The sequence below is a fragment of the Longimicrobium sp. genome, assembly GCA_036389795.1.
Lineage (GTDB): Bacteria > Gemmatimonadota > Gemmatimonadetes > Longimicrobiales > Longimicrobiaceae > Longimicrobium.
This window is the reverse complement of the sequence record DASVWD010000021.1, coordinates 1-57,671: the sequence shown is the minus strand read 5'-3', so window position 1 is coordinate 57,671 and position 57,671 is coordinate 1. Positions and strand designations below refer to the sequence as shown.

Here is a 57,671-nt window from a genome sequence, read left to right as displayed (position 1 = left end):
CCGTCACCATCAGGACCACGGCCGCGACGATGAGGCAGGCGAAGAGGTAGCCGCCGAGGCCCAGGCGCTCGCCCCAGGCCAGCCAGGCGGCCACGGCGGCGACCACCGGCTCGATGGTGGCCACCGTGGCGGCGCGGGTGGCCTCCACCCGGCGCAGCCCCGCGCTGTAGAAGAGGTACGAGAGGTAGGTGGGCACCACCGCCAGGAAGACGATGGCCGCCCACGCGGCGGCCGTCTTCGGCGCGAAGCGCACCAGCGGCAGGAGCGCCAGCGCGCCCACCGGGAGCGCGTACAGGAAGAGCGTCGCCGCGTGGTAGCGCTCGAAGTAGCGCTTGCCGAACAGGTAGTAGAGCGCGTACGACCACCCGGAGAGGAGCCCCCAGAAGAGCGCCGCCGCCCCCAACCGCACCCCGCCCCCGCCGCTCGTCGCCGCGATCCCCACCACCCCGGCCACCGCCAGCCCGATCGCCGCCAGCTTGCGCCCCGTCATCCGCTCGCGCAGGAAGAGCGCGGAGAAGACGGCCACCCACACGGGCGCCGTGTACAGCAGCACCGACGCGAGCGCCGCCCCGCCCGTCTGCACCGCGTAGAAGTACGAGGCGAAGAGGAGCGCCACCCCCACGATCCCGAACGCCGCCACCGCCGGCAGGTCGCGCCGCTCCAGGCGCGTCTTCCCGAGCGCCAGCGCGTGCGCGCCGAAGCAGGCGGCCGCGATCAGCGCCCGCCAGAAGGCGATCTCCAGCGGCCCGACCCCGCCCTGCAGCGCCAGCCGCGACACCGGACCGATCAGCCCCCAGAGGACGGCGGCGGCGAGGACGAAGAGGTAGCCCATCCGGATAGTGCGTGAGTGCGTGAGTGCGAAAGTGCGAAAGTGACTCGAGTCTGGAGAGGAGCGCACGGTGCGGCAGTGCGTACTTTCGCACTCTCGCACTCTCGCACTTTCGCACTTGGTAGTATCTTCGCACGGAAGCACGAACCGCGCACCAGCCCGAAGGCACCCGATGTCGGACGTAGTGCTCCAGGTCCTCCTCGTCCTCTTCCTGCTGCTCCTCAACGGCGTCTTCGCCATGAGCGAGATCGCCGTGGTCTCGGCGCGCAAGTCGCGGCTCCGGCACCGGGCCGACGAGGGGAGCGCCGGCGCCCGCCGCGCCCTGGCGCTGGCCGAGGACCCGTCGCGCTTCCTGGCCACCGTGCAGGTGGGGATCACCCTGGTGGGGATCCTGGCGGGCGCGTACGGCGGGGCCAAGCTCTCCGAGCCCCTGGCCGGAGCGATCGCCCGCACCCCGGCGCTGGCGGAGTACGCCGAAGCGATCGCGCTGGCCGCCGTGGTGCTCGCCATCACCTACTTCTCGCTGGTGCTGGGCGAGCTGGTGCCCAAGCGGATCGGGCTCAACAACCCCGAGAAGATCGCCGAGCTGGTGGCGCCGCCCATGAGCCTGCTCTCCCGGCTCGGCCGGCCGCTGGTGGCGCTGCTCACCGTCTCCACCGACGTGGTGCTCTCGGTGCTGCGCATCCGCCGCCCCGAGGAGCCGCCCGTCACCGAGGCCGAGGTGTCGGGGCTCATCGAGCAGGGCACCGAGGCGGGCGTCTTCAGCGCCGAGGAGCGGGAGCTGGTGGAGCGCGTCTTCTGGCTGGCCGACCAGCGCGTCTCCACCGTGATGACGCCGCGCGTGGACGTCGTCTGGCTCGACGTGGCCGACCCGCCCGAGGTGCACCGGCGGATCATGCTGGAGGCGGCGCACCAGCACTTCCCCCTCTGCGACGGCTCGCTGGACGACGTGCTGGGGATCGTCTCCGTGCGCGACCTGTGGGCCGCGGGGCTCCAGGAGCGCGACACCAGCCTCCGCGCCGTGGCCCGCGAGCCGCTCTTCGTCCCCGGCACGGTGCGCGCGCTCCGGGTGCTGGAGCGGATGCGCCAGGGCGGCCACGAGGTGGCGCTGGTGGTCGACGAGTACGGCGGCACCGACGGGCTGGTGACGCTCAAGGACCTGGTGGAGGAGATCGTCGGCGACATCCACCTGGAGGGCGCGCACGCCGATCCCGAGGTGGTGCGCCGCGACGACGGGTCGCTCCTGGTGGACGGCGGCGTGCTGATGGACGAGCTGCGCGACCTGCTGGAGCTGGAGGAGCGCCGCGGGGAAGACCGGCACGAGTACCACACCGTGGGCGGCTTCGTCGCCACGCAGCTGGGGCGGGTGCCGAGCGCCGGCGACCACTTCGAGACCGACGAGATGCGGGTGGAAGTGATGGACATGGACGGCAACCGCGTCGACAAGGTGCTGGTGACCCCGCGCGCCGGCCGCTCGTCCCCGGGGGAACCCTGAACGCCGTAACAACCACAATGGTTTACATCCGCCGCAGCGCGACTAATGTTGTGGGGGTGGATGTTCCGACCCTTCCGATGTGAGCTTCTCCATGCGTGCCGAGGAACGCGCGGTCTCCCTCCCCGACGAAGCCCCCCCGCCCCCCCGGACGCGGGCGCGGCCGCCGCGCGGCTTCCCCACGGCCGGCGGGGTGGCGCTGCCCCGGGTGCCGCGCTCGGTGTCGCCGCTGCCGCTGCCGCGCGGCGCCGACCTCGACCACCCCTCGCTGTACTTCAACCGCGAGCTGGGGCTGCTGGACTTCAACTGGCGCGTCTTCCACCAGGCGCTGGACGCGCGCACCCCGCTCCTGGAGCGGGTGCGCTTCCTGGCCATCGCCGCCGCCAACCTCGACGAGTTCTTCCAGAAGCGCGTGGGCGGCCTCAAGCGCCAGCAGGCCGCGCGCGTGCAGCTGCTGTCGATGGACGGGCGCACCCCCGCCGACCAGCTGCAGCTGATCGGCGAGGAGGCGCTGGAGATGTACCTGGCGCTCGCCGACGCCTGGGAGCGCACGCTCAAGCCGCTCCTGCGCTCCGAGGCCGGGGTGGTGGTCTCGCACTACGCCGAGCTCGACGAGCGGCAGCGCGCCGCGCTCGACCACTACTTCCGCGAGCAGATCTACCCGGTGCTCACCCCGCTGGCGGTGGACCCCGGGCACCCCTTCCCCTTCATCTCCAACCTGAGCATCTCGCTGGCCGTGCTCATGCGCCACGCCGCGCGCAGCACCTACCACTTCGCGCGCGTCAAGGTGCCCTCGGCGCAGGGGCGCTGGCTCCCGGTGCCGCACTCGGAGTCGCGCTTCCACTTCGTCCCCGTGGAGCAGGTGATCCAGGCCAACGTGGGCCAGCTCTTCCGGGGGATGGAGATCGTGAGCGCCCACGCCTTCCGCGTCACCCGCAACGCCGACGTGCGCCGCGGCGACGCCGCCGAAGACCTGCTGGCGATGATCTCCGAGGAGCTGCGCGAGCGCCGCTTCGCCCCCGTGGTGCGCCTCGAGGTGGACCGCGAGATGTCGAAGGAGGTGCGCCAGCTCCTGCTGCGCGAGCTGGAGCTGGAGGACGACGACGTCTACGAGGCTTCGGGCCCGATGGCGCTCTCCGACTGCGCGCGGCTGGCCGACCTGGACATCCCCGCGCACCGCTACGAGCCGTGGGAGCCGGTGGTCCCCGACCCGCTGCAGCACGAGGGCGAGACCGAGGAGGAGCGCAACATCTTCGCCATCCTGCGCCGCGGCGACATCCTGGTGCACCACCCGTACGACTCCTTCACCGGCAGCGTGCAGCGGCTGCTGGAGGAGGCGGCCGACGACCCGCGGGTGATCGGGATCAAGCAGACGCTCTACCGCACCGGCGCCGAGAGTCCGATCGTGAGGGCGCTGCTCCGCGCGGCCGAGCGGGGGAAGCAGGTGGCGGTGCTGATCGAGGTGACCGCGCGCTTCGACGAGGAGAACAACATCCGCGGCGCCGAGATGCTCGAGGACGCCGGGGTGCACGTCACCTACGGCCTGGTGGGGCTCAAGACGCACAGCAAGGTCACGCTGATCGTGCGCGACGAGGGGGGGCGGCCGCGCACCTACTGCCACATCGGCACGGGGAACTACCACGCGGGCACGGCGCGCGTCTACACCGACGTGGGGCTGCTCACCGCCAACGCGGAGGTGGGCGACGACCTGGTGAACCTCTTCCACTTCCTCACCGGCTACGCGCCCGACCAGCAGTACTCGCAGCTCGTGGTCGCGCCGCGTGACATGCGGCGGGTGTTCGAGGAGCGCATCGCCCGAGAGGTGGCGCAGCACGAGCGCACCGGCGACGGGCGGATCATCGCCAAGATGAACGCGCTGGACGACCCCGGCGTCATCAAGGAGCTCTACCGCGCCTCGCGCGCCGGGGTGCGCGTGGACCTGATCGTGCGCGGGCACAGCCGGCTGCGCCCGGGGCTGCGCGGCTTCAGCGAGAACATCCGCGTGGTCAGCATCGTGGGCCGCTTCCTGGAGCACGACCGCGTCTACTACTTCCACAACCGGGGCGACCCCGAGATCTTCATCGGCAGCGCAGACTGGCGGGAGCGCAACCTGAACGAGCGGGTGGAGACGGTGGTGCCGGTGCTGGACGCCGCGCTCCGGGACCGCCTGGTGCAGATCCTCCACTACGCGCTGGCCGACAACCGCCTCGCCTGGGACCTGCACCCCGACGGCCGCTACGTGCAGCGCAGCCCCGCCCCCGACGAGCCCGAGGTCAACTACCACGAGCTGCTCATGCGCGACGCGCTGGAGCGCAGCCGCAGGAGCGCGCGCCCGTGGGAGGTGAACGTCTGAACGGCGGTGCGAAGTCCTGAGTGCGAAGTGCGAAGTGCTCGGGAGCGTGGGTCGAGTCCTGAGCGCTGATTACGAACCGGTCGGCGGGTGGGTATCCGCCGGACCGGTTTTTTTCAAAAAGTTGATCGAGAGCCGCCTCGCGCTCCGTCTCCCGTCGCTTCCAATCTGCTCCCCGCAGGCGTTTCAGTTACACCAGATGCAAGTTGTTTGTTTTTAATCTGTTACGGATTTCCGCCCCAGAGTTGGTAGCTTGTAATAGGCCACAAAATCACAAGCGCAAGCTGAATATTCGCTTACCATTTTTCCGCTCTCCTGCGGCGTAAACTTGTGAATGCGAATTGCAGCCGGGGTTCCGCCCGCGACCGCCGCCCCCCGGCGCTCGCGGAACGCGAAAGGTGCTGCTCAGAGCAAACCCGCCGAAAGGCGGGGACGCAGAGCCGCGGGGCTACCGCGACCCCCGGGTCGCCACGCCAGCCGGGCCGCCAGCATCGATACACCCGGGTGTATCGGCGCCGGCGGCTTTTCGCTGCCGGGGCGCCTCCCGCAGGGCGCACCGGGCTCGCGGCGAAGCGGCACTCCGCGCTTCGCCGCCATGCACCACCCACCGCGGGGCCGCGCCCCGCCGAAGGAGGACCCAATGGCAGTTCGCCGCTTCCTCGCCGTGCTCGGCGTGGCCCTGGTGGCCGTGTCGTGCTCGGACAGCTCCCCGGTCCAGGTCGAGGACCGGGGGCTCACGCCCACCGACGCGTCGTTCGCCCGCGCGCCGTCGACCCTGCTCACCGACATCCCCGTGACCGGCGCGCTCCCCGGCGGCGGCACCTTCACGGGGCTGCTGGACATCACCGAGCTGGGGCTGGACGACGGGCAGCTCGTGGCCTCGGGCGTGCTGACCGGCACCGCCACGCAGGCGGGCGTGGTCACCCAGATCGTGCAGACCTTCACCGACATCCCGCTCGACCTGCTGGGCGACGGCTCGGGCGGCCGCTCGTGCAAGATCCTGACGCTGGACCTGGGTCCGCTGAACCTGGACCTGCTGGGGCTGGTGGTGGACCTGTCCGCCATCTCGCTCGACATCACGGCGGTGCCCGGCCCGGGCAACCTGCTGGGCAACCTGCTGTGCGCGGTGGCGGGGCTGCTGGACGCCGGCGGCGCCATCGGCCGCATCGTGGACCTGCTGGACCGCATCAACGACCTGCTGGGCGCGCTCGGCTGAGCCGGGCGCCCCGAAGAGCCGAAAAGACCGCGACGGGAGGGGCGTGCGGGCGCCCCTCCCGTCGTTTTCGCAGTCCAGCGGGGCCCGCCGGACGGTTTTTCCAAAAAATCCCCGGAGCAGGCGTCTGCGTCTCCACCCGCATCTGCTCCATCCACCCGTTTCAGCTCGTGAGGTGCAAGTGATTTGCTCCGAGTGCATTACGGAATCACCCGGGGGTCTCGAGCTTCCAGATGGGCCAGTTGATCACAGGTTATGTACAGTTCAGCTCTACCGCTCCGCTGTGACATAAACTTGTGTATGCTCCTTGCAGACGGGGTTCGGTCCGCGCGCGCCCTCCCCACCGGCGCCCGCGGACGACGGACAGGTGCTGCGCAGGGCAACCCTCCCAAAGCTGGACCCAGGCCACGGGGCTGCCGCGACCGAGATCGCCAGGCCAGTCGGGCCGCCACTACCGGCGGCATTCCGCCGCCGGGGAGCCTCCCGCAGGGTCCCCCGGCCAGCGGCGAGGCGGCATTCCGCGCTTCGCCGCCATGTACGCCAACGGCGGTGCCGATGTACCGCCAGGGAGGACCTATGGCTGTTCGTCGCATGCTCGCCGTGCTCGGCGTGGCCCTGGTGGCCGCGTCGTGCTCGGACCGTTCCCCCGTGCAGGTCGACGACCGCGCGCTGGCGCCCGCGGACGCCTCCGAAGTCGTCATCCCCTCCGGCCTGCTCGACGACATCCCCGTGACCGGGACCCTGTCGGGCGGCGGCACCTTCGCGGGGCTGCTCGACGTCACGGAGCTCGAGGTGGTCGGCGGGCAGATCCTGGTGTCGGGCGCCCTGGCCGGGGCGGCGCGGATGGGGAGCACGGTCGTCCCGGTCTCGCAGGGCTTCACCGACGTGGTGCTGGACGTGACGAGCTCGCCCGGGAAGTCGTGCCGGGTCCTGACGCTCGACCTGCGCCCGATCGCGCTCCCGGCGCTGGGACAGACGGTGAACCTCTCCGGCTTCGTGCTGAACACCACCAGCGTGATCGAGCCGGGCCGGCTGAACCTGCTGCGCAACACGCTGTGCAAGGTGGTGCGCCAGCTCGGCCACTGAGCCGGCCGCCGCGACGCGCTCACCGCCTGCCGGAGCTGACCGGACGAGCTGACTGGCTCGGAAGAGGAAGGACGAACGGGAGGGGGCGTGCGGGCGCCCCCTCCCGTTCTTCGTGCCCCGGATCCCCGTCGCCCCCGGCCCCGCCGCTCCCGTTCGTCCCCGGATTCCCACCGCTCGCAAACGCGGCCTGCCGCTTCGTACCACGGACGCAACCTTCCGGGGTCTCCCCACGTCCTATGCTGCGGGAAGTGGACGAGGGTCACCGCCCGCCGGGCGGCCGGTCGTCACCGATCCGGTACGGGAGATCGACGCGGCCGCGCCGGCCGGGTGACGCTCCTTCCCCACCTTTCCCGCGTCGCCGCCACCCGAGGCGACACCGAACCCCGAAATCGGCGAGGGACCCGATGAAGACGATGAAGATGGGCGGACAGGCGTTCCTGGTGCTCGGCACGCTGCTGCTCTCGGGCGGCGCCGCGGCCGCGCAGGCCCCGCGCGACGTGGCGCCGGACGCCGCGGCGACGGCGCTGATCGACCCGGCCGAGGTGCAGCAGCGGCTGGAGCAGGCCGACGCGCTGCTGCGCGACGGCCGCTCCGACGAGGCGCGCGTGGTGCTCGCCGCGCTGGCCGACGAGCAGAAGGTGGCGGGGATGTCGGCGGCGGAGACGCTGCTGCGGCTGGCGTCGGTGTACCACGGGAAGAACAACCTCACGCGCGCCGCCGTCACGCTCGACGACGCGGCGACCGAGGCCGAGGCGCACGGCGAGCCCGCGCTGCAGGCCCGCGCGCTGCTGGAGGCGGCCACGATCTACGCCGGCGCCCGCGAGTTCGAGAAGGCGCAGTTCCGCATCGAGCGCCTGAAGAAGCTGCTGGACTCGCCCCACCTCCCCGCCGAGCTGCGCGCCGAGATCGAGTCGCGCCTGCGCGGCTGAGCCGGACCGAAGCACCAGGAACGAGAGCCCCGGGTGAGAGATCTCCTCCGGGGCTCGATTTTCCATGTCTCACACGGAGTTAACGGAGGTAACGGAGAACAACGAGGCCCTCTGTTTACTCCGTTGACTCCGTTTCCTCCGTGTGAGATATCTGTTACGGTCTCGTCTGAACGATGCCCTGAAGCAGGATCAGATGATCGGGCCGCGCGGCTCTTCCGGCGCGGGGCCGGGCCGCGGGCGCGGCCGCCCGCGCAGCCCCAGCTCGGCGCGGAGGCGGATGTGGCGCAGCACGTCCTCGCGGGTGAGCATCCCGATCACCCGCCCCTCGGCGACCACGGGGACCTGGCCCACGCCCGCCGTCTCCATCATCTCCAGCGCCTCCCACAGGCCGGTGTTGGGCACCACGGCCAGCACGCGCTCCCAGGGGACCATCACCTGCTCCACCGTCACGCTCGGCCATTCCGCCTGCGGCACGCGCGTGACGTCCCTGAGCGTCAGCAGGCCGTAGACGCGCCCGGCGCCGTCCACCAGGAAGCGCCGCTCGCCCTGGCGCAGGATGCGCTCCTCCACCAGCGCGCGCAGCGTGGTCCCCGGCGCCACGATGGGCACGCGCGGCGACATGAGCTGCCCCACCGTCACCCCGCGCAGCTCCTGGTGCAGCGCCGACTGCGCCACGCTCGAGGCCGCCGCGTTCTGGAGGAACCAGCCGAGGAAGACCAGCCACGCCCCGTTCAGGTCGCCGCGCACCACCCTCCACAGCCCCATGCCCATCATCGCGAAGGCCACGAGCTGCCCCAGGAACGCCGACGCGCGGGTGGCGCGGTGCGGGTCGCCCGTCACCTTCCAGATGATCGAGCGCAGGATGCGCCCGCCGTCCAGCGGGTATCCGGGGACCAGGTTGAAGACCGCCAGCGACAGGTTGATCCACGCCAGCAGGAAGCCGAGCGCGGCCAGCGGCGCCCAGGGCCGCGCGAGCAGGTGGAGCCCGGCGAAGAGCGCCGCGAGCGCGAAGCTCACCGCCGGCCCGGCGGCGGCGATGCGGAACTCCGCCCCCGCGCTCGGCGGCTCGCGCCCGATGGCCGCCACCCCGCCGAAGACGAAGAGCGTGATGGAGCGCACCGGCACGCCGTTGCGCTGCGCCACCACCGCGTGTCCCAGCTCGTGCAGCACCACCGAGGTGAAGAAGAGCGCCGCGGTGACGAGCGCCAGCAGCCAGCGCGCCCCGGGCCCGAGCTGGGGGAAGCCGGCGGCCCCGTAGTCGGCCGCGAGCGACCAGGTCACCAGCCCGAAGACGATCAGCCAGCTCCAGTGCACGCCGATCGGGATCCCGCGCACGGTGAGGAGGCGCACGTTCGCCTGCATCCGGATCTCCGTCCTTTCGTCGAGGAGAGAGGGCGAGCCTTCCTGTACCGCCCCTCCCCGGCGCCGTTCCCGCACGGGGCCGGAGAGAAGAAAATGGTTCGACCACGTCTCCAATTCGTCAGCCAGCAGGAACGAAACCAGGGGCGGTTCTCGCGAGAGCCGCCCCCGATCCGGTGATCCAGTCCGTCGAACGATGTTGGAGCTACGGCGACCCGAGGTGGCGCCGCCGCATGCGCGTGACGGACTTTTCCTTGACCAGGTACAGGAAAGGCCTGGGCTCCTGCACGGCCAGCCGCTTCAGCTCCGGCCAGTGGCGGACGACCGTGCGGACGATGGTGCAGAAGCCCTGGACCGTGTCGTTCAGGAAGAACGCGCCGACCCCCAGGTCGCCGATGACGGCGCGCTCGTGCGGCGTCCGCAGCACCTTGCGGTCCGAGCCCAGCACGCACCACCCGCGCTCGCCGGCGTAGCGGAACACGGCTTCGTCCGGCGCGCCGGGAGGGAGGACGTCGCGCACGTGGTACGCGCTCTCGCCCAGCTCCTCGCGTAAGGCGCGGGCCAGGCGGCGCGGGACGTTCTCGTCGAAGAGGAGGACTACGCCGCGCGCAGCCACTGCTGGAAGTCGAGCGCGGTCTGGACGTGCCCGGGCTCGATCTCGTAGATCCAGGCGACGCGCTTGAGCGCCCCGTCGCCGTGCGTCCGCCGTTCCGCGCCGTACGCGTCGGCGAGCGTCCGGGTCTGGATCCCGACCTCTTCCACGACCGGGGCGCCGAACGCGTGGCGGGGATCGACGACCACGCCGCCCCGCCTGCCGAGCGGCCACCAGCGCGAGGCGAGGTCGTCGACGCCGAACTCGAGCTGCTCCAGGTACGGCTTCACCAGCTGCGGGAAGGCCTGCTGCCCGTGCCCGCGCAGCTGGACGAACGCCTCGGAGCCGTCCGCCTCTTCGATGGCGCCGTAGAGGAAGCTGTCCGGGTCCACGTAGAGCTGGCGCAACGCGAACGGATGCTCGGAGGTGTAGAGCCGGGCGGCGACTCCGGCGGCTTCCCTGATCGTCTTCCACGACGCGCCCGCCTTCTGGAAGGCGCGGATGTACAGGAGCTCGACCAGCTCGACGAAGGTCAGGGCGCGCTCGCCTTCGACCTCGGGCAGCTCGGTGCGGATCAGCGGGGGATGCTGGACTCGGCCGTCCGGGCGGTTGCGCCGGTAGCCGAAGGCCCAGCGCCGCACCGTCCCCGCGTCCTGGTGCAGGAGCGCCGCCGCCTCTGGGGCAGTGTAGATCCCGGTGCCTGCCTTCATATGCTCCCGGAGAGATGGGATCGCCGAAGCCGAACGGATCGGCGCATGATACACGGAAGGGGGCCTCCGCCGCAAGCCCCTTCTTCGGGTTCTGGCGATGGTGGCAAATGGACGGCGCTTCAAGGTCGGCGAGCGCTCAGACCCGTACGTTTCCGGAGCACGGCGACGGGCTTTCGGTTTTGGGGACGATCGGGGACGAAGCTCCTCCCACCATGGGATTCGACGCCCGCGCACGCCGTCCAACGCCCGCCGGGGTCCGCGTGTCTTGCCTTTCGCTGCCGCACTTTCGCCGAGGGTCGGCAGAGAGGACTCCGAGGAGACGCAAGTCGTGGCGGCGCCGCAGCTTCCGCGAAGTCGGCAGGCTTGATTCCGCGGGGGTGGAGGCGCTAGATTTCAGGTTTCCTCCGCGACACGCGCGGCGCCCGCCGTCCCGCCCGGGGACAGGCGGGCCGGGCGCACACCATTTTTGGAATAGACGCAGGATGCACAAGCGGTTGTTCTCGCTTCTCCTTCTCGCCCTCGCGCTCCCCGCCGGGGCGGCGCCGCTCTTCGCGCAGGCGCCCGACACCCTGGCCCTCTCCGCCGGCGACGCCGTGCGCCGCGCCCTGGAGGCCGGCGACGAGGTGGCCCTGGCCGAGGGGCGCCGCGACGCCGCCGGCGCCCAGATCGGGGTGGCGCGCGCCTCGGGGCTGCCGCAGCTGCGCATGGCGGGCAACTTCAGCCACGTCTACGAGAACGCGCGCGCGCAGGCCGTGGGGCAGATCTTCAACCAGCCCAACACCTACAACGTCAACCTGAACCTCAACGTCCCCCTCTTCCAGGGCGGGCGGATCAGCGCGGGGCTGCGCGGCGCGCGGGGCTTGCGCGGCGCCGCCGAGGCCGACGTGGAGGACACGCGCGCCGAGGTCACCGTGAGCGTGCTGCGCGCCTACCTGGCCGCGCTCCTCGCCGACCGGCTGGTGGCGATCCAGGAGAGCAACCTGCAGCAGGCCGAGGCGCGCCTGGTGCAGGTCCAGCAGCTGGAGGCCGCCGGCCGCGCCGCGCGCTACGACGTGCTGCGCGCCCGGGTGGAGCGCACCAACCTGGAGCCCGCCGCCATCCAGGCCCGGAGCGACCGCGACCTGGCGCTCCTGGAGCTGCGCCGGCTGCTGAACCTCCCCGCCGAGCAGCCGCTCCGGCTCGTTTCCGCGGTGAACTCGGAGGAGGTGCGCGCACTGGCCGCGGGCGTGGAGTCGATGGCCGCCGCGGCCGACTCCGCCGCGCTGGAGGAGCTGCCCTTCGTGCGCGCCGCCCGGCTGCGCGCCGACGCCAGCCGCGCGTCGGTGAGCGTGGCGCGGGCGGACTACCTCCCCACCGTCTCGGTCTTCTTCCAGGGCGGCTACCAGGCGTTCCCGGTGGAGACGCGCCTCCCGCTGGAGCGCGGGCAGCTGGTGACGGTCGACTGCCCGCCCGACACCCCCGCCGGGCGCACCTGCACCCAGCAGAACGGCGGCTGGTTCAGCGACCGGCTGATGGGCGTGCAGGTGAGCTGGCCGGTGTTCGACGGCCTGCGGGCGCGCTCGAACGTGGCGCTGGCGCGGGCCAACTGGAACGTGGCCCAGCTGCAGGCCCGGCAGGCGCGCGAGACCGCCGCCGCCGAGGCCCGCCGCGCCCGCGCCGGGCTGGAGCGCGCCCGCGCGCTCTTCGAGGCCAGCCGGCAGAACGCCACCGAGGCCGAGGAGGCGTTCCGCCTGGCATCCCTGCGCTACCAGCGGGGGCTGGGGACGCAGCTCGAGGTCTCCGACGCGCAGCTGGCGCTGCTCACCGCGCGCACCAACGAGGCGCAGGCCACCCACCAGCTGTACCTGGCGGTGGCCGAGCTCTCCCGCGCGCTGGGACGCCCCGTCCCGCTCCCCGCCGGCACGGCGCCGGCGGGCCCCACTTCCCGATAGAGACTCTGACCGTGCAGCGCAGCACTTCTTCGCATATCCTCCGGGCGGCCTCGCTCGCGGCGATGGTCGCCGCGGCGGCCGCCTGCTCGCGCGACGCCGACGCCGCCGGGGGCGCGCCCAAGGGCGGACCCGGCGGGCCCGGGGGCCCCGGCGGCGGCCGCAGCGTGACGCTGGCGCCCGGCGACGTGGCCTCCCCGCGGCGCGCGCCGATGGAAGACGCCATCCCCGTCACCGGGACGCTGGCCCCCCTGGAGCGCGCCGAGCTGCGCGCCCGCCTGGAGGGCGACCTGGTGGGCGTCTACGTCCGCGAGGGCGAGCCGGTGCGCGCCGGGCAGCTCCTGGCGCGCTTCGAGTCGGCCGAGGAGGCCGGGCAGCGGGTGAGCGCGCAGGCCGACGTGGCCGCCGCGCGCAGCGAGGTCTCCACCGCCGAGTGGAACCTGGAACAGACGCGCGAGCTGCACCGCGAGGGCGCCGTCCCCGAGCGCGACGTGCGCCAGGCCGAGCAGGCCGCGGCCGCCGCCCGCGCCCGGCTGGCCGCCGCGCAGAGCCGGCTGCGCTCCAGCTCCATGACCGTGGCCGACACCCGCGTGCTGGCGCCCGCCTCGGGCGTGATCGAGCGGCGGCTGGTGAACCCCGGCGAGCACGTGAACCGCGGCGCCGCCATGTTCACCCTGGTGCAGGGCAACGTGCTGGAGCTGGCGGCCTCGGTCCCCGAGCGGCAGGCGCTCCTGGTGCAGCCCGGGCAGGCGGTGCGCTTCTCCGCCGCCGGGCGCGAGTTCACCGGCCGGGTGGCGCGCGTGAACCCCTCGGTGGACCCGGCCTCGCGCGCGGTGCGCGTCTACGTGCAGGTGCCCAACCCCGACGGCAGCCTCCGCGCGGGGACCTTCGCCACGGGACGGATCGTGGCGAGGATGGTGGACGACGCGCTGGTGGTGCCCGTGGCCGCCCTGCGCGAGGGGCGCGAGGGGGCCAGGCCGTTCGTCTACCGGATCGAGAACGAGAAGGTCGAGATCGCCGAGGTGACGCCGGGGCTGCGCGACGAGGGCGCCGGGCTGGTGCAGATCGTGGACGGCCTGGCCGAGGGCGACCGCATCGTGGTGGGCAACGTGGGGCTGCTGGGGCGGGGGATGCAGGTGCGCATGGCGGCGCCGGGGCGCGGCCGCGGCGGCAGGGGCGGACCGGGTGGACCGGGCGCCCCCGGCGGCGGGCAGCGCGGGGGCGGCGAGGGCGGAGGGCGCGCGCCGGGCCAGGGCGGCCCGGGCGGGCAGGGCAGATAACGAACGGGATCGAAAGCGATGTTCCTCTCCGACGTATCGATCCGCCGGCCGGTGTTCGCCACCATGATGATGGTGGCGCTCGTCGTCCTCGGCGTCGTCAGCTACCGGCGTCTCGCCATCGACGAGTACCCGGACGTCACCTACCCGATCGTGGTGGCGCAGACCGCCTACCCCGGCGCTTCCCCCGAGGTGGTGGAGCGCGAGGTGAGCCGCCCGATCGAGGAGGCGCTCAACACCGTGCAGGGGATCAAGGAGGTCGCCTCGACGTCGCTCGAGGGGAGCTCCCTGGTGCGCGTGCAGCTGGAGCTGGGCGTGAACGTGGCCGAGGCGCAGCAGGACGTGCAGGCCAAGGTGGCCCGCCTCCGCCGCCAGCTCCCGCCGGGGATCGAGGACCCGGTGATCCTGCGCTTCGACCCCAACGAGCGGCCGATCATGTCGATCGCGCTGCAGAGCTCCGAGCGGCCGCTCCGTGAGCTCACCAACATCGCCGACGAGGTGGTGTCGACCCGCTTCGAGGCCATCCCCGGCGTGGGCGGCGTGAACGTGGTGGGCGGGGCGCGGCGCGAGATCAAGGCGCAGCTCGACCCGGCCGCCATGCGCGCCTACGGGATCAGCCCGCAGCAGGTGATGCAGGCGCTGCAGCGCGAGAACCAGGACGTCCCCGCCGGCCGCGTGCGCCGCGGCGAGCAGGAGCGCCTGGTGCGCGTCTCGGGCCGCATCGACGACCCGCTGGCCTTCAACGACGTGGTGGTGGCCGTGCGCGACGGCGTCCCCGTGCGCCTGCGCGACGTGGGGAGCGTGGTGGACGGCTCGGCCGAGCGGCGCAGCGCCGCCTTCATGAACGACGTCCCCGCGGTGGCCATCGACATCCTCAAGGTGGCGGGGACCAACACGGTGGAGGTGGCCGACCGGGTGCGCCTGGCCTCGGCCGAGCTGGAGCGGACGCTCCCGGAGGACGTGAAGCTGTCGGTGATCCGCGACGACTCGCGGCGCATCCGCGCCTCGCTGGACTCGGTGCAGCACGAGCTGGCGCTGGGCGCGGTGCTCACCATCCTCATCATCTACCTGTTCCTGAACTCCTGGCGCTCCACGGTCATCACCGGCCTGGCGCTGCCCATCAGCATCATCTCGGCGTTCTTCGTGATGTGGCTGTTCGACTTCACGGTGAACACCATGACGCTGCTGGCGCTGGCGCTCTCCATCGGCCTCCTGATCGACGACGCCATCGTGGTGCGCGAGAACATCGTGCGCCACCTGGAGATGGGGAAGGACCACCACACCGCCGCGCGCGAGGGGACCAGCGAGATCGGCCTGGCCGTGGTCTCCACCACGCTGGCGGTGATGGCGGTGTTCATCCCGGTGGCCTTCATGGGCGGGATGATCGGGAAGATCTTCTTCCAGTTCGGCGTGACGGTGGCGTTCGCGGTGCTGGTGTCGCTCTTCGTCTCCTTCACCCTGGACCCGATGCTCTCCAGCATCTGGCCCGACCCCGAGGTGGAGGCGCGGGTGCACGGGCGCGAGGGGGTGACGCCCGCGCGGCGGACGCGGAACCCCGTGGTGCGCTTCGCCCACTGGTTCAACGGCCGCTTCGAGGCGGTGGCCGAGCGCTACCCGCGGTGGCTGAGCTGGGCGCTGGGGCACCGGGTGAAGGTGCTGGTGGGCGCGGTGCTCTCCATCGGGCTGGCGGCGTTCCTCCTGCCGCGGCTGGGCTTCACCTGGATGCCCGACTTCGACGGCGGCGAGTTCAACGTGGGCTACCGGGTGCCGCCGGGGTCGCGGCTGGAGTACACTATCGAGAAGGGGCGCGAGCTCGACCGCTTCCTGCGCTCACAGCCGGAGGTGGCCTACACCTACATGTCGATCGGCGGCGGCTTCCGGGGCACGCCCAGCAACGGGCAGATCTTCGTGAAGCTGAAGGAGAAGAACGAGCGTGAGCGCTCGCAGGCCGACATCCAGGACGCGCTGCGCGGCGAGCTGCGGCGCGTCCCCGGGGTGCGGGCCAACATCACGGGGACCCCGACGATCTTCGGCGGGCGCGGGCAGCCGATCCAGGTGAACGTGCAGGGGCCGGAGTTCAACACCCTCAAGCTGGCGGCCAACCAGGTGCTGGACGCGCTGGAGAACGTGGAGGGGATCGCCGAGCCGAACAGCCAGCAGGAGGAGGAGGTCCCGCAGCTGGACGTGGTGGTGGACCGGCAGCGCGCCTGGGCGGCGGGGCTGGGGATCCAGAGCATCGGCCAGACGCTGCAGCCGCTCTTCACCGGGCAGCGCGCCACGCGCTGGGAGGACCCGCAGGGGTACTCGCACGACGTGATCGTGGTGTACCCCGACAGTTTGCGCACCTCGGCGGGCGACGTGGGGAACATCCCGGTGGCCAGCAGCAACGTGGACCCCGATTCGCGCCAGCCGGCGATGATCCCGCTCAGCGAGGTGGCCGACGTGCGCGCCGGCACCAGCCCGGTGTCGATCGAGCGGCGCAGCCTGGAGCGGCAGGTCTCGGTCTCGGCCGGGGTGCTCCCCGGGCACAGCGTGGGCGACGTGGCCAACGACGCGCGCGAGGCGATCGACCGGGTGGGGCTGCCGCCGGGGTACCGCGCGGTGTTCACCGGCGACGTGCAGAACCTGGAGGAGACCAAGGGCTACGTGGGGGCGGCGCTCCTGCTGGCGGTGGTGTTCATCTACCTGATCCTGGCCTCGCTCTTCGGCTCGTTCTTCCAGCCGCTGGCCATCATGCTGGCGCTGCCGCTCTCGTTCCTGGGCGTGGCGCTGGCGCTGTGGCTCACGAAGGGGAACCTGAACGTGATGACGATGATCGGCATCGTCATGCTGATGGGGCTGGTGACCAAGAACGGCATCCTGCTGGTGGACTTCGTGAACCACGAGCGCGAGCGGGGGGTGCCGCGCACCGAGGCGGTGCTGACCTCGGCGCGGGTGCGCGTGCGGCCGATCATCATGACCACCATGGCGATGATCTTCGGCATGATCCCGCTGGCGCTGGCGCTGGGCGAGGGGAGCGAGCAGCGGGCGCCGATGGCCCACGCGGTGATCGGCGGGCTGATCACCTCCACGCTGCTCACGCTGTTCGTGGTGCCGGTGGTCTACACGCTGCTGGACGACGGGATCGCGTGGGTGCGCGCGAAGCTCGGCGGCCGCCGCCCCGCCGCGGTGCACGTCCCGGCGCGCCCCACCCCCGCCCCGAAGCGCGAGCCGGAGACGATCGCGGCGGACTGAGCGCGGACGCGGGCGACGCCGTCGCCAGGATCGGCAGGAGAGGAACCGCCCCCGGGGCTCATCGCGAGCACCGGGGGCGGTTTCTACGGGCCGTGGTTATGTTATACCGGACGTTCACAGCACACTTCGAGCAAAGCCAGAGTTTCTGGATCGGTTTCTCTCTGGATCAACGCTCGAGCGAAGTCATTGTCTAGACTCCCAAACTCATTGAGGAGACGGACCGCATTGAATCGCCAAGCGTCATCCCAGTGTTCTAAGGCAATTGCGCAAAGGAAGGAACGGGCTTCCTGCCTATAGTTGTGCATCCCGAATGAGATTACCGCCTCCCATTCCTCAAACGGCAGAACCGCGGTTGCCTCCACTAGCTCATCAGGACTCGCCTTCTCATCAATAAGTCGAAGAACGGGTGCCATATCTGGATGGAAAGCCCAATCCCAGGGAAGCAGCCCCCGTGCAATTGAGCGCCAGCATAGCGTGAGGGCTTTGTCCAGAGACAATTGCATAACGGCCACATTGTGCTGCTTGAGCTGATTCTCGGCACCCTTGCTAAACCCTTCTGGCGCGACAAGCAGGCCGGCCCCGACTTCGGTATCCAAGAGCATCGATAAGAAGCTACCAGTGACGGTAAGATCAACTTTCCTTTTATGAAGCTTGGCATCGGCTATGAGGAAGGGATGTGCGTCCCCTGCCTTATAAACGACAACATCCACCTGACGCGATGTTCCACTTTGATTGCCAGGAAGCGAGACATTGTGTTCAACCCGAAAAGCGGGAGGTGGAAAGTCGTAGAGCAGTTTCTCGAAGAGGGCCCATTCGTACTCCTCAGGGCTCAACAAACGCTGTGATGAATCACTCATGGTCTGCCATCGCGAGGAAGGTGTCTCTTCTGCTCCAATCTACTCCCATTGCTCCTCCTACGCCCGGGGTGGCTTCTGTTTCGCATTTCAGAACGGGTGAAAACTGGGCTGCGGAACTTGAAAGAGTCTTGACACGTCGCAAGCAAACTGTACATTCCGTGCATCCGTTGCCCGCAACGGCGGCGGCTTTACCTCCCCCGGGTCTGCAGAATCCCTGCACACCCGGGGTTTTTCTTCTCCACTTTTGCCTAATACCCTCACCGCAGGCCGCAGCCGGTCGGGGGATCGGGGTCGGGGCGGTATTCCGGCGCGCCGGGGGCGTAGGGCCGGCCGGGCTCGACGCGGACGCCTTCGACGAACCAGCGCAGGCCGCGGACGTTCTCGACGTGGCGGCGGCGCCAGCCTTCGGGGCGGCGCACCCAGGTCTCGGTCTGCAGCGCGCTGGTGTCTACGCGGCGCGGGCTGTCGCCGATGCGCTGGATGCGCGAGAGCTCCTGGCACACGTCGGCCACCGCGGTGTCGCCGCGCAGGGTGAACTCGCGGATGCGGTTGCGGATGTGGATCACGGAGTCGATGGCAGAGGTCATCCGCCGCGTGTAGTCCTCCATCGCCGCATAGTCGAACGCCTGCCCGTTCGGGTTGCGCGAGGTGAAGTCCGGCGCCTGCAGGGCCAGGATCGCCTCCAGGTCGTTCCGCCGGATCGCCTCGGCCAGGCGCTCGTACTGCGCCTCGACCTCCGCGCGGGCGTCCGATCTGGGCACGGGCGGCGGGGGATCGCACGCGGCGTGGACGAGCGCGAGCGCGGCGGGCGCGAGGCGGCGGGGGCGGGTCCGGTCTCTCATTTCGCTCCTCCGGTGGCTTCTCCCGATCGTGGACGGGACTTGGATCGCCGGGGGAGGAGGGAGGTTGCATGCGCCGGCGTGAGGCGGCCGGGGCTTGCCACGCAGGCCGCTTCGCCGTAGATGCGAGGGGTGCGGCGCGCGGCCGCGGCCACAGGACAGCGAAGCGGGGGCGACATGGAGGTCAAGGAGCACGACCTGCCGGGGGTGGGGAAGAAGTTCGCCTGCACCACCCGCGGCGGCGACCGGCTGACCGTCATCATCCACAACACGGGGCACCGCGAGGTCTACCTCTTCGAGCGGGGGGAGGACTTCCCCGCCGCCGCGGTGCGCATGGACGACGCCGAAGCGCGCAAGCTGGGGGCGATCCTGGGCGGCGCCTACTTCCAGCCCACGCCGGCGGAGTCGATGGACCTGATCCTCGACCAGCTGGCCGTGGAGTGGATGAAGGTGCGCCCCGGCTCGCCGCTGGAGGGGCAGACCATCGGCGAGGCGGCGGTGCGCAAGCGCACGGGGGCCAGCATCATCGCCGTGCTGCGCGGCGGGCGGGCGGTGCCCAACCCGCAGCCCGACGAGCGGATCGCGGCCGGCGACACGCTGGTGGTGGTGGGCGACCGCGAGCAGGTGGGGCGCCTGGGCGCGCTGCTGCGCGGCGGCTGACGGGCGGCCATGCACGGCGAATTCCTGCTGGGCGCCGGCGCGGTGCTGGCGGCCCTGGCGCTGGCGGGCATCCTGTTCGCGCGGCTGGGCCAGTCGGTGGTCCCCGCCTTCATCCTGCTGGGGCTGGCGCTCCGGCCGGTGGGGCTGGACCAGGAGCTGGTGGACGTGCTGGCCACGCTGGGCGTGGCGCTCCTGCTCTTCTTCATGGGGCTGGAGTTCTCGCTGCGGGCGCTGCTGGAGAACCGGCGGCGCATCGTGCGCGGCGGGCTGGTGGACCTGGCGTTCTGCTTTCCGCTCGGCCTCGCGGCGGGGCTGGCGTTCGGGTGGGGGATCGAGGGGGCGCTGATCCTGGCGGGCGCCTTCTACGTCTCGTCCAGCGCCATCATCGCCAAGGGGGTGATCGACCTGGAGCGCACGGCGAACCCCGAGACGGAGACGGCGCTCGGGGTGCTCGTCTTCGAGGACCTGTTCGTGGCGCTGCTGCTGGCGCTGCTCTCGGGCGCGGTGCTGGCGGGCGAGCCGTCGGCGGGATCGGTGCTGCGGGGGATCGGCATCGCGGCGGCCTTCTTCGCCGTGTTCGTGGTGATCGCGCTCAGGGCGGAGCGGGTGCTGGACTGGGCGCTGGACCTGGAGAGCGACGACCTGCTGCTGCTTGCGGTGGGCGGGCTGGTGCTGCTGCTGTCGGCGGCGGCGCTGGCGGCGGGGCTGTCGGAGGCGATCGGGGCGTTCCTGGCGGGGGTGGTGCTGGCCGAGACGCGCCACCGCGAGCGGGTGGAGCGTCTCTTCGCGCCGCTGCAGGGGGTGTTCGCGGCGGTGTTCTTCCTGGCGTTCGGGCTGTCGCTGGACCCGGCGCGCTTCGCGGGGGTGTGGCCGCAGGCGCTGGGGCTGGCGGTGCTGGGAATCGCGGCGAAGGTGGCGGGCGGCTACCGCGCGGGGCTCGCGGACGGGCTGTCGAAGCGCGGCGCGCTGGCGCTGGGGCTCACGCTGGTGCCGCGCGGCGAGTTCTCCATCCTGCTGGCGGGCGTGGCGGCCACGGCCGGGCTGGCGGAGGTGAACGCGGCGATCGGGCTGATGGTGCTGGCGCTCTCGCTGGCGGGGACGGCGACCATGCAGTACGCCCCGCGCATCGCGCAGCGGGTGTTCCCCCGCAAGGGGCCGCGCCCTCCGCTGCCGGACTACGTGCTGGGGCCGCCGACGTCGGACGAGGAGGCCCCGTCCGGAGCGCCGGGCCCGCCCGGTTCGGGCGGCGAGCCTCCAGCGCGACCGCAGAGTTAGGCGCGGCCGCGGGCAGCCCTCACCCGCCGCCTTGGAGCGGCAACCCTCTCCCAGGTTTGGGGCAGGTTTGGGAGAGGGTGGACATGACAGGGCCGGTGCGTGGGGTGGCGGATGAATCCGCGGCAACAACGGCGAAAAGCCCGCCTCCGCGGGCTCCCCCGGTGCGTCGTCGGGTTCCGCGTGCGCGGCAGGCCTCGCCGGTCTCCAGCAGGCGATATCCTGCGTCCACACGTTACGAGCGAAGCGAGGAGGTCCCTCCCCCAGGGGTTTGGGGGAGGGACAGGCGCGCAGCGCCAGGGAGAGGGCTGCCCGCGGCGGCGCGGAAGCCAGCCGATGCGCTCACGCACTTCCCCTCCTACAGCTCCAGCTCGTCGACGTAGCACCAGCCCCACGTCTCGCCCGGCTCGGCGGAGCGCATCACGGGGTGGCCGGTGGCGTGGAAGTGCGCGGTGGCGTGGCGGTTCGGCGACGAGTCGCAGCAGCCCACGTGGCCGCAGGTCATGCACAGGCGCAGCTGCACCCAGTCGTCGCCGCTGCGCAGGCACTCCTCGCAGCCGGGGGCGCTGGGGTGCACGGGATGCACCTGCTCGAGGTGGGCGCAGGCGGCCCCTCCGGCGGGCTGGAAGGTGACCAGCTGCTCGGGGTCGGGGCGCGTCCTCCCGTCGGCCCGCGGCGGGGGCGGCGCCGGGCTCAGCGTGCCGCCGGCGGGGCGGAACACGGGGGCGCTCCGGGCGAAGGCGTCGGCGGTGCCGGCCAGCGCCAGCTCCATCCCGGGGCGCAGCACCCGGTCGTCCGGCGGCGCCTCCTCCCACGCCCCGTCCTCGCGGACGCCGGTGAGCACCAGCCCCCAGCGCCCGAGCGCCAGCTCGCCCACGCGCCGCCCGGCCGCGGGGGAGCCCGCGCGCACGGCGACGGTGCGCGTGGCCAGGCAGTCGCCGTCCAGCGCGCACGGCGGCAGCCCGGGGGCCTCACCCGTGCGCAGCACCGCATAGCCGCCCCGGCGCGCGGCGGCCTCGTGCGCGTCGATCTCGCCGGGGTCCACCCGGTACTCGCGCAGCACGTCGCCGAAGAGCCGCACCACAGCCTCCAGCTCCTCGGCCACCACGGTGTCGGCGCCGGCCTCGCTGAGCGGCTCCACCTCGGCCAGGTAGCGGGTGCGCACCACGATGCGCATGGTGGGGTTCGTCATCCGCCCCACCGCGGCGATCCGGTACGCCATGGCCGGGTCGTCGTCGGCGATCACCATCACCTTGGCGCGCTCGATCCCCACCAGCTCCAGGGTGCGCTGCCGGGCCGAGTCGCCGCGCAGCACGGGGTAGCCCTCGGCCTCGGCCTCGCGCGCGCCGTCGGGGGAGAGGGTGGTGATGGCGAAGGGGACGCCCGACGCGCGCAGCACCCGCGCCAGCCGCCGCGCGGCCTGCCCGTAGCCCGCCACCACCACGTGGTTCTCCAGCCGGGGGAGGTGGCCGGCGCCGGCGGCCTCGGCCTCCTCCATGCGCCGGCCCTCGGCGGCGGCGGCGTGCGCCTGGAGCCGCCCGGCCAGGCGCGAGCCCAGCGCGGCCAGGTACGGGGTGGCCACCATCAGCAGCACGCTGGTGGCGATGAACGCCTGCAGCCCGGTCTCGCCCAGCCCCGCGGGGGTGAGCCCCGCCTCGCGCCCCGCGTTCGCCAGCACGAACGAGAACTCGCCGATCTGCGCCAGCACCAGCCCCGAGGCGGCGGCCACGGGGAGCGGGTACCGCAGGAGGCGCACGCTGGCGGAGGTGGTGAGCAGCTTGACCGCCAGCACCCCCGCCGCGGCGGCGCCCACCAGGGGGAGGTTGCGCGCCAGGAAGCCCAGGTCCAGCAGCATCCCCACCGAGACGAAGAAGGTGGCGCTGAAGAGGATCTGCAGCGGGAGGATCTCGCCCAGGGCGTGCTCGCTGAAGCGGCTCTCGCTCACCACCAGCCCGGCCAGGAAGGCGCCCAGCGACAGGCTGACCCCCGCCAGGGAGGTGAGCCAGGCGGTGCCGAAGCAGACGGCCATCACGGTGAGCAGGAAGAGCTCGGGGGCGCAGGTGCGCGCCACCACCTCCAGCAGCGGCGGCATCAGCCGGCGCGCCACCAGGAGCACCAGGGCGATGATGGCCGCCGCCTTGAGGAGCGCGAGCCCCACGTCGCCCGGGGAGCCGCCCCGGCCGGCCAAGACGGGCACCAGCAGCACCATGGGGATGATGGCCAGGTCCTGGAAGATGAGGAGCCCCAGCCCCACCTGGCCGTGCGGGGCGGCGGCCTCGCCGCGGTCGCCCAGCAGCTTGAGGACGATTGCCGTGGAGGAGAGCGCCACCAGGAAGCCGGTGAAGAGGGCGGCGCGCCAGTCCACTCCCAGCGCGGCGAGGAGCCCGGCCGTGGCGGCGGTGGCGAGCCCCACCTGCAGGGTGCCGCCGCCCAGGATCAGCCGGCGGATGCGGGCCAGCTTCTCGAAGCTGAACTCGATGCCGATGGTGAAGAGGAGCAGCACCACGCCGATCTCGGCGGCGGCGTCGACCATCTCGCGGTCGCGCACGATGCCCAGCCCGTGCGGCCCGATCACCACCCCCGCCAGGAGGAAGCCGACGATGGGGACCACCCCGGCGCGCGCGGCGGCGTAGGCGATCACCGCGGCGGCCACCATCAGGGCGGCGGCCTCGGCGAAGAAGGGGGGCGGGCCGGAAGGGGCGAGCGCGAGCATCGGCGGGTTGGGGGTCAGCGGCGGCGCAGCGGCCGGCCGACGCTCACGAAGGAGATCCCCTGCGCGCCGGTGGCGCCGATCATCACCGCCTCGATGACGGGCTCGGTGACGCGGCGGTCGGCGGTCCACTCCACCAGGAAGTTGGCGCCGGAGCCGCCGGCGGTGTCGCGCGGCTCCACCACGTACTCGGCCGTCGCCATGGGGCCCAGGCGCACGGGGCCGCGCAGATAGCTGCGCACCAGCCGGCCGGCGGTGTTGAAGTAGAGGACGGCGGTGACGGTGAGCGGGTACTCGGGGTCGGTGTTGCGCACGGAGAGCGTGGCCGCCAGGTCGATGGCGCGGCGCTGGTCGCGGAAGTAGATGCGCGGGTAGACGGGGACGTACACCACCTGCCGCACCACCGGGTGCGCGGAGTCCGCCGGGGAGGGCCCGGGGATCTCGGGGACCGCCGCCCCGGCCGCGGCGGTGTCGGCCCGCACGCCGCCCGCGCGCGCGCCACCCTCCCGCTCGCACGCGGCGAGGGAGGCGAGGGCGAGGAGCAGGGCGGCGGCCGGGACGACGCTGCGGTGCATGGCTCTGCGGTCGGGGGTCTCCTGCGGATTGTGCCGGAAGATTCGCGAATCGCGCGGCGGCGGGCAAGCGAAGCGAGGGATCTGCCTGGGGACGAGTGCCTGAAGACACCCGCTGGAACTACGGAAAGCCTCGCAAACCGCGCGAGGCTTCAACCACAAACGACGGCACCGCGTGAGGGATGCGCGCCCGGAGGGCCGGGACACGGGCGCGCCGTGGGGTTTGGCGCGACCGGGGCCCGGCGCGGTTGGGCACAGTCGTATCGTGCCCTACCGCGCGCGCAGCCCGGCCCCCGCAGGGGGACACGCCCAAACTGCAGTGCGAAGTGCGAAGGCGCCCGCCGGGAGAGCCCCCGGCGGGCGTTGCTTTGCGTCACCTATCGACCGACAGCCTGGCCCTACTGCCGCGGCGGGGCGGGGAGCTGGATGAGGGGGGTGGCGCCGCCGCTGACCTGCGGCATCTGGCCGTTCCACTTCTTCATCATCTCGTACTGCACCAGCGTGGGGGTCACGCTCTCGGAGAGCAGCCGGTTGGCCTCGGCCTGCGCCTGCGCCTCGGTGAGGATGGCGATGGCGCGGCCCCGCGCCTTGATGCTGTCGCCCTGCGCCTGGAAGGTGTTCTTCTGCAGCTCGTTCTGGGCGGTGAGCGCCTGCTGCTGCATGACGTTCTTGGCGTTGATGGCGTCCATCACCGACTGGGGCGCCCGGATCTCGTTGATGGTGAACTGCTTCACCATGAAGCCGTACTGCTGCAGCCGGTTCGAGAGCAGCGCCTGCGTCTGGCTCACCGTCTCGGCCTTCTTGGGGCCCAGGATGTCGGCGATGTTCTCGTTGCCCACCACCTCCTGCAGCGCCTGCCGGATCGCCTGCTTCACGTAGCCGTGCTGGATGGCCTCGATATCGGTGCGGAAGGTGGAGTAGAGCACCGGCGCGCGCGACGGATCGAGCTCGAAGGAGAGCGACACGTCCAGCGACACCGGCTGGCCCTCGCGGCTGTTGACGTTGATCTCGTCGTTGGGCTGCGAGCCCTCCGCCCCTCCACGCGTCAGGATCAGCGTCTGCATGTAGACCGGGTACTCCTCGATCCCCGTGGTCAGCGGGTTGCGGAAGTGCAGCCCCGGCCCCAGCGGCCTCCGGTCGACCCCGCCGCCCAGCTTGTGGATCACGATCCCCACGCTCCCCGGGTTGATGTAGACGAACATCGAGGGGATCAGGATCAGCAGCAGCACCGCGACGACCAGGAGCGGCACCTTCCCCGAGAGCGCGCGGAAGGGATTGCCGAGCTTCGGCCCGGTGCCGCCGCGCCTGGCGGTGGGGATCTGGATGGTTGACATGTGGATTTTGCGTCTTCCGGCGCGTTGGCGGTGGTGGTCGGGGCACGGCCGCCCGGCGGCTGCGCCCAGCGCGCCCCGGACTCGGCCGGGCGCGCGCGCGTCCATCTACGGGGATGGCGAGAGCGGGTTTCAGACGGGATCTCGTTGAGAGGCAAGAGCTTCTACACCGTGCTCCTCCCCGCGTGCCCAACTCCCGGTCCTTCACTTTCGCACTCACGCACTTTCGCACTCACGCACTCACGCACTTCCGTCTTCCCGCTTCGGCGCGATGCGGGCCGGCACCACGGCTCCCTTGCCGAAGCGGCTGCGCAGGCGGTCGGTGGCGAGGGAGAGGCGGCGGTCGCGCTCGCTCTCCACGCCGCCCTCCGCGTCGAAGAGCATCGGCTCGGCCTCGTCCTCGGCGCCCAGCCTGGAGACGCCCACCCCCAGCAGCCGGATGCCGCCCCGCCGCCTGCCGCGCAGCTGCCGCAGCAGGGCGCGCGCGACGGCGAAGATGGCGCGGTCGCTCTCCAGCGGCTCGGGCACGGTGCGGCTGGCGGAGCGGTCCTCGAAGTCGGCGTAGCGCAGCTTCACCGTCACCGTGCGCGCCTTGAGCCCCTCGGCCCGCAGCGATGCGCCCGTCTCGACCGCCAGCGCCAGCAGGCGAGTCTCGATCTCCTCCTCGTCGGCCAGGTCGCGCGCGAAGGTGCGCTCGTGCGAGATCGACTTCTGCGGCGCGCGCGCCGTGATCTCGGCCGAGCCCTCGCCGCGCACCAGGCGGTACAGCCAGCGCCCGCGCGAGTCGCCCACCCAGGAGACCAGCGTGGCCTCGTCGACGCCCAGCAGGTCGCTCACCTGCACGGCCCCGCGCCGCCGCAGCGCCTCGGCGAACGCCGGCCCCACGCCGGGGATGTCGGCCAGGGCGAAGCGCCGGATGAACGCCGCCTCCTCGCCGGGCTCGACCACGCAGACGCCGTACGGCTTGTTCACCGAGGCGGCCATCTTGGCCAGCGTGCGCTGCGTGGCGGCGCCGATGGAGAGCGAGATCCCGGTGCGCTCCAGCACCTCGGCCTGGATGCGGCGGCAGGTGTCGCCCAGCGGCTCGTGGCGGTACAGCTCCTCGGTGCCGGTGAGGTCCAGGTAGAACTCGTCCACGCTGGCCGCCTCGACCACCGGCGCGAACTCGTCGAGCACGGCGCGCACCTCGTGGTGCTTGCGGCTCACCATCTCCGAGGGGACGGGGACGATCATCGCCCGCGGGCAGAGGCGCACCGCCGTGGCCATCGGCATCCCCGCGTGCACGCCGTACTTGCGCGCCGCGTAACTGGCGCTGGTGACCACCCCGCGCGCGTCGGCGCGCCCGCCCACCAGCAGCAGGTCGGCCTTCCCCGCGCCCTCGGGGTCGGCCAGCATGGCGCAGCGCACGAAGTACGAGTCGCAGTCGGCCAGCAGGATGCGCCGGGGGCGCTCGGGTTGCGGCATCGGGGGGACGGATAGAGAGAGCGGACTGCTGGAAGATACGCCCGCCGCATGCTACGGCGGTACTGTCCCGCACCACCCCGCGAAGGAGCGCGGCAGCCATGCGAATCCATAACCATACAAAAGAGACAATGCAAGTAAAAAAACCTGTATGGAGAAAGGTCTAGACAAAATACGAACCGCCTTACCATAATATCTATGATCTCCTTCTGAATACGAGATTTTCTGAACGAGCTGCTGTCCGGATTTTCATACGTTCGCAGCCTACTCTCTGCATATGGTAGTTTCTAATCCAGACATATTAAGAGAAACTATCTGTTCGCGCCCGTCCAGTCGCTCCTCACCCGAACGGAGGCTCCGATGTTGAAACCTTGGTGGTTGGCCGTCCTGGCGACGTTTGTGTGGGCAGCCCCGGCCCTCTCGCAGGGACAGGGGCAAGGGCAAGGGCAGGGGCAGGGGCAGGGGCAGGGGCAGGGGCAGGGGCAGGGGGGCGGCGTGCACATCCAGGTGGATCCCGGCGAGCCAACGCCGCCGTACATCTGGTTCGCGCCCGCATCCCGCACCTTCTACGGAGCCACGCAGTCCGTCACGGTGCACTGGTGTGACGCCGAGCAGATCGCCAGCGGCAGCACCCGAATCTGGCTGAACGGCACCGCCGTCACCCACACGGCGAGTCTCGTCAACGATGGCAGTTGCAACGTCCACCGGGCGGCGACGGTCAACCTCACCTTCGGGCTGGGGATCAACTGGGTGAAGGCGCGTGCCTGCGAGACCACCACCGCATCGTGCGGAACCGACAGCACCACCTACGTCTACAGCACCACCGACGCCACTCCCCCCACCGCCGCAATCACCACCCCACAGGGGACGTACACCCAGAGCACGCTGAGCGCCGGGGTGAAGTGGTGCGACGACGGCACGCTGAACCTGGGGAGCCATCAAGTGCTGTGGAACGGGACAGCCGTCTTCACCAGCGACGCCTGGCAGACCGGCACCGACGCCTGCTGGTCGGCGGCCGGCTCCTCGGCCCTGCTGGAGATGCGCCCCGGGGCGAACACGCTGCAGGCCTCCATCCGCGACGCGGCGGGGAACCTGTCGAATGTGGCGACGGCGACCTTCACCTACGCCCCGCGCGTGGCGCTGGTGACCCCCAGCGGAGTGCGCCGGCCGGACCTCTGCGCCGTGGGGTGCTTCGACGCCACGCTGGGCTACGCCACCCCCGCATACGTGAGCCTGGACGTGCCCCGCGGCGCGATGCTCGTCTACTCCAGCGCGCACGCCGTCCCCCGCGGCTTCGTGCAGCTCGACCTGAACGAGAGCCTGGCGACCCCGCCCACCCGGGTGTCGCTGCGCCTGATCCGCACCGACGGGACGCCGCAGATGCTGATGGACGGCCGCGACGCCGTGTTCTACGACGGCGCGAACGGCGTCAGCCGGATCTCGGCGTGGTTCGACGCCTCCGCCATGCCGACCGGCACCTACCGCTACCGCGCGGACGTCACCCGCTTCTTCCCCGACGGCTCGACCCAGACGGACACCGTGGGGGTGCGGGTGGTGATCGTGAACGAGTCGGGGAGCCGCTTCGGAGCCGGATGGAGCCTGGCCGGCTACCCACGCGTGCACCTGCCGGCGGCGGGAGCGGCGGCCGACGGGGTAACGGTGAGCGAGGGCGACGGCACGGCCGGCTTCTTCGCCGCGCCCGCGTGCGGGGCGAGCGGGCCGTGCACCTACACATCCCCCCCGGGCGACTTCACCACGCTCACCCGCGACTACGCGGGCTTCTATCGGACCAGCGCGGGGGGCGACTCCGCCGTCTTCGACCTGAGCGGACGGCTCACCCGCGTGCGCGACCGCTTCGGCAACCAGACCGCCTACGCGTATTACGCGCCCGGGTGCGACCCCAACTACTGTGTGCCCGGCCAGCTGGGGATCATCTTGGACCCCGCGGGCAAATGGATCTCCTTCGCGTACTCGGCGGCCACCGGGCTGGTGGAGCGGATCAACCTGCTCGGCTCGAACGCGGTGAACCTGGCGTACGACGCCCAGCGGGACCTGGTGCGCATTGTAGACCCCGACGGTGTTACCGCGCTCACCGCCGCCTACAGCGGACACCGGCTGGTCGTCCACGCCGACCGCGCGCAGAACCGGAGCGATGTGGCCTACGACCGCTGGGGCACGATCGCGAGCGTCGTGGGGCCCGCGTTCCGGGCCCAAGGGAGCGCCGCCTGGCGCGACACCGTCCGCTTCCGTTCGCAGGAGGCGGCGGTGCTCCCGACTGGCGGGCAGGGGAGTTCGACCGACCCCGCCGACCGCGTGGACGCGGCGGCGGTGCGCGCGCTGGTGGTGGGCACCCGCGCCGATACCACGCGGCTGGCGCTGGACGGCTGGGGAGCGGCGACGGAGGTGCGCGCCCCCTTGGGATACACCAGTCGCAGCGCGCGCAACGCAGACGGACTGGTCACCAGCACCAGCGATCCGTTGGGCAACGGCGTCAGCTACACCTGGGACGGCCCGCGACTGACCACGGCCGTGCAGTCGCCGGGGTCGCGCACGGTGCGGTGGGAGTACAACGGCCCCGGCGGCCGAGTCAGCCGTGAGTTCGGCGACGTGGCGGAGACGAAGTACTTCTACGCCGGGGCCGATCGCCGGTACGTACTGGACAGCCTGCACGTAGCCGGGCGCGGGATGACGCGCTTCACTTACGACGGGCGCGGGCGCGGGCTCTCGCAGCGCGACTCGGCGGGCCACGTGGTGAGCACCGAGTACGACCCGGCGGGATGGCAGAACACCCTCCGCGTGACCACCGACGGGGGCCGCGCCACCACCTACGCCGGCTGGGACGCCTGGGGGCGCGCCACGCAGGTGACCACCCCCGACCTGCAGACTGCGCGGGTCGAGTTCGACGCGCTGGGACGCGTGATCCGGCAGACCGCTCCGGACGGCGGCGTGGTCCACTACCACTACGGTTCCGTCTTCGCGGACTCGCTCACCGACGCGCGCGGCGGTGTTTGGCGGTGGACCCGCAACCAGCTCGGCTGGGTGGAGACGGAGGTGCGCCCCGGCGACGTGACCGGGCGGCACCGCACCATTACGTACGACCGCTACGGGCGCGTGGCGTCCATCACCGACCGCCGGGGGCGCACCGTGGGGTTCGGCTACGACGCGCGCGACCGGCTGACCACGCGCACGGCGGACGGGACGACCACCTACTGGAGCTACAGCCCCGACCAGCCGGGCGTCGACGGGGCGCCCGCGTGGACGGTGGTGAGCAACCCAGAGTCGACCGACTCGCTCCATTACGATGCCGAGGGGCGCCTGGCGCGCGTCGTGGTGCTCCGCAACACCAGTCTGGGGCTGCGTCCCTACGAGATCCGCTACACCTACAACCTCCACGGCGGGCTGGACAGCCTGCTGTACCAGGCCAACGGGGTGTGGAAGCGCGCCCGCTACCACCAGGACCTGTCCACCGGGAACCTATCGTTCCTGAGGGACTTCGGCGGGCGCACCACCTACCTGTACTACAACGGCGAGGGGGCGCTACGGCAGATGAACCTGCCGAACGGCGAGGCGGCCACCTTCACCTACACCTCCAACCACCAGCTCACCCGCATCGGCTACTCCGGGAGCCTCAACGCGCCGGCCGGGCAGGAGTTCGCGTACGACGCGGCCAACCGCGTCGCGAGTCGCGGGAATGCGGCGGGCACCCGCTATCGCGACTACCTGTACGACTCCAATGGACGCCTGCTACAGGAGACCGACTACGAACGCTCGCTGCGCGACTCGCGCTGCTACGAGGACGCGAACTACGGGTGGGTGTGCCCAGACCGCTCCGACTACCCCGTGGTAGGGGGGCGGACCTACTCGTACGACTTGGGCGGCAACCCCACCGACCGCGGCGCGGCGGTCCAGCCCGGCAACCGGCTCACCGTCTACGACGGATGGACGCTGCAGTACGACGATGAGGGGAACCTGACGCGCAAGTACAAGGCGGGAGCGCAGGACGTGGGCTATGCCTGGAACGACCTGGGCCAGCTCGTGCAGGTGACGGTCAACGGGGCAGTAGCAGCCAGCTACGGCTACGACGGGCAGGGGCGGCGGGTGCGCAAGACGTACCCGGACGGGAGCACGGAGCGCTACATCTACGATGGCGACGACCTGCTGCTGCAGCTGGACGGCGCGGGCTCGCTGATGGCAGAGTACACGTACTGGCCTGGCATCGACCGGGTGCACGGCGTGATCGTGGGCGGGGCACAGTACTACTACGCCACCGATCCACAGGGCAGTGTGCTGGCGCTCTCCGACGTGTACGGAAACGTGGTCAACCGGTACCGCTACGGCTCGTTCGGCACCGCCGAGCTGACGAGCGAGACCGTGGCGAACCCATTGCGCTGGACGGGCCGCGAGTGGGACGCGCAGGCGGGCCTCTACTACGTGCGCGCCCGCTGGTACGACCCCGTGCTCCAGCGCTTCGTCAGCGAGGACCCGCTCGGGGTGGAGGGAGGGCAGAACCTGTTCGGCTACGCGGGCAACGACCCGGTGAACCGGAGCGACCCCACGGGGCTCATCTACTGCTGGACGGGGATCGGGCTGGGGCCCTATGGCGAGACGGAGTGGTTCTTCCACGAGAGCTGCCAGAACATCTACTCCACCTACACGGGGTGGCTGCGGATGAGGCAGATGGAGGAGCGGGCGCGCCAGTGCGACTTCTGGCGTTGCGGGGAGGGGCTGTTCTCGCTCGGAAATCGCGAGCTCGTCCCGCCCAACCGGCGCGAGCGCGATATGATTGAGGCGGAGTGGGGGAGGATCCGTGAGGACGTCCCGTTCTGCGCTCAGGCCAAGGCCAGCGCACGCACCATGATGAACCGGCAGCTCTTGGTGTGGCGCACCCCGTACTACGAACGGATGGAAGACGGGAAAGAGCACCTTATCGTGGGAGAAAATGTCTGGGACTACCAGCGCGGCGGACCGGTCATGTACATCTACACCGGACCCAGACGTCGCGTCGACGGCTCGATCGCGCATACGGTGGCGCATGAAGGGATCCACGGGCTGACCTATCCGCTGCGGCCCGGCAACCTGAACCCGTATTACCGGCACGCGGACATCGTTCCCGAGCTGAACATGGTCATGGACTCCGCCGCCGGGTTCTGCGCCAGCCGCCGGCCCCTGCCACGCTAGAGGAGGAAGGAACCCGTTGAGCTACGCATACCTTGCCGCCGTGCTCCTGCACCTGGCCGGAGCCGGACCCGCGGATACCACGGATCTCGACTCCGTGGAGGTGTACGCTGCGCTCGTGGCCGAACTGCGTGCCGCTCATCCGGGGCTCGCGATCGCGCTTGACGAGAGCCCGTACGAGCACTGCACGCCGCCGTTCTGCGACGAGGTCGTGGCCAGCGGGCGTTTTCCCGAGGTGGCGGACCTGCCGTCCCGGCACGCCGCCGGCCTGGTCGAGACACTCCGCCGGCGGGGACTGATCCAGGAGACCTGTCGCCGCGCCGCGGGCACGGTGGGGTGCGGCGTCCGGGGGGCGATGTACGTCGGGCTCGGCCCCATCCGGGACCGCCCCCCGGGGAGCGGTCCGCCGATCCCGCAAGGAGTGTGGGTGCAGGCGACCACAGTGGTCCCCTGCGGTCCCGGGTGTCATGCCGACGTTTACGGCGACTGGTACCGCCTGGAGGGGGGGGCCGGCGGCTGGAAGGTGGTCCAGATGCTGCCCGCCTTCGTGGTGTGAGGCCGCCCCACGTGGAGCACGGGACGCCCGCGGAGAACCGCGAGCGTCTTTTTGTCCGGAAACGCTCCCGCGGCCTGGCCCGATTGACCGCGCGACGACCGGCGGCTTACGATTGAAGGCGCTTCCGCCGTCCGTCCCCCGCCTCCCGCGCGCCGTGCCCACGCCGCTTCCGCTCGGACTGCTCGACATCGAGATCCTCACCGGCTACGGGCGGTACGAGGCGGGCACCGTGCTGGAGTTCCGCGACGACGGCGAGGCGTACCGCTTCCTGCGCGGGCTGCTCGACTCGCCCCGCCACGTGGAGGCCATGCGCGCCGCGCTCGCCACCACCTGGCCGGGGCGCGACTTCTCGCGCGCCGGCGCGGGCGAGCTGCTGGTGCTGCTGGCGCGCGAGGTGGGCGAGGGGCGGCTGAGGATCGCCGCGCGGCCGCCGCGGCGCGTGATGGACGTGCCCGTCCCCCGCAAACAGGCCGGCGCCGCCTCGCAGTCGCCCGCCCCGGCGCCGGCCTCGGAAGCGGAGGGAGAGCCCGCGCCGGCCGAAGCCGCGCCCGCGCAAGCCCAGGCCGAGGAGAGCACGGTCGACGCCGCCGCGCAGGCCGCCACGCTCCAGCAGGCGGCGCAGAACGGCACCCCCTTCTGCGAGGAGTGCGAGAAGGCCCGCAAGGCGCGGGAGGCCGCCGCCGCCGCGCCCGCGCCCGCCGCCGCCCCGGCCCCCGCCCCGGCGCCCCCGCCCCCCGCCCCGCCGCCGGCCGCACCCGAGCCGGTGGACCTGGCCGAAGCGGACCTCGACGCCGCCGCGCAGGCGCGAGTGCTGCACGAAGCCGCCGAGGAGGGCGCGCCGTTCTGCGAGGAGTGCGAGCGGGCCCGGCGCGAGCGGGAGCAGGCCGCCGCCGCGGGGGCGGGAGGGGGGGCATGATGGACGCGATGCAGGCCGAAGCGGTGCTCGACGAGCTGTGGCGCCCCGGCGAGCGCGGCGCGCGGGTGGACGTCTACGCCATCCTGGACGCCGCGCGCGACCGGCGCATCCACCCGTGGATCCGGCAGCGGGCGCTGGACTACACCTGCCTCTTCGCCGGGAAGCTGGCGCCCGAGCTGGCGGCCGCGGCGCCGTACCTGGTGCACCTGTACCGGCGCGAGCGCTTCACCCGCGAGCTGCTGGAGCTGGGGTGGGGCGGCAGCTGGGGGATCTTCGTGGCCGCGCCCGCCACCATGGAGGAGCTGCGGCTGCACTTCCGCCGCTTCCTGCGCGTCTCCGACCCGCGCGGCCGCAAGCTCCTCTTCCGCTACTACGACCCGCGCGTGCTGCGCGTGTACCTCCCCACCTGCACCGCCGAGGAGCTCGCCACCGTCTTCGGCCCCGTGGACCGCCTGTTCGCCGAGAGCGAGGACGGCGCCGCGCTGCTGGCCTACCGCCGGGCCGCGGGGCGGCTGGAGACGGAGCCCCTCCCCCTCGCCACACTCGCCGGAATCGCAGGGGACAGGGGATAGGGAACAGGGGACAGCCGGCACGAACCCCGTCATTACGGTCCGACCCTGCTTCCGCTCGTCACGAGCGCAGCGAGGAAGTCCCTCCCCCACGCCCTCCCCCACGTGGTTTGTGGGGAGGGACAGGCGCCTCAAGCGCCGAGGAGAGGGCCGCCGGGCAGAACGCACGAAACCCTCCCCCGCCTTGCGCAACGCCGTTTCCTTCCGGGAACATCCGTAGCCGCGCGACCGCGCGCCGAGCGCGATCAACTCGCTGGCGAGTAATGGCTTGTAGAACCCGAAACATTTTTCTTGACGGCGGGGGACTGCTACGCCATACTGTGTCACACTCAGGTCAGGCGGTCCTCGCAGGCGTGGCTCTCCTCCGGTTCCCCTCTTCGCCGGCTCGCGCGCTCTCGGTAGACCCCCAAGCCTTCTCCCCGACCCGGAACGCCTCCCCGGCGCCCCGGGCGGGCCGTCGCCGCTTCGGCAGTCCCGCTGGTTTTCGATGTTCGAGCTGAAAGTCCTCATCGAGAAGCTGAACCCCACCTGCCGCCGGGCGGTGGAGCGGGCCGCGGAGCTGTGCGTCCGGCAGACCAACTACAGCGTGGAGGTCGAGCACCTCCTCTCCACCCTCCTCGACACCCCCGACTCCGACGCCGCGCGCATCCTCGCGCACTACGGCGTCGACGTCTCCGGCACGCTGCGGGAGCTCACGGCGGCCATCGAGCGCCTCAAGCGCGGCAACGCCCGCACCCCCTCGTTCTCGCCCCACCTGCTGCACCTGCTGGAGCGCGCCTGGCTGGCCGGCTCGCTCCACCTGGGCGAGGGCGCCATCCGCTCCGGCGCCGTCGTCCTGGCGCTGCTGGACGACGACACCCTGCGGGGCATCCTCCTCGACGGCGCCCCCTCGCTCCTGCTGGGGATCCCGCGCGAGGGGCTGGGCGAGGCCGTGCGCGAGCTGGTGCGCGCCTTCGAGCGCGCCGAGGAGGCAGTCCCCTCCGCGCCACTGGCGGCACAGCCCGCCCCGCACGCGGCCGCATCGTCCCCGTCGGCGGCGTCCGTCCCGGCGGGGCCGTCGCCGCACCCGGCGCTGGACCGCTTCACGGTGGACCTCACCGCCGAGGCGCGCGCGGGCCGCATCGACCCGATCCGCGGGCGCGACGCTGAGATCCGGCAGGTGATCGACATCCTCATGCGCCGCCGGCAGAACAACCCGATCCTCACCGGCGAGGCGGGGGTGGGGAAGACGGCCGTGGTGGAGGGCTTCGCGCTGCGCATCGCCGAGGGGCGCGTGCCGCCGCCGCTCAGGGACGCCGTCGTGCGCACCCTCGACCTGGGCCTCCTGCAGGCGGGCGCGGGGATCAAGGGCGAGTTCGAGAACCGCGTGCGGCAGGTGATCGAGGAGGTGAAGGCGAGCCCGCGCCCGCTGGTGCTCTTCATCGACGAGGCGCACACCATGATCGGCGCCGGCGGGCCCGAGGGGCAGGGCGACGCGGCCAACCTGCTCAAGCCCGCCCTGGCCCGCGGCGAGCTGCGCACGATCGCGGCGACCACGTGGAGCGAGTACAAGAAGTACGTGGAGAAGGACCCCGCCCTCGCCCGCCGCTTCCAGGTGGTGCGCATCGAGGAGCCGGACCTGGAGAGCGCCGCCGAGATGCTGCGCGGCCTCGCTCCCCGGCTGGAGCGCCACCACGGCGTGCGCGTGCTGGACGAGGCGGTGCGCGAGGCCGTGCGCCTCTCGCACCGCTACATGCCCTCGCGCCGGCTGCCCGACAAGGCGATCAGCGTGCTCGACACGGCGTGCGCGCGGGTGGCCATCGCCCGGAGCGGCGTCCCCGTGCCGCTGGAAGACGTGGAGCGGCGCATCGGCCGCCTGGGGCTGGAGCTGGAGATCCTGCGCCGCGAGCAGGCCGCGGGCGCCGACCACGCGGCCCGCGCCGCCGAGCTCGAGGAGGCGCTGGAGCGCGCCGGGGCCGAGCGGCGCGACCTGGACGACCGCTGGCGCGCCGAGCGCGAGCGGGTGGAGGAGATCGACCGCCTGCGCGCCGAGGCCGAGGCGCTCCCCGCCGACGCGCCCGCCGCCGAGCGCGAGCGGCTGGGGCGCGAGCTGCGCGCGCTGGAGGCCGACCTGGAGGCGGTGCAGCGCGAGGAGCCGCTGGTGCCGTCCTGCGTCTCCCCGCGCGTGGTGGCCTCGGTGATCAGCGGGTGGACGGGGATCCCGCTGGGGAAGATCCTCAAGGACGAGGTGCGCGCCGTCCTCTCGCTGCGCTCGATGCTGGAGGACCGCATCGTGGGCCAGGCCGAGGCGCTGGAGACGATCGCGCGGCGCATCCGCACCTTCCGCGCGGCGCTGGACGACCCGGCCAAGCCCGTCGGCGTCTTCCTCCTCGTCGGCCCCAGCGGCGTCGGCAAGACGGAGACGGTGCTGGCGCTCGCCGACTACCTGTACGGCGGGGAGCGCAACCTGGTGGCCGTCAACATGAGCGAGTACCAGGAGGCGCACACCGTCAGCGGGCTGAAAGGGGCCCCGCCGGGCTACGTGGGCTACGGCACCGGCGGCGTGCTCACCGAGGCCGTGCGCCGCCGCCCGTACTCCGTGGTCCTGCTGGACGAGGTGGAGAAGGCGCACCCCGACGTGATGGAGCTGTTCTACCAGGTGTTCGACAAGGGGACGCTGGAGGACGGCGAGGGGGTGAGCGTCGACTTCCGCAACACCACGCTCTTCCTCACCTCGAACCTGGGCGCCGAGGCGATCGCCGGGGCGTGCGCGTACCGCCGCCCCCCGGTGGAGGACCTGGCCGAGCTGGTGCGGCCGGCGCTCCTGGCCCGCTTCCGCCCCGCGTTCCTGGGACGCCTGGTGATCGTGCCGTTCTATCCGCTGGGCGAGGGCGAGATCCGCGAGATCGTGGAGCTCAAGCTGGCCGAGGTGCAGCGGCGCTTCTGGGAGGCGCACCGCGCCGAGCTCACCTACGACGAAGAGGTGGCCCGCACCATCGCCGAGCGCTGCACCGAGGTGGAGAGCGGGGCCCGCAACGTGGACCACATCCTCTCGCACCACGTGCTCCCGGAGCTCTCCACGCTGGTGCTGGAGCGGATGACGCGCGGCGAGCCGGTGCGCGCCGTCCACCTGGCGCTCTCGCCCACGGGCGAGTTCGCCTTCCGCACGGCGGCGCAGGCGGCGGTCCCCGTCGCTGCGCTCTTCGGGTGAGGAGGCGGCCGTGACGCTCTCGCAGAACCGCTACCCCATCACCGTCAACACCCCGCTGGGGACCGACAAGCTGGTGGTGCGCCGCTTCCACGGCGAGGAGCGCGTCTCCGGGCTCTTCCGCTACTCGCTGGAGCTGGTCTCCGACGACAACGCGCTGGCCTTCGACTCGATCGTGGGCCAGGGGGTGACGGTCACCATCGACCTGGGCAACGGCTCGAGCCGCTACTTCCACGGGCTCTGCTCGCGCTTCGCGCAGAGCGGCACCACGCCGCGCGGCACCGTCTACTACGCCGACCTGCACCCCTGGCTCTGGGTGCTCACGCTCGCGCAGGACTGCCGCATCTGGCAGAACAAGACGGTCCCCGAGATCGCCAAGGCCATCTTCGGCGAGCTGGGCTTCAGCGACTTCAAGGACTCGCTGACGGGCACCTACGCGGCGCGCGAGTACTGCGTGCAGTACCGGGAGACGGCGTTCGACTTCGTCTCCCGCCTCTTCGAGGAGGAGGGGATCTTCTACTTCTTCGAGCACGCCGACGGGAAGCACACGCTGGTGCTGGCCGACGACGCCGGCGCGCACACCGCCTGCCCGGGGCCCGCCAAGGCGCGCTACCGCGTCACGACGACCGAGCAGGAGATGGACGACGTGGTGGCGCGCTGCTTCCTGGAGTCCACCGTCATCCCCAAGAAGTTCTCGCTGGACGACTACAACTTCGAGACGCCCTCCACCGACCTGGCCGTCACCCAGGCGGGGAGCAGCGGGACCACGGAGGTCTACGACTACCCCGGCAACTTCACGGAGACCAGCCCGGGCGAGACGCGCGCGAAGGTGCGCCTGGAGGCGGCCGAGGCGGCGCAGAAGACGCTGCGCGGCGAGGGGACGTTCCGGGGGTTCACGGCGGGGTTCAAGTTCACCCTCGACGGGCACGACCGCGCCGACGTCAACGGCGACTACGTGCTGCGCTCGCTCACCTTCTCCGCCGCGCAGGACGGCTACTCCAACTCCTTCGAGGCGATCCCGGCCGCCACCGTCTTCCGCCCCGCGCGGCTGACCCGGAAGCCGGTGATCCCGGGGACGCAGACGGCCAGGGTCGTCGGCAAGAGCGGCGAGGAGATCTGGACCGACCAGTACGGCCGGGTGAAGTGCCAGTTCCACTGGGACCGCAAGGGCACCGGCGACGAGAACTCGTCGTGCTGGATCCGCGTGGCCAGCTACTGGGCCGGCAAGGCGTGGGGCGCCATCCACGTCCCCCGCATCGGCCAGGAGGTGGTCGTCTCGTTCCTGGAGGGCGACCCCGACCGGCCGCTGGTGACCGGCAGCGTCTACAACGCCGAGCAGACGGTGCCGTACACGCTCCCCGGCGAGCAGACCAAGAGCACGCTCAAGAGCAACTCGTCCAAGGGCGGCGGCGCCTTCAACGAGATCCGCTTCGAGGACAAGAAGGACTCCGAGGAGATCTACGTCCGCGCGGCCAAGGACATGAACATCTCGGTGAAGAACCACCGGACCGCGACGATCGACGAGGGGAACGAGACGCTCACCGTCACCAAGGGGAAGCGCGAGACCACGGTCAGCGAGGGCGACAACCTCCTCACCGTCGCCAAGGGCAAGCGCACCGTCACCGTCTCCGAGGGCGACCAGCTGCTGACGGTGAGCAAGGGGAAGCGCACGGTGACGGTGTCGGAAGGGGACGAGACGCTGACGGTGAGCAAGGGGAAGCGCACGGTCACCGTCGGCCAGGGCGACGAGGCGCACAAGGTGGGCGGCAAGCGCACCGTGGAAGTGACGGGGGACGAGACGCACACCAACTCGGCCAAGTTCACCCACGAGACGGGCGGCGCCTACACGCTCAAGGTCACCGGCGACCTGGTGATCGAGGCCACCGGCTCGGTGACCATCAAGAGCGGGACGGCGCTCGACGTCAAGGCGGGGACGGCGCTCGGCCTGGAGGGCGCCACCGGCTTCGCCGCCAAGTCGAACGCCTCGATGGACCTGCAGGCGCAGGCCGCGCTCAGCGCCAAGGCCAACGCCTCCACCACGGTCGAGAGCAGCGGAATCATGACCGTGAAGGGCAGCCTGGTGAAGATCAACTGAACGCTCGGCTGAAATATTTCGTTGCAGCTCGAGGGTTCAGCTCCGCGTCCGAGTCGCGCGCGGCTGCACGCATGTAACGCCGCGTTGCAACAAAACGTGCCGGCCGCCCGGCCGCGGTCCGGCAGGAAGACGAGACGCCGCAACGGGTTGACCGCCCCGGCGCGAAAGGAATGGGGATTGCCCCTGGCCGGGCCGCCCGACGGGGCACCCCACATCGCCGAGAGCGAAGCGCTCGAAGCACCTGGCCGCAGCGATCGTCACCCATTGCCGCCGGGCCGCATCTCCCGACCGACGTCGTCCCGCAGGGTGGCAACCACCCGGGGGACCTGCTCCACCCGCTGCCGACCCCACCGCCGCGACCCGGCGGAACGCAGTCCGGTTTCCCACACGATGTCATCCCGAGGGGAGCGGTAGCGCCCGAGGGATATCTACTCGCCCCGGCTGGTGGACCGCCGCCGGAGAAGAACCCGGCGGGCGCCATCCGCATCGACCGCCGTCTGCGTGGACTCCGCGGAACCCGAGAGATGACCGACCTGCTGGCGATTCCCGCCGTGGCCATTCCCCCCACCCCGGAGCTCCCCGAGCCCGAGGAGGTGGTGCGCTACCACGAGAACGGCGCGGTGGCCGAGCGGGCGCAGATGATCGGCGGGAAGGCGCACGGCGAGGTGATGCAGTACACGCCGGAGGGGAAGCCCGCCAGCCGCTCGCGCTTCACGGCCGGGGTGCTGGACGGCGAGAGCGTCACCTACGACGAGGCCGGCGACCCCCTGGTGCGCTCGCGGTTCCGCGCCGGGAAGCTGCACGGCGACCTGGTGCTCTACGAGGCGGGTCGCGCCCTGCTGCAGACGCACTACCTGCTGGGGCTGCGCGACGGCGAGGCGGTGCTCTTCGCCCCCTCGGGCGGGGTGGTGAGCCGCCAGCGCTACCGGGCCGACCGGCTGGACGGGAAAAGCGAGTTCTACGACGACCTGGGGCGGCTGGCGCGCACGGCCGAGTACCGCGCGGGCGTGCTCTTCGGCGACACGGTGGACTACTACCCGTCGGGCGCGGTGCGCGAGCGGACCCCGTACGCGGCCGGGGCCATTCACGGCGACGTGGTGGGCTACTACGAGAGCGGCGTGGTGATGCGCCGGCAGAAGTACCGCGCCGGGAAGCCGGTGGGGAAGACGGAGTGGTTCGACGAGTGGGGGCGCAGGCGCAGGCCCCCGGAGAGCGTGAGCACGCTGCCCCTCTGGCGCCGGCTGGTGCTGCGGGCGACGCGCAGGAAGAAGGCGTGAGCGATGGGATGCCAGGTGTGCGCGGGGGCGATGATGACGTGCAGCTTCGGCGTGGCGCCGAGCTCGCTCGCCGTCCTGCCCGCCAACAAGGTGCTCGCGGGGGGCCCGCCCGCGGCCAACATCATGGACAACAAGCCGATCGTGAACATCCCACCCTTCGGGATGTGCCAGTCGCCGTCGAACCCCACGGTGGCGGCGGCCACGGCGGCCGCGCTGGGGGTGCTCACCCCCATGCCGTGCGTCCCCGTCACCAGCGCGCCGTGGGTCGTGGGCGCGCCGACGGTGCTGATCGCCAACATGCCGGCGCTCAACGACAGCTCGAAGCTGATGTGCAGCTGGGGCGGGGTGATCCAGTTCTCGTTCGCCGGCCAGGCCACCACGCAGGTCCCGTGACCCACGCAGGCGGGCACGTTCCCCTTCATTCGTCGGCAGTCTCTCGGAACGCGGAGGCAGGGCGATGAGATACCGGTTCTCCCTGGGGCGGCGCGAGGCCGTGGCGGTCCTCGCCGGGACGGCGGGGGTGGGGGTGCTGCTCTTCTGCTCGGGGCTGCTGGCGGGGATCGCCGTGGCGGACGCGGGGCGGCCGGTGGCCGTGGAGGACGGCGCCTACGCCGCCGAGCCGCCGGTCGAGGAGCCCGCGCCGGGCGGCGACCCCGCGCCCGCCGCGGAGCCGCCGGCCGCCCCGACGTCCGCCGAGGAGACGGGCGGCGCCGCGGCCGTGCTCCCCACCTGGAGCGACCCCGCCACCGGCGAGCCCGCGATGGGCGGCCCCGGCGACGAGCTCACGGACGGCGCGGAGCCGGTCCCCGGCGGCGGCGAGCGCGAGGCGCGTCCCGCCACGGAGCCGGACGCGCTCTGGCCGGTGGCCGGGGGCGAGGCGCGGCCCGTGGAGCCGGCCGCCGCCGAGCGGCGCCCGCCGGCGCCGGCCGCGAGGGCGTCCCGCCGCCCGGCTCCCCCGCCGGCGCGCGACTTCGAGCGCGACCCGCCGCGCTTCTCGGCGTACGACGGGGGCGGGCCGTACGCGCTGCAGGTGGGGCGCTACCGCGAGGAGGAGAGCGCGCTGGAGGTGATGCAGGACCTGCACAGGCGCGGCTACCAGGCGTACCTGTTCACGAAGTCCGACCGGCAGGGGCCCGTCTTCCACGTGCGGCTGAACCGGTACTTCGAGCGCGCGGCGGCCATGCGCGCCGCTGAGGCGCTGGAGCGGCGCGAGCAGTTGGCCGCGCTGGTGGTCCCCGCGGAGCAGTGACGAGCGTGCGCGTCTTCCGCTCCGTCCGCCTGCGGCAGATCGCCGCCGTCTGCGCCCTGGGCCTGGCCACGAGCGGCTGCTTCGAGCTGCTGAACCCCAAGGTGAGCACGCGCGCCTACGCCATCCGGGTGGCGCCCGAGGCCAACCTGGACAGCCCGGTGCCGCTGGAGCTGGTGCTGGTCTACGACAGGAAGATGCTGGCGGAGGTGGAGCAGCTCTCGGCGCGCGACTGGTTCCAGCGCCGCGCGCAGTTTGAGCGCGACTACCCGAACGGCTTCCGCTCGATGCGGTGGGAGTTCGTCCCCGGCCAGAGCATCGCGCTGCACCCGCTGGAGCTCTCCCGCAAGGGTGCGCGCGGGGCGCTCGTCTTCGCCGACTACCTCACCGACGGCGACCACCGGCTGCGGCTGGACCCCTACAAGCAGGTGATCATCGAGCTGCGCGACCAGGACGTGGTGGTGCGCTCGCCCCAGCAGGAGGCGCCGCAAGGAGGGCAGTAGGGGCAGGGGCAGGTAGGTCCCGGGCGGCTGAAGCCGCGGCAACAACGGCAGGAAGCCTCGCAACCGCGCGAGGCTCCGGAGGGTGGGATCCGCGCAGGCCGCAAAATCGGACAACCCCGCACCGAATCCGCCCGCAGCGGGAAGAAGTGTCCACTTTGCGGCGCCGAAGTTTCGCCGACGAATCGCACCCGAAGTCGAGGCCTGAGCCGTCGCGAGACGCACTCACGCACTTCCGCACTCACGCACTTCCGCACTTCGCACTGGCATGATGAGGGGACTGGAAACCGTACCCGACGACGTGATGTGGGAAGAGGGGATGCTGCTCGCGCCCCAGCACTTCCAGCAGGCGTCCATCCGCGGCGAGGAGCTCCTCCACTACCACGTGCGCGCCGCCGCGCCCTGGCACTGGGGGGTGCGCGAGCTGGACATCGACCTCACCAACCTCCCCGCCGGGCTCTTCCGCGTCACCCGGCTGGAGGCGGTGATGCCCGACGGGCTCCCCGTGCGCCGCGGCCGCGGCGAGGAGGCGGCGCTGGAGCTGCAGCTGGGGCCGTTCGCCGAGCAGGCCCGGCCCGGCGCCCCGCTCACCGTCTGGCTGGCGCTGCCCGCCCGCCGCTCGCCCGGCGAGCCGTTCGCCGGGAGCCTCCCCCGCTACGAGCCCAGCGGCGAGGAAGAGGTGGTCGACGAGCTCACCGGCGTCGCCCACCCGGTGCGGCGGCTGCGCCCCCGTCTGCAGCTGAAGGCCGGGCCGGTGCCCTCCGACGCGTTCGTGGCCTTCCCGCTGGCCCGCGTGGTGTTCTCCGACGAGGAGTTCCACCTGGCCGACTACGAGCCGCCGCGGCTGGCCGCCGCGCCCGGGCGCTTCCCCCACAACGAGTGCGCCGCCCTGGCCGAGCGCGTCCGCAACAAGGCCGGCGCCCTGGCCGAGCGCGGCGACGACCTGGAGCGCACCGACGCCGAGGTGCGCGCCCTGGCCGCGGGGCTGCCGCAGCTGGAGGCGGTGCTCGACGCCGGGGAGTGCCACCCCTTCCAGCTCTACCTGGCCGCCTGCGCGCTGGCCGGGCACCTGGCCGGGGCCGCCCCGCGCCTGGTGCCGCCCCCGTTCCGCGCCTACGAGCACAACGAGCTGCGCGCCACCTTCGCCCCCGTGCTCGCCTTCGCCGACTCGGTGCTGTCGCGGGTGAGCGAGACGCTCGTCCCCCGCCGCTTCACCCTCAACGAGCGCGGCGAGTTCGAGCTGCGCGACGTGGAGGAGGAGTGGCTGCGCGAGGGCGTGCTGGTGGTGGGGGTCACCGCCCCGGCGGGCGCCCCCGAGGGCGAGGTGCTCGACTGGATGGTGAAGGAGGCGCTGATCGGCTCGGCCGCGCAGATGCCCTCGATCCAGGGGCGCCGCTTCAAGGGCGCCGAGCGCGAGCCGATCCGCGACCCGCGCGGGGTGGGGCTGAACCCCGGCCGCCGCGAGGTTCTCTTCCGCGTCAAGGTCGACCGCGCCCTGATCGCCCCGAAGGAGCCGCTGGTGATCGCCAACCCCGGCGACCCCGCCGGGAGCCGCCGCCCGCGCGAAGTGGTGCTGTACACCCGGAAGGCCTCCTGAGATGTCGCACGAGCTGGAGAAGTCGTTCGTCCCCACCGCCTTCCGCGAGTTCTACGCGGAGGTCATCCGCCTGCGCGCCGGGGTGCTCAAGAACCCCTGGGGGATCGCCGAGGCAGGCTCCACCCCCGAGCGCGACGCGCAGCTGCGCCAGGGCGCCGCGCAGCGGCTGTCGGACCTGCTGCTGCGCAAGCTCGAGGAGCTGGGGCTGGAGGCCGGCCGGCGCGAGGGCGAGTACGGCGCCGGCTGGTTCCGCGAGGCGCAGGACGTGATGGCCACCCTGGCCGACGAGGTGTTCCTGCACCTGGAGTGGCAGGGCCGGAGCGCCTGGGCCGCCAACCTGCTGGAGACGCGGCTCCGGGGCACGCACGTGGGCGGCGAGCGCTTCTTCGGCCGGCTCGACGCGCTGCTGCGCGACCCCGACCCGCTCAAGCGCCCGCTCGGCGCGGTGTACCTGCTGGCGCTCTCGCTGGGCTTCCAGGGGCGCTGGCGCGGCGTGCCCGGCGGGGCCGAGCGGCTGGAGGAGTACCGCCAGAAGACGTTCGCCTTCGTCTACCCCGGCCACCTCTCCGTGGCGGCGGGGCAGCGCCGGCTCTTCCCCGAGGCGTACGAGCACACGCTGGAGAAGGGCGAGCCGGTGCGCCTGCCGCACACGCGCTACTGGCTGGCCGCGGCCGCCGCCGTGCTCCTCTTCTTCCTGGTGGCCTCGCACCGGGTGTGGAGGCAGGACACCCGGCAGGTGCGCGCCGCGGTGGAGCAGGTGCGGGCGCAGGAAGACTCGCTCACCCGCATGGCCGCCCGACTGGGAGTCCGCAGATGATCGCCGCCGTCTCGCCCGGGCTGGCGGGGGCGCTCCCCTTCCTGCTGGCGGGCACCGTCCTGCTGGCCGCGGCGCTCCTGCTCTGGATCGCCTCGGCGATGCGGCGCGCGCGCGAGGCCGCCGAGTTCGAGACGACGGCCGCCGCGCCGGAAGCCGAGGACGACGGCGCCGCCCCGGCCCGGCGCGCGCCGGGGGTGGACCTGGAGGCGCTGCACGCGAAGCTCCGCAAGGGCTTCGCGGCGGGGCTCGACCGGGTGCACGACTTCTCCACCGGGCCCGACTGGCGCTACGCCGCCCCCTGGGTGCTGGTGGTGGGCGAGAGCGGCGCCGGGAAGAGCGCGGCGCTGGCCGCGGCGGGGCTGGAGCGGCCGTTCGACCCGGCGCGGCCCGGGAACGGGCCCGATCCGCTCGACGACCCCTGCCGCTTCGAGGTCTACGACGGCGGCGTGGCGCTGGACGTGAAGGGCGACCTCTTCCTGCGCCCCGACGGGAGCGCCTACGAGGACGGCTGGCGCCACCTGCTCAAGCTCCTGGCCCGCCACCGCCCGGCGCGCCCCGTGGACGGCGTGGTGGTGGCCGTCCCCGCGCAGGCGCTGCGCGGCGGCCCGGCGGCGCGCGAGGGGGCGGTCCGGCGCGGCGCGGCGATCTTCGAGCGGCTGCGCGAGGCGCAGAAGGCGCTGGGGGTGCGCTTCCCCGTCTCCCTGCTGGTCACCCGCTGCGACGCGCTCCCCGGCTTCGCCAGCCTGGCGGCGCAGCTGCCGGACGACGCGCGCGACGAGGCGTTCGGCTGGGCGTCGCCGCACGCGGTGGACTCGGTCTTCCGCGGCGAGTGGGTGGACGAGGGGCTGGCCGAGGTACACGGCGAGCTGCTGCGCACCCAGGCCGAGCTGCTGGCCGACTCGGCCGACCCCGACGGCCTCTTCCAGCTCCCCGGCGAGATCCGCTCGCTCGGGCCCGGCCTGCGCGCGCTCCTGGAGGAGGTCTTCAAGGACAGCGCCTTCCACGAGTCGTTCTTCTTCCGCGGCTTCTACTTCACCGGCTCGGCCGACCCCCTGGCCTCGCTCACCGCCGCGCCGTCGTCCGCGTCGTCGGAATCGACCGCCGACGGGGAAGAGGACGGGGAGCGGACGCAGGCCGCGGAGCCCGCGCTCGCCCGCCCGGTGTTCCTGCGCGACGTGCTGGGGGGGAAGGTGTTCGCCGAGCGCAACCTGGCCCGGCGCGGCGGCGGCGCGGGGATGACGCGCGACCGCACGCTGCTGGCGGCGCAGGCGGCCATCGTCTTCCTGGGCGTGGTGGGCGGGCTGGGGCTCTGGCGCGACCACTACCGCCTGCAGCGCCGCGACGCCCAGGTGGCGGGCCAGCTCTCCGCCGTGCGCGCCAGCCTGAGCGGCTTCCGCGGCGAGATGCAGGTGCTGACCCTGCTCGACCAGGTCTCGGCCGTGAACCCGCGGCCGCTCTACTCCGTCTTCATGCCCACCTCGTGGCCCGGCGGCGTCCGGCTGCGCGGCGAGGTGCGCGACGTGGCCGCCGGCGCGCTCAGCGACGTGGTGCTCCCGGCCATGCGCGACTCGCTGGAGTTCTGGCTGCGCGACATGGCGCCCCCCGCGGGGCGCGCCCGGCCGGCCGCCTTCGCGCCGGACGGCCCCCGGCTGCGCGCCACCCCCGACTCGGTGGAGCAGTACCTCCGGGACATGGCCGAGGTGACGGTGGGGGTGCGCCGCTACAACACGCTGGCCACCCCCGGCAAGGGGAGCGTGGCCCTGCTCGACTCGCTGGTGCGCTACGTCTTCGACCGGGGGTCGCTCCGCCCGCCCATGCGGCGCAACCGTCTGCTGGAGCGCGCGCTGCGCGAGTCGCGGGCGCGGCAGGTGGCCGGGTCGTACACCCGCCCCGCGCTGGACTCGCTCACCGCGCTGGTGGAGGCCACCTACGACCGGCTGCTGGACCAGGTGGAAGGGCTGCGCGACGACGTGGAGAGTGCCCGCAGCGCCGGGCCCGGCGGGCTCCCGCTCGACTCCTGGCGGCGGATGCGCGGCCGCGTGGACTCCGTGCGCACCTACGTGGGCAACGACTGGCTCACCGCCGGCGGCGGCCTCCCCGCCACGCTCGACCGCGCGCTGCGCGCCATCCCCCGCTCCGCCGTGGTCGACGGGCCGCGGCTCCGGGAGGGCTTCGTCCCGCGCTTCCAGGAGATCCGCGACAGGCGGCTGCAGGACGCCGGCTACGCGCTGGCGAGCCTGTCCGGCTCCGTCGCCGCGCAGGCGCCGGACGCCGGCGCCGGCCCCGAAGCCGGGACCGGACCCCGCGACCAGGCCGCGCTGGACCTGCGCCGGGCGCTCGACGCGCTGGCCGGGCGCCGCTTCACCCGCCGGGCGCAGCCGGTGCCGCTGCGCGCCGCCATCCCCGGGGGCGCCTGGCCGCGCTGGGACGTGCGGGTCCTGGACGACGCGCTGGGGATGTACGCCGACTACCAGGCGTTCCGCGCCGGGAAGGTGGACTCGATCCCCAGCGGCGCGCAGGCGCTGGTCTCCGGCCTGTCGCTGGTGGAGCTGGAGGCCAGCATGACCGACGCGGTGGCGCGGGCGCGCCGCTTCGACCGCCTCCCGGCCGCCGTGGGGCTCCCGGCGCGCGAGCGCGAGCTGCGCGCCCGGGTGGCGGAGTTCCGCCCGGCGTCCGACCGGCTGCTCCGGCTGATGGCCGCCTTCGACACGCTGGGGCTGTACGGGCCCTACGACGAGCTGGCCGAGACGCTCCTGGACCAGAGCTCGGCGATGCTCGACGACGCCGCGCGGCTCCTGGCCGACGGCGGCCCCTACGCCCCCTTCGACCCCGAGTTCCGCGGCTGGAACGGGGCGAAGCCCGTGGCCGCCCCCGCCTTCGGCGCGGCCGACGCCGACGAGCTGGAGGCGTGGCTGGCCGGGCAGCGCGGCCGGGTGGGCGCGGTGGCGCACGGGATCGCCGCGCCGCTCCTGGCCGACTTCGAGTCGCCCGCCTTCGACCGCTACGACCGCGCCCGCGGGGTGCGCGGCGCCCGCGGCCCCGACGCGGTGGTGCGCTGGCGCCAGCTGGTGGGCGCGCTCGACGGCTACGAGGCCAAGACGCCGGGGAACACGCTGGTGGCGCTGGAGCAGTTCATCCGCACCGGGATGGACGCGGTGGACCTGGGGAGCTGCGAGGCGTCGCTGGGGCGGCGGCGCGCCCCCACCGACTTCTTCAGCCAGGTGCGCGAGCGGCTGCGCGCCCCGCTCCTGGAGCGCTGCCGCGAGCTGGGGAGCCTGGCCGCCGCGCAGGGCTACGAGCGGCTGCGCGCCGCCTTCGAGGGCGAGCTGGCCGGGCGCTTCCCCTTCGCCGCGGCGGGCGACGGGTCGGGCGACGCGGACCTGGACGCCATCCGCCGCTTCTGGCAGGTGTGGGACGAGACCGGCTGGGCGCGCGCCGCGGTGGCCGGGGGCGGCGTGGGCGTGGGCGGCGCCGGCTCGCCCGCGGCCGAGTGGCTGGCGGCGATGGAGCGGGTGCGCCCGTTCCTGGCGGCGCTGCTGGGATCGGACACCACGGGGAGCGCCGCCTTCGTGGTGAGCGCCGAGTTCCGCAGCAACCGCCCGAGGGAGCGCGGCGGCGACCAGGTGGCCGACTGGCTCCTGGAGGTCGGCGACCAGCGCCTGTCCCCGCGCGACTCGGCGGGGGCGAAGGCCGAGTGGCGCCTGGGCGACCCCGTGCGGCTGTCGCTGCGCTGGGCGCTCGACTCGCCGGTGCGCCCCAGCGCGGCCGGGCTGAAGGCGCCGGGGCGGGCGCGCGACCGCACGGTGAGCTGGCCGTACGGGGGCGACTGGGCGCTGCTGCGCATGGTGGCCGACCTGCTGGGGAGCCCCGCCGACGTGGGCGCCTCGCCCGCGCGGGTGCGGCACACGCTGGCGCTGCTGGTCCCCACCGAGGCGGTGGTGGGCGATTCCGTCGCCCCGGCGGACCGGGCGCGCGTCTTCGTCCGCCTGCGGCTGCGCGACCCCGGCTCGGGCGCCGAGCGCGCCATGCCCGCCTTCCCCGCCCACGCCCCCGTGCTGCGCGGCGGCGCGCGGCAGCGCCCCGACGAGCCGTTCGAGCTCGACGTCGGCGGCGACGAGGAGGACCGGAGCGCGGCGGCCGCCGCCCCCCTCTCCCCCCCGCTCGCCCGGAGGCCGCGATGAGCGGGCTGCAGCTGGAGACCCGCTTCCGGGTGGACCTCGACCGCTTCCTCCAGCCGCTCTCGCTGGAGAAGCCGGCGGGCGAGTCGCTGCGCTACGACCCGCTCTGGCAGCGGATCATGGAGGCGCGGCGCGAGGACGACGCCACGGTGCCGCAGGGGCAGTGGCAGCGCGACCTGAAGCGCGCCGACTGGAAGGAGACCGCCGCGCTCTGCCAGCAGGTGCTGGAGAAGCGCTCGCGCGACCTGCAGGTGGCCGCGTGGCTGCTGGAGGCGTGGATCCACCTCTACGGCTTCGCCGGGGCGCGCGAGGGGGTGCGGCTGATCCACGCGCTCTGCCAGTGGTTCTGGGAGCATCTGCACCCGCAGGTGGACCCGGAAGACCCCGAGGTGCGCAACGCCCCGTTCGTGTGGATCAACGAGCGGATGAGCGTGCTGCTCACCCTGGCGCCGATCACCTCGCCCGACGGCTCCGACTTCACCCGCTACACCTGGGCCGACTGGCAGGAGGCGCTCCGGCGCGAGAACCAGTCGCACGCGCAGCCGCAGTCTCCGGCGCAGGCGGGGCGGCGCGGCGAGGCCCCCACGGAGGAGCCCGACGGGCCCACCCGCGCCCGCTTCGCCGCCAACATCTCGCTCACCCCCACGCCGTTCTTCCGCGAGCTGGCGGCCGACCTGGAGGGGGCGGAGGGCGCCGCGGCGAAGCTGCAGGCGCTCCTGGACGAGCGCTGCGGCCGCGACGGGCCCACGCTCGCGCGCTGGCTGGACACGCTGCGGCAGGTGCGCGCCTGGGTGGGCGCCGTGCTGGCCGACCGCCCCGAGACGGCCCCGCTGCTGGCGGTGCCCGTGGACCCACCGCAGGAGCTGCCGATGACCGACTCCACCCTGGCCGCCCCGGCGCCGGCCCCGTCCGCGGCCCCCGTGGCGCGCGGCGGCCCGATCACGAGCCGCGACGAGGCGTACCGCCGCCTCTCCGAGGCCGCCGAGTTCCTGATGCGCACCGAGCCGCACTCCCCCACCCCGTTCCTGGTGAAGCGCGCCGTGGCCTGGGGCGGGATGAGCCTGGGCGAGCTGATCGCCGAGTTCCTCCGCGACGGCTACGACCTGAAGACGCTCCGGGTGTTCCTGGGGCTGGAGGCGAAGTAGGGAAGTGCTGAGTGCTGAGTCCTGAGTGCTTTAGTCCTTAGTCCTTAGTGCTTAGTACGAAACCGCGGGACCGTAGGGGCGAGGCCTGCCTCGCCCGCCTCGGCGGACCGCACGGAAGCCCGCCGTCATGCACCGGGAAAGCTCCCTCTCCCGCGCAGCGGGGGAGGGCGGGGGGAGGGGGCACCACCCGCCGCGCGGATGCCGGTATAGCAGCTCAGCAGTTCGCAGTTGCACCAGGGACTAAGCACTAAGGACTAAAACACTTTCGCACTCTCGCACTTTCGCACTTGGAGGTTTGGCAGTGAGGGTTGGCAGGAGGCAGAAACGAGGTTGATCCGTCCCACCGAAGTTGTCCCGCCACCGCCCTCACACGGAGGGGGTGAACCGCACCGTCCACACAAGGAGATGGACAATGAAGGAGAGCACCCAGCACAAGCTCGACCGGGTCCGCCCGCCGCGCGTGCAGATCACCTACGACCTGGAGCTCGGCGGCGCCGTCCAGCGCAAGCAGCTCCCCCTGGTGGTGGGGATCATGGCCGACCTGTCGGGGCAGCCCGAGACGGCGCTGCCGCCGCTGAAGAAGCGCAAGTTCGTCGAGATCGACCGCGACAACCTCAACGAGGTGCTCGGCAAGGCCCGGCCCCGGCTGGCGCTGTCGGTGCCCAACGCCATCACCGGCGAGGGGAACCTGCAGGTGGAGCTCAAGTTCCAGGACATGGACGACTTCGGGCCGCTCGCCATCGTCCAGCAGGTGGACGCGCTGCGCAAGCTGTTCGAGCAGCGCCAGCGCCTCTCCGACCTGCTCACCAAGCTCGACGGCAACGACGACCTGGACCAGCTCCTCCAGGACGTGATCGCCAACACCGAGCAGCTCGAGCAGATCAAGCAGCTCGCCGCCGGCGAGGCCGAGCCCGCCGCGGCCGAGGCCTGACGCCCGCCCGCTCGACTACTACACGACGACTCTTTCCCTGAACGGAGAACCGAGATGTCCGAGACCGAAGCCGCGGCGGGCGGCGCAGCCGCCGCCACCGAGGAGCTCACCATCCTCGACCGCATCGTGCGCGAGGGCCACATGGCCCGCGACCCGCACCAGATCAAGATCGCCAAGATCCTGGTGGGCGAGTTCGCCGACCAGGTGCTCGACGAGCGCATCCAGAAGAAGGACCAGATCACGGCCGCCATCCAGGAGCGCATCGCGGCCATCGACGAGGTGATCGGGGCGCAGCTCAACCAGATCCTCCACAACGAGCAGTTCCAGCGGCTGGAGGCCACCTGGCGGGGGATGTTCTACCTGGTGATGAACACCGAGACCGGCACCCAGCTCAAGCTGCGCGTGCTGAACGCCACCCGGGCCGAGCTGCAGAAGGACCTGGAGAAGGCGGTGGAGTTCGACCAGAGCAACCTCTTCAAGAAGCTCTACGAGGAGGAGTACGGCACCTTCGGCGGCAACCCGTACAGCGTGCTGATCGGCGACTACGAGTTCGGCCGCCACCCGCAGGACATCGTCTTCCTCAACAAGATCAGCGAGGTGGCCGCGGCCGCCCACGCGCCGTTCATCTCGGCCGCGTCGCCGAAGCTCTTCGACATGGACGGCTTCACCGAGCTGGGGGTGCCGCGCGATCTGGCCAAGCTGTTCGAGAGCACCGAGCTGGCCGGCTGGCGCAGCTTCCGCGACAGCGAGGACAGCCGCTACGTGGCGCTGGTGCTCCCGCACATCCTCCTGCGCCTCCCCTACGGGCCCGACACGGTGCCGGTGGAGGGGCTGGTGTTCAAGGAGGACACCGACGGGCGCGACCACCGGAAGTACCTGTGGGGGAACGCCGCCTGGGCGCTGGGCCTGCGCATCACCACCGCGTTCGCGCAGTACGGCTGGTGCGCGGCGATCCGCGGGGTGGAGGGCGGCGGCCTGGTGGACGGGCTCCCCACGCACACCTTCCGCACCGACGAGGGCGACGTGGCGCTGAAGTGCCCCACCGAGATCGCCATCACCGACCGCCGCGAGAAGGAGCTCTCCGACCTGGGCTTCATCTCGCTCTGCCACTGCAAGGGCGAGAGCTACGCCGCGTTCTTCGGCGGGGCCACCACGCAGAAGGCCAAGACGTACAGCACCGACCAGGCGAACGCCAACGCCCGCCTCTCGGCGCTGCTGCCGTACGTGCTGGCCGCCAGCCGCTTCGCGCACTACCTGAAGGTGATGATGCGCGACAAGATCGGCTCGTTCCAGACCAAGTCGACCATCAGCAAGTACCTGAACGACTGGATCGCCAGCTACGTGCTGCTGAACGACGACGCGCCGCAGTCGGCCAAGGCGCGCTTCCCGCTGCGCGAGGCGCGGGTGGACGTCACCGAGATCCCGGGGAAGCCGGGGTGCTACAACGCCACGGTGTTCCTGCGCCCGCACTTCCAGCTCGAGGAGCTGACCGCGTCGATCCGCCTGGTGGCCGAGCTGCCGCCGCCGGCCGCCGCGTGACCCGGGCCGCGGGGGCGGCGGTCCGCCCGATCGCCCGCCCCCGCCCCGGACCCGAACGCGCTCACGCACCGACGCACTCACGCACTGGTGCGCCTGGGCCGCGAACCTGAACGAACACGGAGTCGAGAGCGATGCCCGACGTAATCATGATGAAGATCGAGGGGGTTCCCGGCACCAGCCAGATCGACGGCTACGCCGACCAGATCGAGCTTCTCTCGTACAGCCACGGGGTGAGCCAGCAGGTCACCACCGACATCACCAACACCGAGCGCACCTCGGGGCGGCCGATCCACCAGGACTTCCACGTCACCAAGTACCTGGACCAGGCCACGCCGCTGCTGAACCAGAAGTGCTGCGAGGCCACCAACCTGGCCTCGGTGACCATCACCATCGGCCGCAACGACGGCGGCAAGCTCCTGCCGCTGATCATTTACACCATGGAGGACGTGCTCATCTCCAGCATCTCCGTGGGCGGCGGCGGCGGCGACAAGCCGGTGGAGAGCCTCTCGCTCAACTACGCCTCGATCAAGTGGGACTACACGTCGCAGAGCGAGGAGAGCGGGCAGAAGGGCACCGTCTCGGGAAGCTGGGACGTGACCGCCAACAAGACGCTGTAAGTGGGGCGGATGCATGGTCCCCGCGAGGGGCGCCGCATCCCCGGCGCGCGGGCCCTCCTCTTCGACCGCCTGGTGGACGAGCACCCCCACGAGGACGAGGAGGAGGAGCCCGCGCGCGTGCTGGACCGGCAGGCGCTGCGCCGCTCGGTGCGAACCGAGCTGGAGCGCCTGCTGAACACGCGCTGCCCCTTGCGCGCCGAGGAGCTGCAGGGGCGCGAGCGCACCACGCTGGAGTACGGGCTGCCGGACCTGGCGCACGTCTACACCCGCGACGCGGGCGGGCGCGAGGAGATCGCGGCGGCGGTGAAGGCGGCCGTGGAGGCGTACGAGCCGCGGCTGAAGCGGGTGCGGGTGACGGTGGAGCCCTCGCCCGAGCACGAGGAGCGCCGCCTGTACGCCCGCATCGACGCGCTGCTGGTGGTGGGCGAGGTGGCCGAGGCGGTCTCGTTCACGCGGCTGGCGCTGGGGCCGGGACGGACGTGAGGGGAAGTGCCCAGTGCCCAGTGCCCAGTGCCCAGTGCCCAGGAACCACGGGGACGGGTTTCCGCGCGGGGGCCCTCTCCCTGGCGCCTGAGGCGCCTGTCCCTCCCCCAAAACAGCCTGGGGGAGGGACCTCCTCGCTTCGCTCGTGACGGGTGGGAACGAGCGCTGGCGCGTAGGGGCGAGGCATGCCTAGCCCGGCGGAGGCCTGCTCTGCATCGGCACTCGGCGGAGCGGCACGAGCGTGAGGGATGCGCGCCCGGAGGGCCGGGACACGGGCGTGCCGGGGGTTTGGCGCGACCGGGGCCCGGCGCCGTTGGGCACAGTCGTACCGTGCCCTACGGCGCGCGCAGCCCGGCCCGGAGCGCAGCGGAGGGACACGCCCGAATCAGCAGTCGCTGTTCGCAGCCGTAGTTCGAAAAAACCCTGATCGAGAAGGCAGGACGCGGGACGTGAAGGACCACGCATGAGCGCGCGCGACACCGACGAGCTGCTCGCCTACTACCAGGCGGAGCTGGGCTACCTGCGCACCGCCGGCCAGGAGTTCGCGAAGCGCCACCCCAAGGTGGCCCGCCGCCTGGAGCTGGCGCTGGACGAGAGCCCCGACCCGCACGTCGAGCGGCTGATCGAGAGCTTCGCCTTCCTGACCGCGCGCATCCAGCGCGCGGTGGACGACGAGTTCCCCGAGGTGGCGGCGGCGATGCTGGGGATCCTCTACCCGCACTTCACCGCGCCCGTCCCCTCGGTGACGGTGGCGCGCTTCGAGCCCGACCCCACCAGCGGCAAGCTCACCACCGGGCACCTGGTGGCCAGGGGGACGAAGCTCTTCGCGCAGACGGGCGAGGGGGTGCACTGCCGCTTCCTCACCTGCTACCCGGCCACCCTCTGGCCGCTGGCGGTCTCCTACGCGGGCTTCGAGTCGGCCGACCGCTTCGGGCGCGGGGCCGACCGGGCGCTGCGCATCACGCTGCGCGACGGCGGCGACCCGCCGTGCCGGCCCGAACGCTTGCGCTTCTACCTGAACGCGGACCTGAGGAGTGCGGGGGCGCTCTACGAATTGATCTTCGGGCACCTGCGCGAGGTGCTGGTGGTGACCGACGGGGGCGACCCGGTGCGCCTGCCGGCCGACGCGGTGCGCGCGGTGGGCTTCGCGAGGGACGAGGAGGTGCTCCCCTACCCGGCGCACGCGCACCCGGCGTACCGGCTGCTGCAGGAGTACTTCGCGGTGCCGCGCAAGTTCTTCTTCTTCGACGTCGCGGGGCTGGACCGCGCCCCGGCCGGCGCGGTGCGCGACCTTGTGCTGCTCCTGGACCGGCGCCCGCCGGAGTGGCTCTCGGTGGACGAGGACACCTTCCAGCTCGGCTGCACGCCGGTGGTGAACCTCTTCCGCAGGACGACGGACCCGCTGCGGCTGGACCACCGCCTGCCGGAGTACCGGCTGGTGGGCGACGCGCGGCGCGAGCGCAGCACCGAGATCCACACGGTGCTGGAGGTGACGGCCACGGCCGAGGGCGAGGCCGAGGCGAAGCCGGTGGCGCCGTTCTACTCGTTCCGCCACGGCCGCCGCGAGCGCGCCTACTGGCACGCGAGGCGGGTGCCCACCGGCCGGCGCGACCTGCCGGGGACGGAGCTCCGGCTCTCGTTCGTGGACCTGGAGCTCGACCCCGCGCTCCCCGAGGGGCGCACGGTGTGGGCGAAGACGCTCTGCACCAACCGCCGCCTGGCCGAGCAGCTGCAGGCGGGCGACACGCTGCAGATCGAGGAGGCGGCGCCCTTGCACCGCATCTCCGTGCTGCACCCGCCCACGCCGCAGCAGGACCCGCCGCTCTCGGGAGCCACCATGTGGCGGCTGGTGTCGCAGCTCTCGCTCAACCACCTCTCGCTCCTGGACGAGGGCGACGGGCGGGCGCTGGAGGCGCTGCAGGAGATCCTGCGCCTGTACGGGGCCTTCGGGGCCGACGGGGCGCGGCGCCAGGTGGACGGCATCCGCGCCCTCCGGACCCGCCGCGTGGTGCGCCGCCTGGGCGGCGACGCCTGGCGGGGGCTCTGCCGCGGCACCGAGGTGGAGCTCGCCTTCGACGAGGAGAAGTTCGCCGGCGGGAGCGCGTTCCTGCTGGGCGCCGTGCTGGCGCGCTTCCTGGCGCTCTACGCCTCGGTGAACTCGTTCACGCAGACCGTCATCCGCCGCGACCAGACCGACGAGGTGTGGAAGCGCTGGCCCCCCATGGCCGGCGAGCAGCCCGTCCTGTAGGCGCACACCGACACCCGCTCCCGGAGCCGCGCAGCCGATGTCTCGCGTCCCGACGATCCTTCCCGAACCCGCCGCCGCGGCCGCCTGAGGGCGCATGGACACGCTGGCTTCCCCGCGCGCGCGAATGGTCCGCCCCGTGGCCGCCCGCCTCCTGGACCCCGAGGAGGCGCCGCGCTTCGACTTCCTGCAGGCGGTGCGCCTGCTGGAGGTGGTGCGCCGCCGCGCCCGCGCCCAGACCGAGGCGGTGCGCTTCCGCGCGCTCGCCCACGCGGCCCCCGCGGCCGCCTGGGGGAAGGCGCCGCACGACCCGGCCGCCGAGCGCCTGGCGCTGGCCGGGGTGCTGGGCGCCCCGCCGCGCCCCCTGGCCGAGCTGCTGGCGGCCCGCGCGGCCGTGCCGCTGGTGGCCGAGGGCGCGGCGGCTGGCGTGGTGCTGAAGCGCCTGCTGCGCACCCTGGCGGCGGCGCGGCGCAGGCGGCGCCCCGCGCCCGGGGCGGCGGTGCGGGCCGACGTCTCGCGGGCCGCGCGCCTGCTGGAGGCGGTGCGCCGGCTGGAGCGCGCCCGCGACCAGGCGGTGCGCTTCCGCTCGAAGGTGTCGATGGCCTTCCCCGCCTCGGACGTGGCCGCGGTGCGGCGACCGAGGGAGGGGGGCGCCCCGTTCGAGATGACGGTGAACTTCCTGGGGCTGGCCGGGGTGACGGGCCCGCTGCCGCGCCCGCTCACCGAGCTGGTGCTGGCGCGCGTCCGCCGCGAGCCGCGGCCGGACCAGGGCGACGAGGCCCGGGGAGCCCGCCCGCGCCGGCGCGACGGCGGCCAGCCCGGGCGCGACTTCCTGGACCTCTTCAACCACCGCCTGGTGCGGCTGATGTTCGCGGCCCGGCGCAGGTACCGCCCCGCGCTCTCCACCACGGTGGCCGAGGACACGCCGCTGGCGCAGGCGCTCTTCGCGCTGGTGGGGCTGGGAACGCGGGGGACGCGGGGCCGACTGCGCGACGCGGGGGTGCAGGACGGGGCGCTGCTCACCTACGCGGGCCTCCTGGCGCAGCGGCCGCGCTCGATGGCGGGGCTGGAGTCGCTGCTGTGCGACTACTTCGGCGTGCCGGTGCGCGGGGTGCAATTCCGCGGGCGCTGGCACGCGCTGGAGGCCGAGGACCGCACCCGCGTGGGCGCGCGGCTGGGGCGCAACCACGCGCTGGGGGTGGACGCGGTGCTGGGGGGGCGGGTGTGGGACCAGCAGGCGGCGTTCGAGATCGAGGTGGGGCCGCTCACCGCCGGGCGCTTCCAGGACTTCCTCCCCTCGGGCACCGCCTTCCGGCCGCTCTGCGAGCTGGTGCGCTTCTGGGTGGGGGTGGACCTGGAGTTCACCGTGCGCCTGCGGCTCGGCGCGGACCAGGCCCCCGCGGCGCGGCTCTCGGGCGCCGGCTGGCCGCGCCTGGGGTGGTCCAGCTGGCTCCACGCGTCCGCCGCGCCCGGCGCCGAGCGCCAGGTGGTGCTCGGCGAGGGGAGCCGCGTCCCCGCCCCGCCGGCGGTGGCCTGGCGCCCCGGCGCGCGCCGCGAGAAGCTCCCCGCCCCGCGCTTCTTCCCGCCCCGGCCGCGCCCCGCCCCCGGGCCGGAGGGCGAGAGTCGTTCGGCACAGGCCTGAAGAGTCTCATCCCATTTTGCAGAGGATCGTTCGGGACCGAGATCCATAACTGAATGTCTCACACGGAGGAAACGGAGTTAACGGAGAACTGCGGGGGTTCTCTGTTGACTCCGTGTGATACTAGATCCGGATAAACAGCTTGGCTATCGGGGGATGAAGCGAGCAGGCATCCGTGCCGCTACCGCGCCCAACCTACCTGGCAGGGTGAGAAGATTCTTCGGCCCTGCGGTCATCCGTGCGAATGCCGGTCCTGTG

The 57,671-nt window shown here is 72.7% G+C and carries 40 protein-coding genes and 1 riboswitch (1 of these 41 running past the window's edge); of the genes, 30 read left to right on the top strand and 10 right to left on the bottom strand.

Features of this window, described 5'->3' with window-relative positions; translation table 11 throughout:
- Positions 1 to 832, bottom strand: the 5' portion of a protein-coding gene (locus VF746_02670; GenBank protein ID HEX8691320.1) for an EamA family transporter. The gene continues 62 nt to the left of window position 1, outside the view; 832 of the gene's 894 nt are visible here — the first part of the coding sequence; it begins with the start codon at positions 830 to 832; its stop codon lies beyond the left edge, outside the window.
- 169 nt (positions 833 to 1,001) lie between these two features.
- On the opposite strand from VF746_02670, the gene VF746_02665 reads away from it, so the two are divergent.
- The 5 genes from VF746_02665 (at position 1,002) to VF746_02645 (ending at position 7,899) form a co-directional block, all read left to right on the top strand.
- Positions 1,002 to 2,324, top strand: a complete 1,323-nt coding sequence (locus VF746_02665) for a hemolysin family protein (protein HEX8691319.1) — start codon at positions 1,002 to 1,004, stop codon at positions 2,322 to 2,324.
- Positions 2,325 to 2,415: 91 nt separating this feature from the next.
- Positions 2,416 to 4,674: a polyphosphate kinase 1 gene (gene ppk1, locus VF746_02660; GenBank protein HEX8691318.1), complete on the top strand. Its 2,259-nt coding sequence runs from the start codon at positions 2,416 to 2,418 to the stop codon at positions 4,672 to 4,674.
- Positions 4,675 to 5,070: 396 nt separating this feature from the next.
- Positions 5,071 to 5,161: riboswitch (cyclic di-GMP riboswitch) on the top strand.
- A 150-nt stretch (positions 5,162 to 5,311) separates the two neighbouring features.
- Positions 5,312 to 5,887, top strand: a complete 576-nt coding sequence (locus VF746_02655; protein HEX8691317.1) for a hypothetical protein — start codon at positions 5,312 to 5,314, stop codon at positions 5,885 to 5,887.
- Positions 5,888 to 6,460: 573 nt separating this feature from the next.
- Positions 6,461 to 6,970: a hypothetical protein gene (locus tag VF746_02650; GenBank protein HEX8691316.1), complete on the top strand. Its 510-nt coding sequence runs from the start codon at positions 6,461 to 6,463 to the stop codon at positions 6,968 to 6,970.
- Between the two features lie 404 nt (positions 6,971 to 7,374).
- Positions 7,375 to 7,899: a hypothetical protein gene (locus tag VF746_02645; protein HEX8691315.1), complete on the top strand. Its 525-nt coding sequence runs from the start codon at positions 7,375 to 7,377 to the stop codon at positions 7,897 to 7,899.
- A 189-nt stretch (positions 7,900 to 8,088) separates the two neighbouring features.
- On the opposite strand, the gene VF746_02640 is transcribed toward VF746_02645, so the two are convergent.
- The 3 genes from VF746_02640 to VF746_02630 form a co-directional block, all read right to left on the bottom strand.
- Positions 8,089 to 9,261, bottom strand: a complete 1,173-nt coding sequence (locus tag VF746_02640) for a site-2 protease family protein (protein HEX8691314.1) — start codon at positions 9,259 to 9,261, stop codon at positions 8,089 to 8,091.
- A 202-nt stretch (positions 9,262 to 9,463) separates the two neighbouring features.
- On the bottom strand, positions 9,464 to 9,874 hold the full coding sequence (locus VF746_02635) for a DUF5615 family PIN-like protein (protein HEX8691313.1): 411 nt from the start codon (positions 9,872 to 9,874) through the stop codon (positions 9,464 to 9,466).
- Positions 9,856 to 10,560, bottom strand: a complete 705-nt coding sequence (locus VF746_02630; GenBank protein ID HEX8691312.1) for a hypothetical protein — start codon at positions 10,558 to 10,560, stop codon at positions 9,856 to 9,858. Before VF746_02630 ends, VF746_02635 begins: the two co-directional genes overlap by 19 nt.
- Before the next feature lie 482 nt (positions 10,561 to 11,042).
- Here VF746_02630 and VF746_02625 point away from each other — a divergent pair, with 482 nt between their 5' ends.
- From VF746_02625 to VF746_02615, 3 genes are read left to right on the top strand one after another with little or no spacing between them, the layout of a single operon-like run.
- A complete protein-coding gene (locus VF746_02625; GenBank protein HEX8691311.1) occupies positions 11,043 to 12,491 on the top strand; it encodes a TolC family protein in 1,449 nt (482 codons plus the stop codon).
- Positions 12,492 to 12,502: 11 nt separating this feature from the next.
- Entirely contained in the window at positions 12,503 to 13,768 is a 1,266-nt protein-coding gene (locus tag VF746_02620) for an efflux RND transporter periplasmic adaptor subunit (GenBank protein HEX8691310.1), read from the top strand.
- Positions 13,769 to 13,786: 18 nt separating this feature from the next.
- The gene (locus VF746_02615; GenBank protein HEX8691309.1) at positions 13,787 to 16,999 is read left to right on the top strand and encodes an efflux RND transporter permease subunit; all 3,213 of its coding nucleotides are present in this window, start codon (positions 13,787 to 13,789) and stop codon (positions 16,997 to 16,999) included.
- A 101-nt stretch (positions 17,000 to 17,100) separates the two neighbouring features.
- Here VF746_02615 and VF746_02610 read toward each other — a convergent pair whose 3' ends face one another.
- Both VF746_02610 and VF746_02605 read right to left on the bottom strand, forming a co-directional pair.
- Positions 17,101 to 17,856, bottom strand: coding sequence for a hypothetical protein (locus VF746_02610; GenBank protein HEX8691308.1), 756 nt, complete (start codon positions 17,854 to 17,856; stop codon positions 17,101 to 17,103).
- A gap of 257 nt (positions 17,857 to 18,113) precedes the next feature.
- On the bottom strand, positions 18,114 to 18,698 hold the full coding sequence (locus VF746_02605; GenBank protein HEX8691307.1) for a nuclear transport factor 2 family protein: 585 nt from the start codon (positions 18,696 to 18,698) through the stop codon (positions 18,114 to 18,116).
- A 174-nt stretch (positions 18,699 to 18,872) separates the two neighbouring features.
- Here VF746_02605 and VF746_02600 point away from each other — a divergent pair, with 174 nt between their 5' ends.
- Together VF746_02600 and VF746_02595 are read left to right on the top strand one after the other, a co-directional pair.
- Positions 18,873 to 19,355: a cation:proton antiporter regulatory subunit gene (locus tag VF746_02600; GenBank protein ID HEX8691306.1), complete on the top strand. Its 483-nt coding sequence runs from the start codon at positions 18,873 to 18,875 to the stop codon at positions 19,353 to 19,355.
- Positions 19,356 to 19,364: 9 nt separating this feature from the next.
- The gene (locus VF746_02595; protein HEX8691305.1) at positions 19,365 to 20,630 is read left to right on the top strand and encodes a cation:proton antiporter; all 1,266 of its coding nucleotides are present in this window, start codon (positions 19,365 to 19,367) and stop codon (positions 20,628 to 20,630) included.
- Between the two features lie 355 nt (positions 20,631 to 20,985).
- Here the strand turns inward: VF746_02595 and VF746_02590 are convergent, their stop codons facing one another.
- The 4 genes from VF746_02590 to VF746_02575 all read right to left on the bottom strand — a co-directional run bounded on the left by VF746_02590 (position 20,986) and on the right by VF746_02575 (position 26,704).
- Positions 20,986 to 23,340: a cation:proton antiporter gene (locus tag VF746_02590; protein HEX8691304.1), complete on the bottom strand. Its 2,355-nt coding sequence runs from the start codon at positions 23,338 to 23,340 to the stop codon at positions 20,986 to 20,988.
- Between the two features lie 14 nt (positions 23,341 to 23,354).
- Positions 23,355 to 23,912 (bottom strand): DUF3124 domain-containing protein, encoded by a 558-nt coding sequence (locus VF746_02585; protein HEX8691303.1) that lies wholly within the window; start codon positions 23,910 to 23,912, stop codon positions 23,355 to 23,357.
- A gap of 395 nt (positions 23,913 to 24,307) precedes the next feature.
- Complete coding sequence (locus VF746_02580) at positions 24,308 to 25,243, bottom strand: prohibitin family protein (protein ID HEX8691302.1); 936 nt, start codon at positions 25,241 to 25,243, stop codon at positions 24,308 to 24,310.
- Between the two features lie 237 nt (positions 25,244 to 25,480).
- Positions 25,481 to 26,704: a DNA polymerase IV gene (locus VF746_02575; protein ID HEX8691301.1), complete on the bottom strand. Its 1,224-nt coding sequence runs from the start codon at positions 26,702 to 26,704 to the stop codon at positions 25,481 to 25,483.
- Positions 26,705 to 27,196: 492 nt separating this feature from the next.
- Between VF746_02575 and VF746_02570 the strand changes: the two genes are divergently transcribed.
- The 20 genes from VF746_02570 to tssG all read left to right on the top strand — a co-directional run bounded on the left by VF746_02570 (position 27,197) and on the right by tssG (position 57,416).
- On the top strand, positions 27,197 to 31,879 hold the full coding sequence (locus VF746_02570; GenBank protein HEX8691300.1) for an RHS repeat-associated core domain-containing protein: 4,683 nt from the start codon (positions 27,197 to 27,199) through the stop codon (positions 31,877 to 31,879).
- 16 nt (positions 31,880 to 31,895) lie between these two features.
- Positions 31,896 to 32,432: a hypothetical protein gene (locus VF746_02565; GenBank protein HEX8691299.1), complete on the top strand. Its 537-nt coding sequence runs from the start codon at positions 31,896 to 31,898 to the stop codon at positions 32,430 to 32,432.
- Positions 32,433 to 32,544: 112 nt separating this feature from the next.
- Positions 32,545 to 33,348 carry a hypothetical protein gene (locus VF746_02560; GenBank protein HEX8691298.1) on the top strand — a complete coding sequence of 268 codons (804 nt, stop codon included), beginning with the start codon at positions 32,545 to 32,547 and terminating at the stop codon, positions 33,346 to 33,348.
- Positions 33,345 to 33,920 (top strand): DUF4123 domain-containing protein, encoded by a 576-nt coding sequence (locus tag VF746_02555; protein ID HEX8691297.1) that lies wholly within the window; start codon positions 33,345 to 33,347, stop codon positions 33,918 to 33,920. The genes VF746_02560 and VF746_02555 overlap by 4 nt, the downstream gene beginning before the upstream one ends.
- 484 nt (positions 33,921 to 34,404) lie before the next feature.
- Positions 34,405 to 37,107 (top strand): type VI secretion system ATPase TssH, encoded by a 2,703-nt coding sequence (tssH, locus tag VF746_02550; protein HEX8691296.1) that lies wholly within the window; start codon positions 34,405 to 34,407, stop codon positions 37,105 to 37,107.
- Positions 37,108 to 37,117: 10 nt separating this feature from the next.
- Positions 37,118 to 39,199: a type VI secretion system tip protein TssI/VgrG gene (gene tssI / locus VF746_02545; protein ID HEX8691295.1), complete on the top strand. Its 2,082-nt coding sequence runs from the start codon at positions 37,118 to 37,120 to the stop codon at positions 39,197 to 39,199.
- A 524-nt stretch (positions 39,200 to 39,723) separates the two neighbouring features.
- The gene (locus VF746_02540) at positions 39,724 to 40,476 is read left to right on the top strand and encodes a hypothetical protein (protein ID HEX8691294.1); all 753 of its coding nucleotides are present in this window, start codon (positions 39,724 to 39,726) and stop codon (positions 40,474 to 40,476) included.
- Between the two features lie 3 nt (positions 40,477 to 40,479).
- Entirely contained in the window at positions 40,480 to 40,869 is a 390-nt protein-coding gene (locus tag VF746_02535) for a DUF4280 domain-containing protein (GenBank protein HEX8691293.1), read from the top strand.
- 64 nt (positions 40,870 to 40,933) lie between these two features.
- Positions 40,934 to 41,725: an SPOR domain-containing protein gene (locus VF746_02530; GenBank protein HEX8691292.1), complete on the top strand. Its 792-nt coding sequence runs from the start codon at positions 40,934 to 40,936 to the stop codon at positions 41,723 to 41,725.
- Entirely contained in the window at positions 41,722 to 42,225 is a 504-nt protein-coding gene (locus VF746_02525) for a hypothetical protein (protein ID HEX8691291.1), read from the top strand. The genes VF746_02530 and VF746_02525 overlap by 4 nt, the downstream gene beginning before the upstream one ends.
- A gap of 268 nt (positions 42,226 to 42,493) precedes the next feature.
- Entirely contained in the window at positions 42,494 to 43,819 is a 1,326-nt protein-coding gene (tssK, locus tag VF746_02520; protein HEX8691290.1) for a type VI secretion system baseplate subunit TssK, read from the top strand.
- Between the two features lies 1 nt (position 43,820).
- Positions 43,821 to 44,636 carry a DotU family type IV/VI secretion system protein gene (locus tag VF746_02515; GenBank protein HEX8691289.1) on the top strand — a complete coding sequence of 272 codons (816 nt, stop codon included), beginning with the start codon at positions 43,821 to 43,823 and terminating at the stop codon, positions 44,634 to 44,636.
- Complete coding sequence (locus tag VF746_02510) at positions 44,633 to 48,817, top strand: type VI secretion system protein (protein ID HEX8691288.1); 4,185 nt, start codon at positions 44,633 to 44,635, stop codon at positions 48,815 to 48,817. Before VF746_02515 ends, VF746_02510 begins: the two co-directional genes overlap by 4 nt.
- Positions 48,814 to 49,959: a type VI secretion system protein TssA gene (tssA, locus tag VF746_02505; GenBank protein ID HEX8691287.1), complete on the top strand. Its 1,146-nt coding sequence runs from the start codon at positions 48,814 to 48,816 to the stop codon at positions 49,957 to 49,959. Before VF746_02510 ends, tssA begins: the two co-directional genes overlap by 4 nt.
- A gap of 412 nt (positions 49,960 to 50,371) precedes the next feature.
- Complete coding sequence (tssB, locus tag VF746_02500; protein ID HEX8691286.1) at positions 50,372 to 50,890, top strand: type VI secretion system contractile sheath small subunit; 519 nt, start codon at positions 50,372 to 50,374, stop codon at positions 50,888 to 50,890.
- 54 nt (positions 50,891 to 50,944) lie between these two features.
- Positions 50,945 to 52,429, top strand: a complete 1,485-nt coding sequence (gene tssC, locus VF746_02495; protein HEX8691285.1) for a type VI secretion system contractile sheath large subunit — start codon at positions 50,945 to 50,947, stop codon at positions 52,427 to 52,429.
- A 131-nt stretch (positions 52,430 to 52,560) separates the two neighbouring features.
- Positions 52,561 to 53,046 (top strand): type VI secretion system tube protein Hcp, encoded by a 486-nt coding sequence (locus VF746_02490; protein HEX8691284.1) that lies wholly within the window; start codon positions 52,561 to 52,563, stop codon positions 53,044 to 53,046.
- A 9-nt stretch (positions 53,047 to 53,055) separates the two neighbouring features.
- Complete coding sequence (gene tssE / locus VF746_02485) at positions 53,056 to 53,529, top strand: type VI secretion system baseplate subunit TssE (GenBank protein HEX8691283.1); 474 nt, start codon at positions 53,056 to 53,058, stop codon at positions 53,527 to 53,529.
- A gap of 463 nt (positions 53,530 to 53,992) precedes the next feature.
- Entirely contained in the window at positions 53,993 to 55,777 is a 1,785-nt protein-coding gene (gene tssF / locus VF746_02480; GenBank protein HEX8691282.1) for a type VI secretion system baseplate subunit TssF, read from the top strand.
- 94 nt (positions 55,778 to 55,871) lie between these two features.
- Complete coding sequence (gene tssG, locus VF746_02475; GenBank protein HEX8691281.1) at positions 55,872 to 57,416, top strand: type VI secretion system baseplate subunit TssG; 1,545 nt, start codon at positions 55,872 to 55,874, stop codon at positions 57,414 to 57,416.
- Positions 57,417 to 57,671 lie beyond the last annotated feature (255 nt).

What these genes read in the sequence shown, in the direction of transcription:
- VF746_02665 (HEX8691319.1), top strand. Translation starts at nt 1,002, where the DNA reads ATGTCGGACGTAGTGCTCCAGGTCCTCCTCGTCCTCTTCCTGCTGCTC.
- ppk1 (HEX8691318.1), top strand. Translation starts at nt 2,416, where the DNA reads ATGCGTGCCGAGGAACGCGCGGTCTCCCTCCCCGACGAAGCCCCCCCG.
- VF746_02655 (HEX8691317.1), top strand. Translation starts at nt 5,312, where the DNA reads ATGGCAGTTCGCCGCTTCCTCGCCGTGCTCGGCGTGGCCCTGGTGGCC.
- VF746_02650 (HEX8691316.1), top strand. Translation starts at nt 6,461, where the DNA reads ATGGCTGTTCGTCGCATGCTCGCCGTGCTCGGCGTGGCCCTGGTGGCC.
- VF746_02645 (HEX8691315.1), top strand. Translation starts at nt 7,375, where the DNA reads ATGAAGACGATGAAGATGGGCGGACAGGCGTTCCTGGTGCTCGGCACG.
- VF746_02640 (HEX8691314.1), bottom strand. Translation starts at nt 9,261, where the DNA reads ATGCAGGCGAACGTGCGCCTCCTCACCGTGCGCGGGATCCCGATCGGC.
- VF746_02630 (HEX8691312.1), bottom strand. Translation starts at nt 10,560, where the DNA reads ATGAAGGCAGGCACCGGGATCTACACTGCCCCAGAGGCGGCGGCGCTC.
- VF746_02625 (HEX8691311.1), top strand. Translation starts at nt 11,043, where the DNA reads ATGCACAAGCGGTTGTTCTCGCTTCTCCTTCTCGCCCTCGCGCTCCCC.
- VF746_02615 (HEX8691309.1), top strand. Translation starts at nt 13,787, where the DNA reads ATGTTCCTCTCCGACGTATCGATCCGCCGGCCGGTGTTCGCCACCATG.
- VF746_02610 (HEX8691308.1), bottom strand. Translation starts at nt 17,856, where the DNA reads ATGAGTGATTCATCACAGCGTTTGTTGAGCCCTGAGGAGTACGAATGG.
- VF746_02605 (HEX8691307.1), bottom strand. Translation starts at nt 18,698, where the DNA reads ATGAGAGACCGGACCCGCCCCCGCCGCCTCGCGCCCGCCGCGCTCGCG.
- VF746_02600 (HEX8691306.1), top strand. Translation starts at nt 18,873, where the DNA reads ATGGAGGTCAAGGAGCACGACCTGCCGGGGGTGGGGAAGAAGTTCGCC.
- VF746_02595 (HEX8691305.1), top strand. Translation starts at nt 19,365, where the DNA reads ATGCACGGCGAATTCCTGCTGGGCGCCGGCGCGGTGCTGGCGGCCCTG.
- VF746_02590 (HEX8691304.1), bottom strand. Translation starts at nt 23,340, where the DNA reads ATGCTCGCGCTCGCCCCTTCCGGCCCGCCCCCCTTCTTCGCCGAGGCC.
- VF746_02585 (HEX8691303.1), bottom strand. Translation starts at nt 23,912, where the DNA reads ATGCACCGCAGCGTCGTCCCGGCCGCCGCCCTGCTCCTCGCCCTCGCC.
- VF746_02580 (HEX8691302.1), bottom strand. Translation starts at nt 25,243, where the DNA reads ATGTCAACCATCCAGATCCCCACCGCCAGGCGCGGCGGCACCGGGCCG.
- VF746_02575 (HEX8691301.1), bottom strand. Translation starts at nt 26,704, where the DNA reads ATGCCGCAACCCGAGCGCCCCCGGCGCATCCTGCTGGCCGACTGCGAC.
- VF746_02555 (HEX8691297.1), top strand. Translation starts at nt 33,345, where the DNA reads ATGATGGACGCGATGCAGGCCGAAGCGGTGCTCGACGAGCTGTGGCGC.
- tssH (HEX8691296.1), top strand. Translation starts at nt 34,405, where the DNA reads ATGTTCGAGCTGAAAGTCCTCATCGAGAAGCTGAACCCCACCTGCCGC.
- VF746_02540 (HEX8691294.1), top strand. Translation starts at nt 39,724, where the DNA reads ATGACCGACCTGCTGGCGATTCCCGCCGTGGCCATTCCCCCCACCCCG.
- VF746_02535 (HEX8691293.1), top strand. Translation starts at nt 40,480, where the DNA reads ATGGGATGCCAGGTGTGCGCGGGGGCGATGATGACGTGCAGCTTCGGC.
- VF746_02530 (HEX8691292.1), top strand. Translation starts at nt 40,934, where the DNA reads ATGAGATACCGGTTCTCCCTGGGGCGGCGCGAGGCCGTGGCGGTCCTC.
- tssK (HEX8691290.1), top strand. Translation starts at nt 42,494, where the DNA reads ATGAGGGGACTGGAAACCGTACCCGACGACGTGATGTGGGAAGAGGGG.
- VF746_02515 (HEX8691289.1), top strand. Translation starts at nt 43,821, where the DNA reads ATGTCGCACGAGCTGGAGAAGTCGTTCGTCCCCACCGCCTTCCGCGAG.
- VF746_02510 (HEX8691288.1), top strand. Translation starts at nt 44,633, where the DNA reads ATGATCGCCGCCGTCTCGCCCGGGCTGGCGGGGGCGCTCCCCTTCCTG.
- tssA (HEX8691287.1), top strand. Translation starts at nt 48,814, where the DNA reads ATGAGCGGGCTGCAGCTGGAGACCCGCTTCCGGGTGGACCTCGACCGC.
- tssB (HEX8691286.1), top strand. Translation starts at nt 50,372, where the DNA reads ATGAAGGAGAGCACCCAGCACAAGCTCGACCGGGTCCGCCCGCCGCGC.
- tssC (HEX8691285.1), top strand. Translation starts at nt 50,945, where the DNA reads ATGTCCGAGACCGAAGCCGCGGCGGGCGGCGCAGCCGCCGCCACCGAG.
- VF746_02490 (HEX8691284.1), top strand. Translation starts at nt 52,561, where the DNA reads ATGCCCGACGTAATCATGATGAAGATCGAGGGGGTTCCCGGCACCAGC.
- tssE (HEX8691283.1), top strand. Translation starts at nt 53,056, where the DNA reads ATGCATGGTCCCCGCGAGGGGCGCCGCATCCCCGGCGCGCGGGCCCTC.
- tssF (HEX8691282.1), top strand. Translation starts at nt 53,993, where the DNA reads ATGAGCGCGCGCGACACCGACGAGCTGCTCGCCTACTACCAGGCGGAG.
- tssG (HEX8691281.1), top strand. Translation starts at nt 55,872, where the DNA reads ATGGACACGCTGGCTTCCCCGCGCGCGCGAATGGTCCGCCCCGTGGCC.